This window comes from Achromobacter sp. Root565 (assembly GCF_001427425.1).
Classification (GTDB): Bacteria; Pseudomonadota; Gammaproteobacteria; order Burkholderiales; family Burkholderiaceae_B; genus Achromobacter; species Achromobacter spanius_D.
Window position 1 is genome coordinate 452,564 of record NZ_LMGO01000001.1, and the last position, 57,671, is coordinate 510,234.

Sequence of the window (57,671 nt, forward strand, 5' to 3'; positions counted from 1 at the left end):
AATGAGGTGTCTGACACCCTGGTGAGACGCTGCCGGGCTTGCCGCAGTGGTGCAAGGGTGTCAGACACCTGGCAACGCGCGCACCCGCCGCAAAAAAAACGCCCCGGCSTTTACGCCGGGGCTATCCCTGCACCACACACTGCTGCTTGCTCAGTCCGTCCCGATCAGTTCGGGAACACYTTGATCTGGTCGCTCTTCAACACMTCAGGCGTCAGGCTCTTTTCGATCCACGCCATCGACGTATCCGTCACCCCGGGCGTCACCAGCTCAGCCGGCACGATGGTGATGTCGGCCAGGACCTTGAACGGGTACTTGTCGCTCTTCTTGGTGACGCCGAACAGTTGCGCTTCCAAGGCCTGGCCGTCGGCGCGGTGCATTTTCACTTCGCGGCCGTAGCCCTTGAAGCTGACGTCGTGCATCGCGGCCGCGACCTGTTCAGGGGTGGGCCAGTTGCCGCCGTTGTCCTTGATGGCCTTTTCGTAGCCGGCCTTCAGGCCGTAGATGCCTTGCACCATGTGATAGACCGAGTAGATCGGATAGGCGCCGGTCTTGTCGTGGAATTTCTTCACGAAAGCCTGGTGCTTGGGATCGTCCTTGGTTTCCGGGTGAAGGAAGTAGTGATCGCCACGCGCGCCGACCAGGACGCCTTCAGGCAGCGCGTTACCCAGGCGTTCCAGCGAGCTTTCGGCCAGCGACAGCACGAAGGTGGAGTTCTTGAACAGGTTGCGCTGCGAGGCCTGGCGCACGAAGTTGTCCAGGTCGCCGCCCCACGAGGTGGAGACGATGACGTCGGGGCGCAGCGCCTGCAGGCGGCTGATTTCGGTGGAGAAGTCGGCGGCGCCGAACTTGGGGAACATCTCGGCGACGACCTTGACGTCGGGCTTGAACTTCTTGAGCGCGGCCAGGAAGATGTCGCGCGAATCGCGGCCCCAGGCGTAGTCCTGGTTGACGATGGCGATAGTCTTGAAGTCGGGCTTCACCTTCATCAGGTACAGCACCTGCGCGACCATTTCGGTGGTGGCGTTGGCCTGCGTGCGCACGACGTACTTGTATTTCTTGCCTTCCAACGCCTTTTCCGTGCCGCAGTCCCACAGCACGTTCAGCACCTTCAGGTCCTCGGCCACGGGCGCGACGATGTTGCAGTGGCCGCTGGAAATGGCCGACAGCATCACGCGCGTGCCGCCTTCGGCCAGGCGCCGGTATTCGGACAAGAGCTTTTCGCCGCCGCCGCCTTCGTCGATGTAGCTGGGCACGATCTTGACGCCGTCGATGCCGCCGCCCGCGTTGATCTCTTCGATCAGGATGTCGGCCGCATCGCGCGCCGGCACGCCGAACACGGACGCCGAGCCCGACAGGAAGGTCGAGATGCCGACGTTCAGTTCCTTGGGTTTGTCGGCGGCGATGGCCAGCGTGGCCAGGCCCGACAGCAGGGTGGCGCCCAGCAAGGCCGCCAGTCTTGAGGTCTTCATGGTGTTGTCTCCAGTGTTGTTGATCGGGTCTGTGCCCTTAGAAAACGATGGCGTCGCGCAGGCTGCCGCCGGTGGCGAGGTGATCGAACCCCTCGTTGATCTGGTCCAGCGAAAACGATTGGCCCATCATCCTGTCGACCGGCAGGCGGCCGGCCTTGTACAGGTCGATGTAGCGGCTGATGTCGATGGCGGGCACGCCCGAGCCCAGGTAGCTGCCCCGGATCTCGCGCTCTTCGCCCACCATTTGCGACAACGACAGCGGGAAGCTGAACTTGGGATTGGGCAGGCCGGACGTGACCGTGGCGCCGCCGCGGCGCGTGAGCTTGTAGGCGGTCTCGAAGGCGGGCACGGCGCCCGCCATGTCAAAGCCGAAGTCCACGCGGCCGCCGGCCAGATCCATGAGGTCGTCGTCGGTCTTGACCTGCTTCGGGTTGACGAGGTGCGTGGCGCCCAGCTCTTTCGCCAGCGCCAGTTTTTCGTCGCTGAGGTCGATGGCGACCACGCGGCGCGCGCCCGCGGCAACGGCGGCCAGCAGCGCGCTCAGGCCCACGCCGCCCAGCCCCACGATCGCGGCGGTGTCGCCCACCTTGATGCGCGCGCGGTTGATGACGGCGCCGGCGCCGGTCAGCACGGCGCATCCGAACAGCGCGGCCTCGCGGTGGGACAGTTCGACATTCACCTTGACGCACGAGCGCCGCGACACCACGGCGTATTCCGCGAAGCAGGACACGCCGGTGTGATGGTTGATGTATTCGTCGCCGATGTGCAGGCGGCGCTCGCCGCCCAGCAACGTTCCCTTGGTGTTGGCCACGGCGCCCGGTTCGCACAGCGCGGGCCGGCCTTCCATGCAGGGATTGCAGCAGCCGCAGCTGGGCACGAACACCATGGCAACGTGATCGCCGGCCTTCAGGTCCGTGACGCCCGGCCCGGTTTCCACGACTTCGCCGGAAGATTCATGGCCCAGCACGATCGGCACGCCGCGCGGCCGGTCGCCGTTGATGACGGACAGGTCCGAATGGCACAGGCCGGCCGCACGGATTCTGACCAGCACTTCGCCGAACCCGGGCGGGTCCAGCTCGATATCCGCGATGGTCAGGGGCCGGGTCTGCGCATACGGTCCTTCGACCCCCACTTGCCGCAATAACGCCGCTTTGATTTTCATGCGTCTTCATCCACAGAAGTGATCCGGACCGCGGGCGGTCGCGGCATCCGGCACGCCGCGACCCCGCGGCACGCCGGCGTCCAAACCTATACCGTGCGCCCGCCGTCGACGGGGAATTCCACGCCCGTGATGAACTCGGCGGCATCGCTGGCCAGAAACAGCGCGGCCGCGGCCACGTCGGACGGCTGGCAGAAGCGGCCGAGCGGAATGGTCGACACGAACTTCGCGCGGTTCTCGGGGGTGTCGGGCAAGCCCATGAAGAGTTCGAACATGCCGGTGACGCCCATGACCGGGCAGATGGCGTTGACGCGGATGCCCTCACCGCCCAGCTCCACGGCCATCGACTTGGACAGCACGTTGACCGCGCCCTTGGACGCGTTGTACCAACTGAGGCCCGGACGCGGACGGATTCCGGCCGTCGATCCTATATTCAGAATCACGCCGCGCTTCTGCTTGCGCATGACGGGCACGACGGCCTGGGCCATGTGATAGATCGACTTCACGTTGATGTCGAACATACGGTCGAAGGTAGCCTCGTCCACGTCCAGCATCGGCTGGTTCTTGTGGGTGATGGCAGCGTTGTTGACTACGATGTCCACAGTACCGAATTTGTCGAGCGCGGCGCGCACCACGTTGTCGATGTCGGCGCGGCTGGACACGTCGGCCTTCACGGCCAGCGCGGCGTCGCCGATTTCGGCCGCCACGCGGTCGGCGGCCTCTTTATTGATGTCCGCGATCACGACCTTGGCGCCTTCCTTGGCGTACAGCTTGACGATGCCCTCGCCGAAACCGTTACCGCCGCCCGTGACGATCGCAACCTTGCCTTGCAACTGGCTCATTTCTTGTCTCCGTATTGTGCGCGGCGATCACTCGCCATAGAACTGAATCAGAGTCTTGGTCGTGCTCATCTCTTCCAGCGCGATGAAGCCTTTTTCCCGGCCGTGGCCGCTTTTCTTGACGCCGCCGAATGGCAGTTCGACACCGCCGCCCGCGCCGAAGCCGTTGATGTAGACCTGGCCGCACTTGATGCCGCGCGCCACGCGCTGCTGGCGTCCGCCGTTCTCGGTCCAGACCGCGCCCAACAGGCCGTAGTCGGTGGCGTTGGCCAGACGGATAGCCTCGGCCTCGTCGGCGAACGGCAGCGCGACCAGCACCGGCCCGAAGATCTCCTGCGTCAGCAGGTCGCTGTCATGGCTGGTGGCCGCGAAGAGCGTGGGTTTGACGAAGTAGCCGCCCTGCGGCACGCCATCGGCAATGCCGCCTTCGGCCGCGACCTTCAGGCCTTCGGACAGGCCCTTGGCGATGTAGCGGTTGACGCGGTCGTACTGCGCCTTGTTGACGACGGGCCCGCACGTCAGGTCCATGTCCGGCGTGCCGGCGCGCACCTTTGCGAATTCCGCGCCCAGCGCCTTCATGAAGTCGTCGTAGATGCCCTTTTGCACCAGCAGCCGGCTGCCCGCCGTGCAGGTCTGGCCGGTGTTGTGGACGATGCCCTTGACGATGGCCGGAATTGCGAGCTTGTAGTTGGCGTCGTCAAAGACGATGTGCGCCGACTTGCCGCCCAGTTCCAGCACGCACTTGACCGCGTTGAGCGCGGCGGCCTGCTGGACCAGCACGCCGACTTCGTTCGAGCCGGTGAAGGTGATGAAGTTGATGCCGGGATGGCGCGACAGCGCAGCGCCGGCCTCTTCGCCCAGCCCCGAGACGATGTTCAGCGCGCCCGGCGGAAAGCCGACTTCCAGCGCCAGTTCGGCCACGCGGATGATCGACAGGCAGGCGTCCTCGGCGGGTTTGACGACGGCGGCGTTGCCCATGGCAAGCGCCGGCGCCACGCTGCGGCCGAACATCTGCGCGGGGTAGTTCCACGGAATGATGTGTGCGGTGACGCCCAGCGGCTCGCGGATGAGCTGCACCGAATAGTCCTTCTGGAACGGGATGGTCTGGCCGTGCACCTTGTCGGCCGCGCCGCCGTAGAACTCGAAGTAGCGAGCCAGCACGGTGATGTCGCCGCGCGCGGTGGACATGGGCTTGCCGGTATCGCGCGATTCCAGTTGCGCCAGTTCCTCGTGGTGCGCCAGCACGCTTTCGCCCAGGCGCATCAGCAGGCGGCCGCGTTCCAGCGCCGTCATGTCGCCCCAGGCGCCTTCCAGCGCGTCGCGGGCGGCTTGCACGGCCGCGTTGACGTCGGCCTGCTGGCCGCGCGGAATGGTGGTGAACACCTCGCCGTCTACGGGGGAAACGACCTCGATCGTGCGCCCGTCCTGGGCATCGACCTGGCGGCCGCCGATAATCATCTGCGTCATGGGAATGTCTCCGTGGGGTATCAGTTCAGCGTGATCGAGCCGCGCTCGATCGTCCATATCTGGTCGGGGATGTCGCCCAGCAGCTTCACGTTGGATTCGGTGATGACCACGCACAGGTCGGGCTGCATTTCCTTGAGCCGGCCCAGCGCCTCGGTGTAGTCGCGCGCCAGCTTGGGCGCGAGCCCCTGAAAGGGTTCATCCAGCATCAAGAGCCGCGTGCCGACCATGACGGCCCGTGCCAGCGCCACCATCTTGCCCTGCCCGCCCGACAGCGCGGAGCCGGACCGCTTGAGCATCGGCTCCAGCTGCGGCACCACCTTCAGCACGGTGTCCATGCGAGCCTGGATCTCAGCCTTGGACTGGCCCTGCACCTCGCACGGCAGGTGCAGGTTTTCCTCGACGGTCATGGTCGGGAAGATGACGCGGTCTTCGGGCGCGTAGCCCACCTTCATTGCGGCGCGCTTGTGGCCGGGCAACGCGGTGAGGTCGGTGCCGTCGAATGCAATCTTGCCGGAGCGGATACGCGTCAGACCCATGATGGTGCGCAGCAGCGTGGTCTTGCCCGCGCCGTTGCGCCCGACGATGCCGATGGTGCGGGACGCTTCGAAGCTGGCGCTGACGTCGCGCAGGATGCGATTGCCCGCCAGGTCGACGTTGATGGCCGATAGATTCAACATGGTTCAGGCCCCCAGCACTTCGCTTCTGATCTGCGGATTATTCAAGACTTCCTCGGGCGATCCGTCCGCGGCCACCTTGCCCGCGATCCAGGCCGCCACGCGGGTGGCGTAGCGCGACACGATGTCCACGTCGTGCTCGACGAACCAGCTTGTCACGCGGCGCTCGTCCAGCGCGTGCATCACGGTTTCCATCAACGCGAACTTGTCTTCCGACGCGACGCCGCTGGTGGGCTCGTCCATGATCAGCAGCTTGGGCTGCAGCGCCAGCGCCATCGCCACGTCCAGCAGCTTGCGCTTGCCTTCGGGCAGCTCGATGCAGGCTTCGTCGGCGTCGGGCAAGAGGCCCACCAGTTCCAGCGTCGCGTCCACCTCGCGCGCGTCGATGGTGCTTTCCAGCGACCGGAACCAGCTCAGTTCCTTGTTGCGGCGAGCGGCCGCGATCTGTACGCACTGGCGCACGGTGTGTTCGGTGAACAGCTGCGGCAGCTGGAACGAGCGCCCCATGCCCAGGCGCACGATCTTGCGCGGCGCCATGGCGGTGACGTCCTTGCCGTCGAAATAGACCTTGCCCTTGGCGGGCGTCAGGTACCCCGTGCAGATGTTGATGAACGTGGTCTTGCCCGCGCCGTTCTGGCCGATCACCGCCAGGCGTTCGCCTTCGTGCAACTCGAAGTTGATGTTGTCGGCGGCCACCACGCCGCCGAAGGCGAGGTACAGGTCGGTGGTTTGAATGAGGGGTTTCATCATCAGTTCCTTGCTGCGACCTGCACGGGCGCCTGCGCGCGGCGTTGCGCACGTTCACGCGATTTGATGCGCTTGGTGATCTGGCCCACGAAGCCCGTGGGGAACATGAAAATGACCAGGATCAGCGTGAGGCCCAACAGGAACTGCCAGAGACCGGGGAAGTAGGCGGCGGAAACGAGCTTTACGGATTCAAAGCCCACCGCGCCCAAGAATGCGCCGGCGGCATGGCCCGCGCCGCCCAGGATGGTGATGAAGACGAATTCGCCCGAGCGCAGCCACGAGCCGATTTCCGGCGTGACCAGCCCTTGCATCAGCGCAAGGATCGCGCCCGAAAAGCCCACCACCACCGCCGACAGCAGATAACCCTTCCACATGATGAAGTACGCGGAAAACCCCAGGTATTCGATCCGCGTTTCGTTGGTCTTGATGGCCGACAGCGCCTGGCCGCTGCCCGAGCGGAAGTAACGCTGCACCCACCACGCCAGCACCAGCGACAGGACCAGCGTCAGCACCAGCAGCGCGCGTTCGAAGGATTCGCGCTCCATCACGATGCCGGCCATGGTCGGGCGCACGATGCGCATGCCGTCGGAGCCGCCGGTCAGCGTGTAGAGCTTGCCCAAGAGCGCAAACAGCACCATGCTGAGCGCCAAATTCAACATGCCGAAGAAGATGCCGCGGTAACGCACCACGAACAGGCCGATGACGACGGCGGCGACAAAACTGGCGACAACGCCGGCCAGGATCAGCGCCAGCGCATCCAGGCCGGGCATGGCCTTGGCCAGAAACGCCACGGTGTACGCCGAGATGCAGGCAAACATGGCGTGGCCGAACGAGATCTGGCCAGCGCGCGCCATCACCGACACGCCCAGTGCGGCAATCGCATAGGTCAGGCCGATGACGATGGGCGTGATCGTCCAGGAATAGGTGTAGCCAAGGAACAGCGTGAACAGCGCGGCCAGCAGGCTGAGGACAGGGACTTTCATCAGATCGTCCTCGCTTGAGCAACGGTGAACAGACCGTGCGGGCGGATGATCAGCACCAGCACCATGATGATGTAGGGCACGGCAACTTCCAGCTCCGGCGCGGCGTACACGGCGATGGCGCGGATGATGCCGATGAGCAGCGCGGCGATCAGCGCGCCGGTGATCTGGCCCAGCCCGGCGGTGGCGACCACCGCGAATGACAGCACCGTCATGTCGGTGCCGGCGCCTGGCACGAGCGATGTGGTGGGCGAGGCCAGCGCTCCGCCCAAGGCGCCCAGGATGGTCGCGATCACGAAGGTAACGTAGCCGATCTTCTTGGCGTTGATGCCGAGCGACGTCGCGACTTCGCGGTGGTGTGTGGTTGCTACCGTCTGCTTGCCCAGCTTGGTGTGGCGCAGGAAGAATTCCAGGCACACGTAGGCCAGCAGCGCTGTGGCGGGCACCACCACCAGCTGATACGTGGTGTAGGTGATGTCCCCGATCTCGATGTTGCCCAGCCGGTTGACGACTTCGCTGGCGCTATAGGGCTGCGCGCCCCACAGCAGGCGCTGGATGTCTTCCAGCATCAGGAACGCGCCGAAGGTAAGCAGCAGCTTGAGGATGGGGTCGTAGTTCTGGGCGCGGCGGATCAGGACGAATTCCATGATGCTGCCCAGCAGCAGCCCGACGGCGATGGCCGCCACGAACAACGCCGCGAAAAGAAGAATGGGAGAGTCGGTCTTGGGGGCCACGAACATGACGAGGCTGGCCGCGGCATAACCGCCGAAGGCGTAGAACGCGCCGTGGGCGACGTTCAGTATCCCCATCACACCGAACACCAGGGTTAACCCCATCGATACCAGGAACAGCAGACTGGCGTATGCCACGCCGTCCACCAAGGCGAGAGGCAGTAGATCCAAGGTCAAGCGTCTTCTCCCAATACGCTGAGCACGGACGCGACGAACCGTCAGGAGCGCGCGGCGTGCGGGCTTGCGCCCGGGCGCGCCCGGCGCGCCCTTGTCTCGTTATCAACCTTTCCGTGCCGTCTTGCGCAGGCTGCGCAAGGTGCCGGAAGGCCCTTTTATTTCAGGCTGCAGACCCGTCCCGCTACCGCTTTGGGCCTGCCCGCCTGTCTATGTTTGCGAAGTATAGGTAGGGGTTTATCGGCGACCTATTTATCTTTGTGCAAGGCGGGTTTAACAAGCGGTGGAGTGGCGGCGGACGCCCCCAGCGCCGCCAGCGGCGCCCGGGTTTGATAGTCCGGGATAATCCGGATCTGCGCCTCATCCGGCAGTCGTACATAACGGCCTAATCCATCTGGCGCCAGCGCGCCGACGTCCAGCTTCGCCAAGCTCGCGCCCGTGGCATCGCGCACGTCGATGCGCAGTTGCGGCGGCGCGAGGCCATAGGTTTCGCCGTCCTGCGGGGGCAGCGTGCGGTCGCTGCGCGCCTGTGAAAAAAGCGCTATGAAGTCGGCCGCGTCAAAGCCTGCGGCGGCGCCTGGCGGCGTGGCGGTCCAGCCCTGCGGGCCGCGCGCCAATTGGACGGTTCCCGCGGGACCTGCCAACGTCACCTGCGCGGCCATGCCGGGCTCCCAGGCGTAAAGTCTGGCGGGCTTGCCGCGGTCGTCGTGCAGATGGGTATGACCGTCGTGATGCGCCGGCGATTCGGCGGCCTCGTGCCATTGCCACACCGACAGCGCAATGCCCGCTGCCAGCAGCGCCGGCCATAGCGCGCGGCGCGCGTTCAACGCCGCCTCCACCACAGCAGCAGCCCCGTCAGCAACGCAAGCAGCGGCAACGCGACCGTGCTGGTCCAGAACACCGCGCGCATCTGGCGGTTGGTCAGTTCCACGCGGCGGTTCTCGTAGTGACGGGGCCGGATCGTCAGGAGCGCGTCTTCGCCCGCCAGCAGGGTGACGGCATTGGTGAACAGCGCGCCGTTGCCCAGCGTGGCGAAATGCCGGTTTATCGCGAAATCGCTATCGCCCGCGACCAGCAGCGTGGGATGCGCGGCCCCGTCCGCATTGGCCGCCTGCGCGTTGCGCGTGGCCAGCGCCATCAGCGTGTAGCGTGACGGCGGCTGGCCGGGCACCTGCGCATCGGCGGAGGTCTGCGCCAGCGGCGTCACCACCACGCCGGGCGGCAGCGCGTCGCCCGCGGGTTCCAGGCCGGCCGCGCCCGGAAAGAAGCTAAGCGGCAAGCCGCGCGTCATCTTGTGCCGCGTGTAGTCGCTGACGGCGGGACTGCCGGGATCGTTGCGGTAATGGCTGCCCGCATCGGCCAGCGCGCCCGGCGCCAGCGCGATGCCGAAGTCGGACAGCAGACCGTCCAGGCCGTGCCGGGTATCGGGTTCCAGGAGCAACAGCGTCTTGCCCCCCGCGCCGGTCCAGCGGCGCAGCGCCTGGGCGTCATCGTCGCCAAACGGCGTGCGCGGGCCGGCCGCCACCACGACAGCGCAGCGCGGCAATGCCTGCGCCAGACTGCCCGCGCCCACCGCGCGCGTCGAAAACCCCAGCGTCTGCAACGCGTTGCGCGCCATCGCCATGCCGTGCTGTTCATGCACCTCGACACGCGCCACCAGGTTCTCGTCGTGATCGTGGTCTTCCAGGTCGTCCAGTGAAGTCAGGCTGTCGAGCGGCGCTTCGCGATGGCCCTGCGTGAAGCAGACGGTCTGCGCGCCGTTCTGGCTGATGCGGATGAGCGCATTGGTGAAGTCGGTTTCGGTGCCGCCGTTGATGGTAGTGCGCCGCTCGCCCGAGGCCAGCACGGCGCTGCCCGCAAACTGGATGCCGGCGGCGCGCGCTTCGGCCGGTCGCAGTGCGGGGTCGACCCCGCGCACGCGGATCAACGGATTTTCGCGTTCGTACTGGCGCAGCAGCTCCAGCGCGTCGACCATGCTTTTGTTGCGCAGGTCGTAGAACCAGGTCACCTCGACGGGCTGGCGCACCTGCCGCGCGACCTCCAGGCTTTCGGGGGCCAGGCTGTACACGCGCTGCGCGGTCAAATCGATGCGGCCCAGATTCCGCGACGCCCACAGGTTCAGCGCCAGCAGCAACGCGGCAACGGCCAGCACGGGCAGCCACAGCAACAGCCGCCGCCCGGCGCGGCGCAAGGCGGGGCTCATCGCAGCCTCCAGCGTTTCAGGTTGACCGATGCCACCATCAGCGCCAGCACCGCCACGCTGGCCAGCGTGACGGTGGCGGGACCGGGCAGCACGCCCCGGATGAAGTCCACGTGCTGCGCCGACAGCGACAAGGCCTGAAAGAACGGCGACAGCGCCGGAAACGTATCCAGCGCCGCCGGATAGTCGATGAACCACAGCAGCACAAGGATGCCCCACGTGGCGCTGGCGGCGACGATCTGGTTCGAGCAGGCGCTGGACACGGCAATGCCGATCGCCAGGAACAGCGCGCCGTACAGGAACACGCCGATGTACCCGCCCACGATCGGACCGTAGTCCGGTTGGCCGTACCAGGCCAGCGGCAGCACCGCCGACATCGTACCGGCCAACATCAGCGCCAGCATGGTCAGCCCCGCCGCGAACTTGGCGGCGACCAGCGTGACGTCCGACAGCGGCAGGGTCAGCAACAGCTCCAGCGTGCCCTGGCGCGCCTCTTCGGCGAAGGCTCGCATGCTGACCAGTGGCATCACCAACATCAGCAGGATGGTCATGTTGTGAAACGCCGTCACCATCTGCCCGGTGCTGACGAAGAACAGGTTGAAGCTGAACAGATAGCCCGACAGGGCCCAGAACACCGCCACGACGGCCAGCGCCACGGGCGAGCCGAAGTCGGTGCGCAGTTCCTTGCGGTACAACGCCGCGAAGCCCTTCATGCGCGTCTCCGTAATGGGGGATCGTTGGGCGCCAGCGCCGCCAACAGGCGGGCTTCGACCGCTTCGTGCGCGGGCAGCACGGCGCGCAGTTCCGCGTGCGCCAGCGCGGTGCGCATCACGGCGTCGCAGGCGGCCGCGCTGGTGGTCGCGTGGGTGGCCACATTTGCACCGGGCGGGTCCCACGTGACGCGCCACTTGCTGGTGCCGGCATCCAGCAGCGTGATGTCCACGGCCTTCACGCCCGGGCACGCGGACAACGCCGCGTGCAATGCGGCATGCCCGGCGGTGGGCAGGGACAGCTGCAATTGCAGCGCGGCCCGCGATTCGCCCAGCGGCTGGTCCTCGATCAGCCGGCCTTGCCGCAGGATGGCGATGCGCGAGCACAGCGCCTCGACCTCCTGCATCAAGTGGCTGCTGAACACCACTGCGCGGCCTTCGGCGCAGCGCCGGATCATTGCGCGCGCTTCCACGATCTGCACGGGATCCAGGCCGTTGGTGGCTTCGTCCAGCAACAGCACCGGCGGGTCGTTCAGCACCGCCTGCGCCAGCCCCACGCGCTGGCGCTGCCCCTTGGACAGGCGGCCGATCACCGAGCGCGCCACGCCTTGCAGATCGAAGCCGTCAATGGCGCGTTCGATGGCCAGGCGGCGCGCGCTGGCGCCGCCCTGCACTTTGACGCCCGCGCCAAATTCCAGGTATTGCGTGACCGTCAGCGCGTCATAGAGCGGCGCGCGTTCGGGCAGATAGCCGATGTCGACGTTGCCGCGGCCCGGTGCGGGCTCGCGCCCCCGGATCGTGATGCGCCCGCTGTCGGGTGTGTAGAAGCCCGCCATCAGGCGCAGCGTGGTGGTCTTGCCGCTGCCGTTCGGTCCCAGCAGGCCCAGGATCTCCCCCGGCCTGACGGACAGGCTGAGGGATTCCAGGACCTGGCGGGATCCGAACGACTTGCAGACCTGGTGCAAGGCGACGGCGGGCTCCATGGCGCGCCTTAGTCGAACACTTTGGTTTTCGCGTTCTGCGCGTGCTGCTCCGCGTCATGGCTGTACCAGAGCTGCCCCTGGCGCGCGTCGCGAATCTGCTTGAGGCGGTCGATGGCCTGCATGGACGCCGCCGTGTTCCAGGTGATGCCCGGAATGACGCCCGCTTCGTTTTCACCGGTATAGATGGCGTCGGCCGCCAGCAGCACGACGCCGGTCTTGGGCAGCTTGACCTGCAGCGATTGGTGGCCCTGCGTGTGGCCCTTGGTGTCCAGCAGCACGATGGTGCCGTCGCCGAACAGATCGAAGTCGCCCTCGACCTGGATGAAGTCATAGTCGCGCGTGGTGTCGAAGTCCTTCATGACGTAGGCCGCGCGCTGGAATTTCTCGGGCCACCAGGCGGCGCGCAGCTCGGCTTTCTGCACGACGTGCTTGGCCTTGGGGAACATCTTGATGTTGCCGGCGTGATCCAGATGGAAGTGCGAGTACACGACGTACTTCACGTCGCTCACGTCAAAGCCGGCGGCCTTGAGCTGGCGGTCGATGACCTCGTCGCGGCCCTGGATGGAATTGAACGCGCCGCACAGCCCCTGTCCCCAGTAATTGGCGCAGTTGCCGTCGGCCGTGGCCTGGTTCATGCCGGTGTCGAACAGCACCAGGCCGCGCGGATGCTGGATCACGTAGGCAGGCACCGGAATCTTGATCTTGGTGCCCACGTCGACCATGGCGGTCATGAAGCCTTTGTCCAGTTCGATCTTGCCCACCGACAGTTGCATCAGCTTCACGTCCACCGGCGGCGCATCGGCGGCGTGCGCCCATCCGCCCGCCATGACCGCCACCGCCCCAACCATTGCCTTCCAGCTCTTGCTCATTGTTGTCTCCTCGGACCAACAGGGGGAAGCCGCAGCCCGGACGGCGCGGCCGATCAGCAAGCTCCCGGTGTGTCCCGGGTTCACAACGTCGACAGGGTGTTTTCCGTGCGAAGGCGCCTTGCGGCGGGCCGCGATCAATGCGCGCGACCGGAAACGGCATCTGGCGGCCGTTTTCTCTGTTGCGCACTCTGACGCAGCCCGGTTTGGCTGCCAATTAAGGATTTGTGAAGCAGGGCTTCGCGGCGCGCGAAGTGGGGGGAACCCTAGTACCGCGCCTGCAGTTCGGCAAACGACGCCAGCTCTCCGGCCAGCGCGCTCGCCATGACCGTGGGCGGGCTGGCCAGCCAGACGCTGCCGGGCCCCGATCTGCCCGGAAAATTCCGGTTGATGGCGCTGATCGTCACCTGCGACGCCTCGGTCGACGACCCCGGCCCGCAATTCGCGCACGCGCCGCACGACGGCTGCAGGATGCGCGCGCCCACAGCGGCAAAGGTCTTGTCGTAGCCCTGCGCCACGCAGTAGTCGCGCACGGCCGTGGTGCCGTATTGCAGATACAGCGTCACGCCGTCCGGCAACCGCAGTCCGCGCGCCACGGCCCACGCCAGCACCTGGTGGTAGTAGTCGAAATCCTCGCGCTTGCCGGCGGTACAGGAGCCGCCATACGCAATGTCGATGCGCGGCCGCGCGGTCAGGCTGGACAACGGCACGCCGTTGCCGGGGTCTCCGGGCGATGCCACCAGCGGCGACAGCGTGGCGCAGTCCACGCGCAGGACGGCGGCGTAGCCGGCGTCCGGATCGCTGCGCATCCACGGTTCAATGCCGGCGTCCACCCCGCGGCGTTCACGCAGGAAGCGGGCGGTCTCGGCGTCTGGCGCGACGATGCCTGTCAGTCCGCCCAGTTCGGCGGTCATGTTGGTCAGCGTGGCGCGCTCGTCGATGGACAGACTGGCGATGGCCTCGCCCGCAAACTCGAACACCTTGCCCACGCCGGCGCCCGCGCGGATTTCGGGCAACGCCAGCAGGTGCAGCACGATGTCCTTGGCCGTCACCCCTTGCGCCGGCGCACCGTCCAGTTCGATGCGCAGCGAGGCCGGCAGCGTCAGCCGCACCGCGCCCGTGACGAACGCGTTCGCCATATCGGTGGTGCCCACGCCAAAGGCCACGCAACCCAGCGCTCCGCTGTGCGGGGTGTGCGAGTCGGTGCCGACCACGACCTGTCCCGGCAGCGCGTAGTGTTCGGCCATCATGGCGTGCGAGATGCCAGCCACGTTGGCGCCGGTGTCGCGCGCCGCCTCGGCCTCAGTCAGCGTGCGATGTTGGCGCAGCCCGTAAGCGTCGGCGAAGTCGCGCTGCGCCTGGCACATGGCGCGCACATTGGGCACGATGCCCGCGCGCACGTGGTTGGGGCTTTCCTCGACGTAGGAGGTGTGGTCCTCGAACACCACGATGCGATCCGGGTCCGCCAATCGCAGGGGCCGGCCGAACCGCGCATGCAGCATATGGGCGGCCATGCCGGAGTAGTACTCATGGATGAAGCGCCAGTCCGCGCGCAGGAAGACGCCGTCGCCTTGCTGCGGGTCCGCCGCGGTCGCGGGCGTTTGCAGGAGATGCCGCCGGACGATTTTTTCGAAGAGCGTGCGCGGCGGCGCGCCAGCCATGTCGGAAGATTCAGCGGCGGATTCGGCGGCGGGCGTCACATCGCGCAACTGCGCCTGCCCAAATGCCAGCAGACCGCCCGCCTTGACGATCGCCGCCGCCAACGCGTCGCGCCCAGCCACGATCTCATCAACCGTGATGCGCTCGCCCCCTTGCAGCCGCGCCACCAGTCCCATGTCGGTGCTGGTGTACAGCCCGATGTTGTCGGCGTTCTGGCGGTAGATGCGCTCGAAGCTTTCGGCGATCACCAGCCGCACGCCGGCGGACTTCTCGGCCATCGGGCTGTGCTCGCGCGACGAGCCCTTGCCGTACCGCTTGCCCGCGACGACGACGTTGATGCCCGACTGCCGGATGGCGTCGATGCCGATGGGCTGGGTGTCGCCCGCCCGAAAGCCCGTGTACGGATACCGGCCCAGTTTCTCGTCGAAGTGAGTCAGGATCGGGACCGGCGTGATCTCGTCGGTGGAGATGTCGTCGCGCAGTGGCGCGGCGTCAAGCAGAGTCAGCGCCGCGCCGCCCAGTTGCGCGGCCACGCGGGCCGGGTCCTGCGCCAGAAACAGCAGGCGGGCCGGGGCGTCGAGTAAAGATGCGGAAGTCATGGCAATCCGGTCATTCGATGGTGACGCCCGCCGCCTTGACGAGCGTCTGGCTCTTGGTGATCTCGGCGGCCAGCGTCTGCGCCGCCTGTTCCGCCGTGGTGCCCTGCGCCACAAAGCCCTGCGGCGACAGCGCCTTGAGCACCGCCGGCTCTTGCATGGTCTTGCGCGTGGCGGCCTGCAGCTTCTGCACGACATCGGCGGGCAGCCCGGCCGGTCCGATCAGCGAGATCCAGGCGTCGTACGAATAGCCCTTCACCCCGGCCTCGTCCAGCGTGGGCACGTTGGGCAGGATGGGCAGGCGCTCGGGCGTGCTGACGGCAAGCGCGCGCAGCTTGCCCGCCTGCACTTGCGCCAGCACGGACGGGGAGGCCAGGAAGGCGACCTGGATCTGTCCCGACATCACGTCGGTGATCAGCGCGTTGCCGCCCTTGTACGGGATGTGCATCATGTCCACGCCCGCCTTGGACTTGAGCAGCTCGCCGGCCAGGTGCAGCACGCTGCCCGTCCCGGACGAGCCGTAGTTGATCTTGCCCGGCTGCGCGCGGGCGGCCTTCAGCAGGTCGTCCATCGTCCTGTACGGAGAGTTCTCCGCCACCACGACCACGAGCGGCGTCGTGCCGATGACGGAAATCGGCGTGATGTCCTTGACCGTGTCGTAGGGCAAGCTCTTGTACAGGCTGGGATTGATGGCATGGTTGGACGACACGATGGCCAGCGTATAGCCGTCGGGCTTGGCGGACACCAGTTGGCGCGTGCCCGGAATGCCCGCCGCGCCGGCCAGGTTTTCCACGATCATGGGCTGGGCCAGCGTCTTGCCCAGGTTCTCGGCCACGACGCGCGCGACCACGTCGGCGGTCGAGCCGGGCGAGGTCGGCACGATCAGGCGGATGGGGCGGTCCGGGTAGCCGGCGGCCGACGCGGCGGCAGCCGCACACACGGCGCCAAGCGCGAGAGCACAGCTCGCGAGCAATCTGGTGGGGGTCATGATGTCTCCGTATAGGACGCAGCGGGGTCTGGATGCCCCGTACCGGCGATGAACGCGCTTTGACTATACGAAGACGGCCGTCAATGGCGAAGTGTCATATCGGCAGCCCCGCCATCGCGAATGGCGACGACGGGTTGCGACGGCGGGTCCCGACGAAGCCGGCCGTCAGCCCTGCTGCGCCAAAAACCGGACCAGCTTGCTAGCGGTCGCCGACAACTGCGCCTGGTTCGGAAACACGATGCAAAGGTGGCGCCGGGCCCACTCATCGGAAAGGGGACGCACCACTACGTCCAGCGCCTGCAGATACAGCTCGGCGACCTGCTGCGGCATCACGGCGATGCCCAGGCCCGCGTGCGTCATGCGGCACAGCGCGTCCAGGCTGGCCACACGGATCTTCACGGACAGCGTCTTGCCGAGCGCCGCGGCCCGCGCCGCCAGCAGCTGCGTCAACGCGCTGTTCTCGCGCAGGCCCACGAATGTTTCGTCGGCGATGTCCTGCAGGCTGAGCTGGCGCGCCGAGGCCTTGGGGTGCGTGGAGGGCAGCATGACCGCCAGCCGGTCGCGGCGGTAGGGCAATTGTTCCAGCTCGTCGGCGCCCGCGATCTGGTTGCAGATGCCGAAGTCTGCCGCCCGCTCGCGCACCAGGCGCAGGACGTCGGGACTGTGCTGCTCTTCCAGGTCGATATCCACGTCGGGAAACAGGCGCTGAAACGCCGCCACGTCCTCGGGCAGGAACTGCACGATGGCCGACAGGTTGGCCACCACCCGCACGTGCCCTTTCACGCCCTCATAGAAGCGCGACAGCTCCGCCCCCATCGCCTCGACGTCGCCGATGATCTGGCGCGCGTGGCGCAGGACGGTCTGCCCGGCGGGCGTCACCGAGACGCCGCGGGTGTGCCGGGCGATCAGCGGCAGGCCGATCAGCGCTTCCATGTCGGCGATGCGCCGGCTGACGGCGGAGGGCGCAATGAACTCGCGCTCGGCCGCCCGCGCGATGCTGTTCTCCTGACAGACCGCCACAAAGAGGCGCAGCGAGGTCAGGTCGAGTTTGCGGAGGATGCTTTCCATGGCGGATCCAACGGGCGGCGGGGACCGGCCCCCGCATTGACGGGGGATCGTACACCACGCCTCCCGCGATCAGGCCGCCAGCCGCGCCGCGTTACCGCCGCGATACCGCTCCCACAGCGCCGCCTGTTTGCCGCGCGCCTGTTCCACGCTCTTTTCTTTCACATGCCCATAGCCGCGGATCGCATCCGGCACGTTGGCCAACTCCAGCGCCGCGTCGCGGTTGCCGGCGTCCAGTGAGCGGGCGAACTCCTCGGCCAGCGCCAGATAATCGGCCGCAAGCTGGCGTTCCATGCGGCGCTCGGCCGTCCTGCCGAATACGTCCAGCCAGGTGCCGCGCACGCGCTTCATCGGCGCGAGCAGCCGGAACGCCGATTCCATCCACGCCCCGTACGCACGCTTTTGCGGCCGGCCCCGCGCGTCGCGGCGCGCAAACGCCGGCGGCGCCAGGTAATAGCGCAGCGCGTAGTCGCGGCCCGGCTCGCCCTCGAACTGCGCGCGCAGCCGGTCCTTGAACGCCGGGTCGGCATGCAGCCGCGCCACCTCGTACTCGTCCTTGTAGGTCATGAGCTTGGCCAGATTGCGAGCCACGGCGCGCGTGACGTCGTGACGCTTGTCGCCCAGCGCGGCCTCACGCGAGCGCACCGCCGCCACGGCCGCCAGATAGCGCTGCGCGTACGCGTCGTCCTGGTAATCGCGCACGTGCGCCGCCAGCCGGTTGACGAGCGCGTCCAGGGTTTCCGGCAAAGCCACCACGTGCTCGGCCGCCGCCGGGCGCAGCGCGTCGGCGCCGCGGTGCGCGGCCTGGCGGCCCAGTTCGAAGGCGGCCAGGTTCTTGTCCACCGACACGCCGTTGATCTCGATCGCGCGGCGCAGGCTGTCCAGCGACAGCGGCAGGCCGCCCTTTTGCCACGCATAGCCCAACAGCAGGGGATTGGCGTAGATGCTGTCGCCCAGCAGCGCCTCGGCAAGCGGTCCGGCCTCCAGGAAATCGCAATGGCCGCCGGTGCTCTGCGTCAGCGCGGCCTGCGCCTGCGCCCCCGGAAAGCGCCAGGCCGGCTGCGACAGGAACGCGGCGGTCGGCGCGGCGCTGCTGTTGACCACCGCGCGGCCATGGTCGGGCCGCAGGCGCGACAGCACCTCGGGCGACGCCGACACCAGCGCGTCGCAGCCGATGACCAGATCCGCCTCGCCCAGCGCGACGCGCGTGGCGTGCAGGTCCTCGGGCCGGTTGGCCAGCTGCACGTGGCTGAGCACCGCGCCGCCCTTTTGCGCCAGCCCGGCCATGTCCAGCACGGTCACGCCCTTGCCCTCGATGTGCGCGGCCGCGCCGATCAGCGCGCCGACCGTCACCACACCCGTGCCGCCCACGCCGGCCACCACCACGCGATACGCGGCGCCCGGCGCGATATCGGCGGGCTCGGGCAGCGGTGCCTCGGGCAGCGCGGGCGCGCCGCCCTGCTTGCCGGGCTTGCGCGGCACCGCGCCTTCGGCCGTCACGAAGCTGGGGCAGAAACCCTCAACGCAGGAAAAGTCCTTGTTGCACGACGACTGGTTGATGCGCCGCTTCGTGCCCAGCGGCGTATCCAGCGGTTCCACCGACAGGCAGTTCGACTGCACCGAGCAATCGCCGCAGCCTTCGCAGACCGCTTCGTTGATGAAGGCGCGCTTGGCCGGGTCGGGATACTCGCCGCGCTTGCGGCGGCGGCGCTTCTCGGTGGCGCAGGTCTGGTCGTAGATCAGCACGGTAGCGCCGTCGATGTCGCGCAGCGCGCGCTGCACGTCGTCCAGCGCCTTGCGGTGCTGGACCTCCACGCCCGGCGGCAACGTCTGCGCGCCCGTGTACTTGTCGGGTTCGTCAGTCACGACCACCGTCTTGACGATGCCTTCAGCCAGCATCTGTGCCGCGATCTGCGGCACGGTCAGCACGCCGTCCACGGGCTGCCCGCCCGTCATGGCGACGGCGTCGTTATAGAGGATCTTGTAGGTGATGCGGGCGCGCGCCGCGATGGCCGCGCGGATGGCAAGCAGGCCCGAATGAAAATAAGTGCCGTCGCCCAGGTTCGCGAAGATGTGGCGCTCGGACGTGAAGTCTTTCTGGCCCAGCCACGCCACGCCCTCCCCGCCCATCTGGCTGAAGGTGTCGGTATTGCGGTCCATCCACATCGCCATGTAGTGGCAGCCGATGCCGGCGACCGCGCGCGACCCCTCCGGCACGCGTGTCGACGTATTGTGCGGACAGCCGGAACAGAACCAGGGCTTGCGCTCTTCGACCAGCGTGGGTCGGCTGGCCTCGCGTTCTTTGGCGTCGATCACGGCCAGGCGCGCCGCGATGCGGGCACGCAGTGCGTCGGACAGGTGGGCCTTCTCCAGCCGCGCGGCAATGGCGCGGGCGATCAGCGCGGGCGACAGCTCATAGCGCGCCGGCAGCAGCCACCCGCCGCGCGGCGTGGACCATTCGCCGCCGCCGTTCTCGCGTTCGTCGAACTTGCCGTACACGCGCGGCCGCACGTCGTCGCGCCAGTTGTAGAGTTCTTCCTTGAGCGCGTACTCCAGGATCTGGCGCTTTTCCTCGACGACCAGAATTTCCTTGAGCCCGGTGGCGAACTCACGCGCGTCCTGCGCATCCAGCGGCCAGATGCAGCCCACCTTCAGCACGCGGATGCCGGCCTGCGCACAGGCCGCCTCGTCCAGCCCCAGGTCGTTCAGCGCCTGTCGCACGTCCAGATAGGCCTTGCCGGCCGTCATGATGCCGAAGTGTGCGTTGGGCGAATCCAGCACCACGCGGTTCAGCTTGTTGGCGCGCACGTAAGCCAGTGCCGCGTACCATTTGTGGTCCAGCAGCCGCGCCTCCTGCGCCAGCGGAGAATCCGGCCAGCGGATGTTCAGGCCCCCCTGCGGCATGCCGTCTTCGGGCAGCACAATTTGCACGCGCGACGGGTCCACGTCGACCGACGCGCTGGACTCCACCACATCCGTCACGCATTTCATCGCCACCCACAGGCCCGTGTGACGGCTCATGGCCCACCCGTGCAGGCCGTAGTCCAGGTATTCCTGCACGTTGGACGGGTACAGCACCGGAATGCCGCTGGCGATCAGCACGTGTTCCGACTGGTGCGCCACCGACGAAGACTTGGCGGCGTGGTCGTCGCCCGCCAGCATCAGCACCCCTCCGTGCGCGGACGTGCCAGCCGAATTGGCGTGCTTGAGCACGTCCACCGACCTGTCCACCCCCGGCCCCTTGCCGTACCACATGCCAAAGACGCCATCGCGCTGCGCGCCGGGGAACAGATTGAGCTGCTGCGAGCCCCAGACGGCGGTTGCCGCCAGATCCTCGTTCAGGCCGGGCTGGAACACCACATCGTTCGCTTTCAAGTGGCGCTTGGCCTTCCACAGCGCCTGATCCAGCCCGCCCAGCGGAGAACCCCGGTAGCCGGACACATAGCCCGCGGTGTTCAGGCCGGCCTGCGCATCGCGCTGCTTCTGCATGAGGGGCAGGCGCACCAGCGCCTGCGTGCCGCTGAGGTACACGCGGCCGGTGGGCTGCGCATATTTGTCGTCGAGCGACAGGCCATGGGTGTCGGCCACGCCGGGGGGTAGAGGGGCGTTCATGGGGGTTGTCTCCTGCAATCTGCGGTGCGGGCATTTACGTGTTTTCCGCAGTGTAGGAAGGCGCGAAGCCATCGTATATTCATATATTCGACTAGCTGGTATGTGAAAAACACATGGCTAATGAAGTCACGCTCCGCCAACTCCGGTACTTCGCCGCGGCCGCCCGCACCGGACGGTTTTCCATGGCGGCAGCCGACGAACACGTGTCGCAATCGGCCGTCACCAATGCCGTCCTGGCGCTGGAAGCGCAACTGGGCGTGCGCCTGTTCGACCGCCACGCGCACGGGGTGACGCTGACGCCCGAGGGACACAACTTCCACCAGCGCGCGCGCGACGTCCTCGATTCGCTGGATGACGCGCTGCGCGAGCCGGGGTTTCAGCGCTATGCGCTGCGCGGGTCGGTGCGGATCGCGGCGTCGTACACGGTGCTGGGGTACTTCCTGCCCGATCTGCTGGCGCGCTTTCGGCGGCGCTATCCGGACGTCGTGCTGGACCTCGTCGACCTGGACCGCCCCGAGATCGAACAGGCGGTGGCCAGCGGCGACGTGGAGCTGGGCGTGGCCCTGCTGTCCAACGTGGACAAACGCGAGCGCTTCGGCCATCACGTGCTGGTGCGCTCGCGGCGCCAGTTGTGGACAGCCGCCGGGCATCCGTTGACGCAGGCGGCCGCGCCGTCGCTAGCCGACATTGCGCGCTATCCGTACATCCTGCTGGAAATGGATGAGGGCGAACGGTCCACCCTGGGCTACTGGCGCAGCCACGGCCTGCAGCCGGACATTGCCTTCAGGACGCGGTCGATGGAGGCGCTGCGGGGACTGGTCGCGCACGGGTTTGGCGTCACGATGCTGTCGGACATGGTCTACCGGCCGTGGTCGCTCGAAGGCCGCAAGATCGAAGCCGTGCCCATCACCGATGCCGTGCCGCCCATGGAAGCGGGCCTGCTGTGGCATCCGCGCGCGGCCATGGCCAAGCCGGCCGAAGCCTTCCGGCAATTCATGATCTACGCGTGCGGAGGGTGAGGCCGCACTACAACCAGGCTGACCGCTTTCCGCCTACACCAGCACCGCGCCCTTGCGGCGCGTGAACTGCGTCAGCGACCGCAGCGCCAGCGCGTGCATGGCGGCCACCGACGGCAGCAGGGTCTCTTCCTTGCGCGTCAGCACGCCGACGATGCGTTCGACCACCGGTTCGACCAGCGGCACAAAGACAAGACCACTGCCCGCCGCGGGCCGTGCCAGCACCGGCAGCACCGTCACGCCCAGGCCGCCCATTACGCTGGCCAATAGCGACGCGCGGTTGGAGACCACGATCGCCGGGTCGTCGATGGCGCTGCCCAGTTGGCGGTTCTTCAGCGTTTCGAAGGTGGCGTTGCCGATCAGGCGTTCATCCGCCAGCGCCGCCCAGGTCACCGGCCCGCGCCGCCGCGCAAGCGGATGACTCTTCTTGCAGACCAGACCAAAGGCGTCGCGCGCCACCGGGGTGAAGGCCACCTCGGCCGTGCGCGGGGATTGTCCAGCCACGCCCACCTGCACGTCGCCCGCCAGCACCAGCCGATGCACCTCGGGCGACGTTTCGTCCAACGCGCGGATGCGGATGTCCGGATGGCTGCGCGCATAACGTTCCAGCAGACGGGGCAGCCATTCGTCCGCCAGCGATGGCATGACGGCCAGCGCCACGGGTCCCTGGCTGCCCATGCCGTACTGCCGCGCCGCATCCAGCACACGGTCATGCGTGGCCAGCAGCTCGCGAAACAGCGGCGCCACCGCCTGGCCCAGCGCGGTCAACTGCGCGCGCTTGCCGGGTTCGAAGAGCGGCGCGCCTAGCTGCTGCTCCAGATCCTGCATGGCGGCGGATACGGCCGCCTGCGACCGGAACGTGCCCTGCGCGGCGACGCGAAAGCTGCCGTGGTCGGCGGCCATCAGGAACTGGCGCAGGTGCTGGATTTTCAAGGGCGTGGGCATGACAGGCGCCAGATCAAATTTGGATTTCCTGAAATTAGCTCACGTTAATTTGGATTGTCAAAAACGCGCGGGGCGTCGAACAATGGACCCGTCCTTTCATCCCCCAGCTTTCGGAGCAGCGCGTATGTCACTGCAAGTGCGCAAGGTAGTCAGTTATGTCGAGAAAACCCTTATCGAAGGCGGCCGCGCGGCCGATCGCCCGCTGGTGATGATCGTGGCCGCCGCCGTGATCCGCAATCCGTGGGCCGGCCTGCCGTTTCAGGAAGACCTGCGGCCCGGCATTCTGGAAGCCGCGCCCCCGTTGGGCGAACTGTTGGTCGGCGAAATCCTGCGCCAAGCCGGATCCGCGGACAACATCGAGGCCTACGGCAAGGCCGCCGTGGTGGGCACCGCCGGCGAGGTCGAACACGCGTCCGCGCTGATCCACACGCTGCGCTTCGGCAACTTCTACCGCAACGCAGTGGGCGGCTCCAGCTATCTCAGCTTCACCAACATGCGCGGCGGTCCCGGCTGCGTGATCTCGGTGCCGCTGATGCACAAGCTGGACGAGGGCCTGCGCTCGCATTACCTGACGGTGCAGACCACCATCAACGACGCGCCGGCGCCGGACGAGATCGTGATCGCGCTGGGCGCGGCCACGTCGGGCCGTCCGCATCACCGCATCGGCAACCGTTATTCGGACCTGAAGGAACTGGAACAGGAAGCGCAGGAGGCGCGCGCCAAATGACCACGCAACGGCGGCGCGCCGGCCGCGGCGAACCTCTGGTCCTCTTGCACGGCGTCGGCCTGGACCACACGCTGTGGGATGACCTGATTCCTTTGCTGGAACCGGACTTCGACGTGCTGCGCTATGACCTGCTGGGCCACGGCGCCGCTCCCGCGTTGCGCGGTACCGCGGACATCCAGGACTTCATCACGCAGCTGGACGCGGAGCTGGACGCCGCGGGCTGGCAGCAGGCGACTGTGCTGGGTTATTCCATGGGCGGCCTGATCGCGGGCGCCTATGCCGCGGCCCGGCCCGAACGCGTGGGCCGGCTGGTGCTGCTGAGCACCGTGTTTCGCCGCACGGAAGAAGAAGCCGCCGCGGTGCGCGCCCGGCTGGCGGCGGCCGCCACGCAGGATCCGCGGGAAGCCGCCAAGGTGTCCTTGACGCGCTGGTTCACGCCGGCGTTTCAAGCCGCGCGGCCCGCGCGCGTGGCACAGATCGAACAGCGCCTGCTCGACAACGACCGCGAGAGCTTTCTGTCCGCGTACTCGCTCTTCGCGCTGGGCGACCCGCTGCTGGCGCAGGCCGCGCCGGAGATCGCATGCCCCGTGCTGGTCATGACGGGCGAACACGATGTCGGCTCGAACCCGCGCATGACGCGGGAACTGGCGCGGGCGCTGCCCCGCGCCTGCGCTCGCGTGGTGCCTGAACAGCGTCATATGCTGCCGGTGGAGGAACCCGGCACGGTGGCGGCTGCGCTGCGCAGCTTTGTGTCGGCGCATCCGGCGCAGGCGCAATCAATGCAGGCGCAATCCGCAAAAGCCTAGCCGACGACATCGCATCAACCGCATTCCCCCGAACCCGAAATCGTCCGCCCTGACAGAGACGATGCACGACACCCCGCCACGAGGCGGGGACGGAGACAAGACACATGGACCGCAGAACCCTCATCAAGACGCTGGCGGCAATGTCGCTGGGCCCGCTGGGCGCCACCGCCACCCGCCTGGCCGCCGCGCGCGAAACGCCCCTGCGCGTGATCGTGCCGTTCCCGCCGGGCGGCGGCACCGACGTGCTGGGCCGCGTCATCGCCGCGTCGCTGGAAGGCGCGCTGGAGCGCTCGGTCATCGTCGAGAACAAGCCCGGCGCCAGCGGCATGTTGGGCGCGGACTACACGGCCAATGGCGCGAAGGACGGCAGCATGCTGCTGTTCGCAGGGCTCGTCCCGTCTGTGCGCTACTACGCCCGGCCGCCCGAAGACGTGCTCAAGCAACTGGCGCCGGTCTGCCCCATCGCGCGGTCGCCGTACATGGTGGCGGTCAACAGCGACCTGCCGGCCAAGACGATCGCCGAACTGGTGGCTCAGGCGCGGCGCGAACCCAAGGGGCTGACCTTCGGCACCCCGGGCAACGCCACGCCGCAGCACCTGGCCACCGAGCTGCTGCAGGCCGCGTGCGGGATGGAGATGCTGCACGTGCCGTATCGCGGCACCGGCCCGATGATGACCGACCTGCTGGGCGGCCAGATCCAGGTGGTGGTGGCCACCATCGCCGCCGTCGAGCCCTACCTGAAGAGCGGCCGCCTGCGCGTGCTGGCCGTGACCAGCCCGCAGCGTCTGCCAAAGTATCCGGAGATCCCCACCGTTGCCGAAAGTGGCTTTGCGGGATTCTCGGCGCAGATCCAGTTCGGCACCTACTGCGCGGCAGGCACGCCCGAAGCGACGATCGCCGCGCTGAATCAAGGCATCAACCGCGCCCTGAAGACCGAGTCCGTGCACGCGAAGCTGGCCGAGCAGGGTTTCGAACCCACCGGCGGCACGCCCGCGCAGTTGCAGGACGCGCTGCTGGCGGAGATCCGGGATGTCGCGGGGCTGGTGCAGGCCGGCAAGGTACGGGTGGACCTGTAAGCAAGCATACGACATCGAGATCGAGATCGAGATCGAGATCTCCGACTCCCCATTGCGCGGACCGTTCGCGGTGATCTGTAAAATCTGGCCCGCCAATCCTGACCTGCTGCTGGCAGCGATTCCGCTGATGCGGGATGGTCCCAGCCGGGACTTCGGCCACGATAGCGACCTTCGGATACTGGTGCTGGATCGCGCCACGCTGAAGGTGTTTGAGCACCTGCAGCTTGACGGACTGATGTCGGACGACGCCATGCGGATCAGCGACGTGTCCTTCGACACAGCCCGGTACGACGTCGCACCTGGCCGCCGCGCATTCGGATTGCGGATATCCCGCACGGGCTCTTCGCGCGCCAATCCGTTTTCCGAGACCAGCCTGCGGCTGTTCGACATCGGCCCCAAGGGGCTGAAAATGGTGCTGGACGGCCTGATCGCCGACAGTTCCGGCGGCGAGTGGGACACCAACTGCGCCGGCGAGTTCTCGAAGAGCAGCGTCAGCCTCGCCATCGGCGGCCGCGTCGCCAATGGATTCAGGGACCTTAACGCGACCGAATCCTACGAGACCAGCCGTTCGGCGCTACAGGAAGGCGATTGCGTGGAGAAGCTGCAAGACAGGGGCAGGACGGCGCACACGTTAACGTTTGACGGCCGGCGCTACCGGATCCCGGAAACCCTGCGTTCGATGGACGGAGAGTCTGCTGGATAAGCCAGCATTTGCCGCCGCGTCCGCGCCTGTGCACGCAACCGCGTGATCCGCCGTAGATTGAGCATGCACTCCCCGGAGACGGCACGCCCGATCAGCATCCCCCGCACGCTGCGCGCTCCGGGCTTTTCATGCGATCAGGCCGCTTGCACCCCCGCCCTTGCCGGGAGTAAATTGTTGACAATTCAGCACGCCAATCGCGCTTTATTCCGAAAACACCCCCTTTGACGGAACGAATTGTCAACACCATGAGCAAAGTGCTCACCTTGCCAGGCGGGCAGGCGGCCGATGGCGCCCCCGTTGGCGAACCCCTCGGCGAAACCCTCTCGGACCACATCTTTCGCAAGATCCAGTCCGCCATCGTCAAGGGCGAGATCGCCCCGGGCAGCAAGATCTCCGAGCCCGAGCTGGCGCGCATCCACGGCGTCAGCCGCGGTCCGCTGCGTGAGGCCCTGCACCGGCTGGAGGGCCAGAAGCTGCTGGTCCGCGTGCCGCACGCCGGCGCGCGCGTCGTTTCCCTGACGATCCAGGAACTGGTCGAACTCTACGAAATCCGCGAATCGCTGGAAGGCACCGCCTGCCGCCTGGCCGCCGACCGCATGCCGCCGTCGGAAATCGACGAACTGCGCGGCGTGCTGGAAGCGCACGAGCGCGACGAAGCCTTCCAGGCCGGGCTGGGCTACTACCAGCAGGAAGGGGATTACGATTTCCACTACCGCATCGTCAAGGGCAGCGGCAACCAGATGCTGTTCCGCATGCTCTGCGACGAGCTCTATCAGCTGGCGCGCATGTACCGCATCCAGTTTTCGACGACGCCCAACCGCCCGCGGCAGGCCTATGCCGAGCACCACCGGATTCTGGACGCCATCGCCGACGGCGACGGCGAGTTGGCTGAACTTCTGATGCGCCGGCACATCCGCGCATCCCGCATCAACATCGAACAACAGATCGCGCAAAGCACCCAACAGCGCACGGAGGCATGATGAACAAGTCGTACCGCAAGAACCTGCCCGGCACCCGCCTGGACTACTTCGATGCCCGCGCGGCCGTGGAGGCCATCGCGCCCGGCGCGTATGACGGCCTGCCCTACACGTCCCGCGTCCTGGCCGAAAACCTGGTGCGCCGGTGCGAGCCGGCACTGTTGACCGACGCGCTCAAGCAGTTGATCGAACGCCGCCGTGACCTGGACTTTCCGTGGTTTCCCGCGCGCGTGGTCTGTCATGACATCCTGGGCCAGACCGCGCTGGTGGACCTGGCGGGTCTGCGCGACGCCATCGCCGACAAAGGCGGCGACCCGGCCAAGGTCAACCCGGTGGTGCCGGTGCAGTTGATCGTGGACCACTCGCTGGCGGTGGAATACGATGGCAACGACCCGGACGCCTTCGCCAAAAACCGCGCGGTCGAAGACCGCCGCAACGAAGACCGCTTCCATTTCATCGACTGGACCAAGCAGGCCTTCGAGAACATCGAGGTCGTGCCGCCGGGCAACGGCATCATGCACCAGATCAACCTGGAGCGGATGTCGCCCGTCATTTACACGCAAAACGGCGTGGCCTTCCCCGACACGCTGGTCGGCACCGACAGCCACACCCCGCACGTGGACGCGCTGGGCGTCATCGCCATCGGCGTGGGCGGGCTGGAAGCCGAAAACGTCATGCTGGGCCGTGCGTCGTGGATGCGCCTGCCCGACATCGTCGGCGTCGAACTGTCCGGCCGCGCGCAACCCGGCATCACCGCCACCGACATCGTGCTGACGCTGACCGAATTCCTGCGCAAGGAAAAGGTGGTGGGCGCGTACCTGGAGTTCTACGGCGAAGGCGCGTCCAGCCTGACGCTGGGCGACCGCGCCACCATCTCGAACATGGCGCCCGAGTACGGCGCCACCGCGGCGATGTTCTCCATCGACCAGCAAACCATCGACTACCTGCGCCTGACCGGCCGCGAGGACGAGCAGATCGCCCTGGTGGAAAACTACGCCAAGACCGCTGGTCTGTGGTCCGACAGCCTGAAGACCGCCCAGTACGAGCGCGTGCTGCGCTTTGACCTGTCGACCGTCGTGCGCACGCTGGCCGGCCCGTCCAACCCGCATCGCCGCCTGCCGGTATCGGACCTGGCCGAGCGCGGCATCGCCGGCGTGGTCGAGAACCAGCCCGGCCTGATGCCCGACGGCGCCGTCATCATCGCCGCCATCACCAGCTGCACCAACACCAGCAACCCGCGCAACGTGATCGCCGCGGGCCTGTTGGCGCGCAACGCCAACCGCGCGGGCCTCGCGCGCAAGCCGTGGGTCAAGAGCTCGCTCGCGCCGGGATCCAAGGCCGTGCAGCTGTACCTGGAAGAAGCCGGCCTCACGCAGGATCTGGAACAGCTGGGCTTTGGCGTCGTGGCGTTTGCCTGTACCACGTGCAACGGCATGTCCGGCGCGCTGGACCCGAAGATCCAGCAGGAAATCATCGACCGCGATCTGTACGCGACCGCCGTGCTGTCCGGCAACCGCAACTTCGACGGCCGCATCCACCCGTACGCCAAGCAGGCCTTCCTGGCCTCGCCGCCGCTGGTCGTGGCGTACGCCATCGCCGGCACGATCCGCTTCGACATCGAGCGCGACGTGCTGGGTGTGGGCGCCGATGGCCGCGAGATCCGCCTGAAAGACATCTGGCCCAGCGACGAAGAGATCGACGCAATGGTCAAGTCGGCGGTCAAGCCCGAGCAGTTCCGCAAGGTCTACGCCCCCATGTTCGGCATCAAGGACGACCGCCAGGCCGCCGTCAGCCCGCTGTACGACTGGCGCCCGCAAAGCACGTACATCCGCCGTCCGCCGTACTGGGAAGGCGCGCTGGCCGGCGAGCGCACGCTGCGCGGCATGCTGCCCCTGGCCGTGCTGGGCGACAACATCACCACCGACCACCTGTCGCCGTCCAACGCCATCCTGATGGACAGCGCCGCGGGCGAATACCTGCACAAGATGGGCCTGCCGGAAGAAGACTTCAACTCGTACGCCACGCACCGCGGCGACCACCTGACCGCGCAGCGCGCCACGTTTGCCAATCCCAAGCTCTTTAACGAGATGGTCAAGAACGCCGACGGCGCGGTGCAGCAAGGTTCACTGGCGCGCGTGGAACCGGAAGGCCAGGTCATGCGCATGTGGGAAGCCATCGAGACCTACATGGACCGCAAGCAGCCGCTCATCATCGTGGCCGGCGCCGATTACGGCCAAGGCTCGTCGCGCGACTGGGCAGCCAAGGGCGTGCGCCTGGCCGGCGTGGAAGCCATCGTGGCCGAAGGCTTCGAGCGCATCCACCGCACCAACCTGATCGGCATGGGCGTGCTGCCGCTGGAGTTCAAGTCGGGCGTGAACCGCAAGACGCTGGCCCTGGACGGCACCGAAAGCTACGACGTCATCGGCGAGCGCAAGCCGCGCGCGGACATGACGCTTGTGATTCACCGCCGCAACGGCAGCACGGAGCAGGTGCCGGTGACGTGCCGCCTGGACACCGCCGAAGAAGTGTCCATCTACGAAGCCGGCGGCGTGCTGCAGCGCTTTGCGCAAGACTTCCTGGAAGCCGCCTCCGCGACGGACGCCGGCAAGCTGGCCTGACCGGCCGTTGTGCAGACCGGCGGGTGTGTGCAGCGCCCGCCGCCCTACTCCGATATTTCTGGACCGATATTTCAGGACGAAACATGGCACATGCACCCCAAACCAAGATCGCCGCCACCTACATGCGCGGCGGCACCAGCAAAGGCGTGTTCTTCAAGCTGGACGACCTGCCGGAATCGGCCCGCGTGCCGGGCGCCGCGCGTGACGCGCTGCTGCTTCGCGTGATCGGCAGCCCCGATCCCTACGGCAAGCAGATCGACGGCATGGGCGCCGCCACGTCCAGCACCAGCAAGACCGTCATCGTCGCCAAAAGCACGCGCCCGGATCATGACGTGGACTACCTGTTCGGCCAGGTCTCCATCGACCAGCCGTTCGTGGACTGGAGCGGCAACTGCGGCAACCTGTCCGCCGCGGTCGGCCCCTTTGCCATCACCAATGGCCTGGTCGACCCGGCCCGCATTCCCCAGGACGGCATCGCAGTGGTGCGGATCTGGCAGGCCAACATCCAGAAGACCATCGTCGCGCACGTGCCCATCACCGGCGGCGCGGTGCAGGAAACCGGCGACTTCGAACTGGACGGCGTGACCTTTCCCGCCGCGGAACTGCGTCTGGAATTCATGGACCCCGCCGAAGAAGGCGACGGCGGTTCCATGTTCCCCACCGGCAATCTGGTCGACAACCTGGAAGTGCCCGGCGTCGGCACGTTCAAGGCCACAATGATCAACTCCGGCATTCCCACGATCTTCCTGGAAGCCGACGCGCTGGGCTACAGCGGCACGGAACTGCAGGATGCCATCAACGGCGACGCCGCCGCCCTGTCGCGCTTCGAGACCATCCGCGCCCACGGCGCGCTGCGCATGGGCCTCATCAAGGACCTTGCCGAGGCCACCAGCCGCCAGCACACGCCCAAGATCGCCTTCGTCGCCCCAGCCAAGGAATACATTTCCTCCAGCGGCAAGAAGGTCGGCACGGGCGACATCGACGTGCTGGTGCGTGCGCTGTCCATGGGCAAGCTGCATCACGCCATGATGGGAACGGCGTCCGTCGCCATTGCCACTGCAGCAGCCGTGCCCGGCACGCTGGTGAACCTGGCGGCCGGCGGCGGCGAGCGCGACAACGTCTGCTTTGGTCATCCGTCGGGCACGTTGCGTGTCGGCGCGCAGGCGAAGCTGGTGGATGGTGACTGGAAGGTGACCAAGGCCATCATGAGCCGCAGCGCACGCGTGCTGATGGAAGGCCGGGTGCACGTGCCGCGCGAGGGGTTCTGATCAGAGGGGTTGGATAGACCTCTGCAATGCGATCCAGCGGCGGCAAGGCGCGCATCACTGCTTGTCCACGTCGGGTAGATCCGCACTGGGCGCTGAAGCAATGAACGCATCAAGCAACCGCTGTTCATACGCCACCTTGACCGGATCGATGTAGGGCTCGGGCGCGGGCTGGTTGCGCTGGCTCTCGCGCACCAGGCTGGCAAACTGCTCCTTGAATTCAGGCGACGGCGCTTCGCTGTACTTCGAGTGCTGCGGCCGCAGCTTGACGTCGAAGGGATCGCTTTCCGGCTTCTGGCCGGGCGTTGTCGAGGTGATCGCAATCACCGTGGCCTTGCCGCGCTGGCGCAGCGGCATCACCACGCTGGTGTCGGCGTTCAGATAGCTTCCCATCGTCGCCAGCGCAATGCCCACAAAAGGCGAGGAGGCGCCGGTGTCGCCCAATCGCTGCGTGAGGTCATAGCTCTGCATGGAGTCCAAGGGATCCAACGTGCTTTGCGCAGCGGCCAGCGCTGGCGCCAGGTCGGCCAGCCCGCCCGTCGGGCTGCCGGTGTCGTAGAACACGCGGGCGGGCGCACCGATGATCCCCATGGTGGCCCGCTGCCAAGCGCTGGCCAGCGCCGCCTGGCGAGCCTGATCTTTCAATGGCTTGCCGGTCCGGTCGTCCTCCATTAGAGAAACCTCCACCGGCCGATGCAGTTGCGCAAGCACTTGCAGCCGGTCCCACTGCTTGAAGCCCTGCTCCGTGATGGGTTCGGGAAACGAGGGCGTTGGCCTGAACGCCTTGGGCGGCTGGCGCTTCCAGCCGGTGAAGGCCGGATCGATCTCGTTTCGGGCGTTGGGTTTGGTGTACGGCGCATAGGCGCGCAACCAGTTCAATCGTTCGGGGCGCGCCACGATCATCGCGACCACCGCGTCGGTCACTTCGCCAGGCTGGCGCGGTCCCGTGCCTACGCCGATCGGAGGTTTGTGACGCTGGCTCAAGACGCGGGCGATGTTGTAGCCTTCTACCGAGTACACGAGCAGCGCGGGCATGTCCGGATTAGCCTCGAACAGTCGGAACAGATGTTCCACTACGAACTCCGGCGTAGTGTTGCAGACCCCCGCCGGATCCAATTGCCGGATTTTGTGCCAATGCATGCCGGCCGGGGCTCTTTGATTGTTCGCCATATTTTTCAGCATTCGAGAGACGCGATCTGGGGGAACCCGAAGGTCGTCCGCATTCGGGTCATAGTCTCGAACAACCGTCAGCGTCGGTATTGGCCAGCGTTCAGGAAAGCCCTGCAGCCCAAGTTCCAACGCGTGCGACATTCGCATCTCCCAAGCCATATCCTTGAGATCCGCCAGAACCGGATAACGCTCGGGGTCCATCGGCAAGATAGTTCCCACGTGCAAGGCCTGAGGCTGTGCATTGTTCTGCGCCTGCAGATGTGCCCACGCCTGGCCCTGGCGGTACACGTCAAGGCTAAGCCCAACGCGGACAATATCGAGTGTGGCCAGGCGTGCGCTTGGCAGAGGGGCTTGCGTGGTGGTCATGATGGATCCCTGCGTGGATGTTGGAGCCTGTTGATCGAGGACGTGGTAATCATTCGGCACGGGCGGCAACGGACACGCGATGTCGGCAAGTGGCCAAGCCTGCAGCGGCGGCGCGCCAACCACGGGTGTGCCGGACAGTGCGGCGAGCAACAAGGGAATGACGGTGACAGGTTTGAAATGCTTCATGCCGCGTTCTCTTTGCAGGACTGGGATTGGCGGCCGAAGAGGACATCGCCCACCGTCTGACTTATCACTGCAGTCGGGCGTTGCGCGCTAGCGGCAACCGTCGGCAAAAGACCCGTCTTCCGATATTCGTCCGTGTCGTTTATCAAAGCCCTTCGATCGGTAGGCTCTTCGTTGTAGAAGCGAAGCGACACGGCATCTGGCGGCTGCTCGTCGGACATTTCTTGATTGCGCTGACCGCCAAACTCCTCCCACCCCAACCGCCAATCCGCCACCCGACACAAATACGTATAAAACTCCTCATCATCGATGCTGCGCGCCTGACCCAATGCCAGGTCATAGGCCAGCGCGCGCCGGCTGTGCTCCTTGTTCATCGGGATGGCGGAATGAAACGAGTACGCGTTTTGCTCGGCCCTGTTGGCATTCATGCGACGCCGGCGCGCCTCGTTCGGGCTCTCCTGGTAGTTCACCCAAAAGCGCCGGCCGCCCTTATAGGACGCGAAGGTGATTCGGTGCCAGTCGGCGGCCCATTCGTTGTTGTCCGGCGCCTTATAAGGATTACGCGCGGGATCGTTCAAGCCGGTCAGTTGCGCCTCCAATTCCGGGGCTAACGCCATGGCCCGCGCCTGATTTCGATGCGCCGCCGTCAGGGGCCCAGCGCTTTCCGGCAGGTCGACCAAACGCGATCCCAGATGGTTGATGCCTCCATTGGTCACGGCAATCGAGGCGTCGATCGGATCATCCGGTGCGTAGACAGGCGCGATTCCGCCTGACGCCTGACTGGAATCGCGCGCCCCGTGTGCGCCAAAGTCTGCGTCGAAAGCACGTGGTAGCGCAGGCGCGTTGATTTGGATCGCCTGCCCGGTCGCGAAACTTGCCTGGGCCATCTTCTGAACGCCTCCCAGCGCCGTGCCTTCCCACGTCGACTCACCGTTCGCGAGCAATTCATAGGTATAAGCCGGCGGCATTCCCACCCGGTGCCGACCAGCCTCGCGTTCGCGGATGGTGAAGACCCGCTGGAAGAATCTGGACCCGAGTGCCGCGAGCGCCGGCACGGTTCTTTCAAGGGCACGCCTTTTCTCGGGGAGGATCTGGCGCGACGTCTCGGCCGTGCAAGTGAGCTGGGAGCGCTCTGGCACAAGCTCCATAATCGACACCATGTTCGCAACACCCTGCCAACCGATTCCTTGCACACTGCTCATGCCCACGGTTTGATCTTCGGGCGAGAAGTACAAGTAGACATTGCCGCGGTTGTCCCGCTCGGTAAAACTCACCGCCAGGCCATCCAACGTGGTCCCGCATTGGTCGCCCGTCCAGCGCAGCCCCCCAATGCACGCGGACTTGACCGGGTCCGCCATGTCCGCCATGGCGGGCATCGTGTTGGGCCGGCTGCCCAAGAATTGCGTAATGTTGGCGAGCGTCTGCAGACGGGCGAGCGTGTTCTGCTGGTTGTGGTACACGAGCGTGTTTTCAAGAAAGGTCTCGACGAGGCTGTAGGGCGAACTCATCATCACCAGTGCATCGATCGGCCGCTCGCCCTCATCCTTGAGAAACGCATTGGCCAGCAACGTGATCAAGGTTCCCTGGCTGTGGCCCACGACATTGATGGAGTCGTTCAAGCCGTCGCTTCCGCTCTGACCCTTGTAGCCGCGAATGGACTTCACCAGCGCCGTAAGTCGCAACGCGGCCAGCACCATGTATCGGCGGGCTGGCGCGGGCATCAGCGGGTGGCCGGGTGATCCGAAAACCGGATTGACCGGCATGGCCCCGAGTAGCCTTCCCGAGAATCCGGGCCCAAACATGTCAGGAATATTTGTCGTGGCATTGGCGAACATCCCGCCTTGCTTGATGCCGTCCTTGTCCAGCCGGTTGCCGAAGCGGTCCAGCCATTCGCCATGCGTCGTTCTTTTGTTGATGGCTCGCTCTTCCTCGCGGAAACCCCAGTAAAAAGGAATGACCACGCTGCGCGAGCGACCACCCAGCTTGCCTGCCAACGGCAGGCGGCGGTAGTACGCCACGTCGGGTAAATCGGCTGCGCCATTGTCATCCTTCGGCGATGTGTACATCGCCGGATTCAGCGCCGCCATGTTGCGTCCGCCCCGCGCCGAGGTCAGATGATCCAGCCGTTCGTTCAGCCCCTCGCATATTCCCTCCTCCTGGTCGGCATACGAGCCCGCCAGATCGTTGACGCCATGGATCAGGATGACAATGCAGGGCTTGGGTTGCTGTATCTGCGCATAGGCCGGGCCCGCGTCGGGGGCCACCAACGCTTTGGTTTGCCCCGTCAGGGGAATGTGGTGGATCATCGACCTGCTTTCCTCGAGTGGCGATAGCGAGTTGAGTAGAGAGACGACCACGCGCCTGCTCGTCGACTCTTCTGTAAGGGCGGGTAGACGGCTTTGGTTGGCCGCGTCGAGTTCAGGAGGCCGTGGGGCGAATTCCGGCCGGCAACAGAAAAGTTTCCGTTAAACGGGGTCTGTTGAACCTAACGAATTTTCGAAAGTGCGGTGTTCGTCGTTGATTGCGACGGGTCGGATCAAAGTTCTTGATCCCATCCCTAAAGTCGCCGCTTCCGCCTGCCGTTAGCGGATTGCGGCCGGGGATTTCCAGGCCGACTAGCAACCCGCTGGCCCTCCGGCCCGCGTATCCAGTAAACGAGCATGAAGATAACGTCGCTGCGCAACCGCATTTTGCTTATTACCTGCTTTACGGTGGTGGGAGCGCTTACGCTCTCGGGCCTCATCACCTACCAGATCGTGCGCGACAACATGATGTCAACCATCGCCGCGACCCTGAACGCCGTGGCCTCCGGCAACGCCAGCGCCATCGAGCGCTGGTCGGCGGACAAGGCGCAGGCCGTCGACGCCACGGCGAAGGTGGTCGAAAAAGGCGATCCCCGGGGCCTGACCAAGCTCATGGGCGAGACCAACGGCTTTCCCATCACCACCGTCGGCTGGTCCGACAAGACCTTCTTTTCCACCACCAAGACCGCGGCGGATTACGACCCGACCGCGCGGCCCTGGTACAAAAGCGCCGTGTCCGCCGGCAAGCTGACGATCACCAAGCCCTACGGGGACTCCAGCACCGGGGTGCTGTACGTGGCGTTCACCGCCCCGATGATCCGCGACGGCCAGACGACTGGCGTGCTGAGCGGCGCCGTGCCGCTGGATGGCGTGAAGGACATCATCAAGGCCATCCACCCCACTCCGTCCAGCAGCGCGTTTGTGCTGGGCACGGACGGCCAGGTGATTTCGCACCTGAACGACAAGCTGGCCCTGAAACCGTCGACCGACATCGCCCCGGGCCTGAACACCGACGCGATCGCGGCAATGGCCCGCGACGGCGCCGCGCCTGTCGAGATCGTGCTGGACGGCGCGCAGAAACTGCTGAAGGCGCGCCGCATTCCCGGCACGGACTGGTATCTGGTCGTGGCGCTGGACAAGACCGAAGCCACCGTCGGCCTGACGCAGGTGCTGCACGCGACGCTGATCTCGCTGGTGGTCCTGACGCTGGTGGCCGTGGCCATCGCCAGCGTGATCACGTCGCGCGCCTTCAAGCGCCTGTCCGCCGTGCGCGACGCCATGGACACGATCGGCTCGGGCGACGGTGACATGACGCACCGCCTGGCCGTGGTCGGCCACGACGAAGTCGCGCAGATTTCGGCCTCGTTCAACGCCTTCGTGGAGAAGATCACCCACGTCATGCGCGAAGTGCGCAGCGGCGTGCATTCGATGAGCGCCGCCACGCGCGAGATCGACATGGGCAACCGCGACCTGTCGCAGCGCACGGAAACGTCGGCCGCATCCCTGGAAGAGACATCCTCTGCGCTGACCGAGCTGGCCTCCAGCGTGCGCCAGACCGAGGAAACCGCCGAGCACGCGACGCGACTGGCCGACGAGGCCAGCGCGGTTGCCGCCCGCGGCGGCCAGGTGGTGAAGGACGCCGTCACCACCATGGACGAGATCTCGCAATCGTCGCAGCGCATCACCGAGATCATTCGCGTGATCGACGGCATCGCGTTCCAGACCAACATCCTGGCGCTGAACGCGGCGGTCGAGGCCGCGCGTGCCGGCGAACAGGGCCGCGGCTTTGCGGTCGTGGCGGGCGAAGTGCGCACGCTGGCGCAACGCAGCGCGTCGTCCGCGCAAGAGATCAAGACGCTGATCGAGGCGTCGGTGCAGAACGTGAAGAGCGGCACGCAACGCGTGCAGGCCGCCGGTTCGACCATGACCGAGATCGTTGACGGCATCAACCGCGTGCAGCGGATGGTGAGCGAGATCCACGGCGCCATGGCCGAGCAAAGCACGGGGCTGGGGCAGATCGACCGCTCGGTCGCCGACATGGACCAGGCCACGCAGCAGAATGCCGCGCTGGTCGAGCAATCGACGGCGGCTTCCGGCATGTTGAGCGATCAGGCGCGTGTGTTGGCCGATGCGGTTGCGCGATTCAAGCTGCGCGAGGAAGAGACGGCCAGCGTAGGCCGCCTGATCGCGCTGCCGCAGGGTTGATCTGAATAGTCCGGCGCGGGGTTACCCAGCCGCCGGACCGATCTGCTTGAGGACGGCCACAGCAGTCGCAATGACCTGCCCGTCCGTGCTCAAGTCCCCCTGCATGAACACCAGCGACGACGTGGCCCGCACCACGCGGCCGCGCACTTCCAGAAACTGTCCTTCGCGCGCCGCCGCCAGAAAATGCGTGTCCAGCTGCACGGTCACGCAGGCGCGGCGGCCCAGCGCTTCCCACGCGATGGCGCTGACGCCGTGGTCCAACAGCGCGGTCAGCAATCCGCCATGCACCACGCCGGCGGGATTCAGATGGTCCGCGGTGGTCTGAAGGCCATAGGCCCAACCGTCTTCCTCCTTGCGCACCCACAACGGGCCGATCAAGCCCGCAAATCCCGGCAGCGTGCGCTTGCGCCACCCGGGCGGGACGGCGGAATCGTCAGCGGAAGGCGTGTTCATGCGATCAGCTCCGGGCAGCCATCAGTTGCGACAACGCGCGCGCCTCGCCCTGCAGTTCCGCCGCCAGCGATTCCACGCGCGCGGCATCGAGCTGTTCGGCCAAACCCGCGGCAACCAAGGCATGCGTCAGGCGCGGATGGCTGTCAAACACCGGCACCGCGATCACGACGACGCCGTTGATGTAGTTGTTGCGGTCGACGCTGTAGCCCTGCCGGCGCACGGCATCTACGTCGGCTTTCCAGACCGCGAACTCGGGCGCCTGATCCCAGCGCAAGGCCTTGAAGCGACGCTCCAGTTCCTTGTCCGATAGATCCGAAAACGCGGCAACCAACCGGCCCGTCGCGCTGATCAGCGCCGGAAAGCGGCTGCCCACGTCCACATGCAGCCGGAACGGCGCATTGGATCGCGACAGCGCCAGCACCACCATGTGATCGCTGCCGGCCACCTCGACGCCGATCGCGGTGACGCTGGCCGCGTTGGCAATGCGATCCAGCACCGGCTGCGCCAGCGCGGGAAACGGGTTGCTTTCGATCACGCTGCGCGCCAGCGTCAGCATGCCCACGCCCAGGCTGTAGCGCTTGGCGCCGGGATCGACCTTTACCAGGCCTTCTTCCACCAGGACGCGAAGAATGTGAAGGCAGGTGCTGGTCACCATGCCCAGTTCCTGCGAGATGGCCTTCAACGTCATGGGCTCGCCGCCCCGGCCCAAGAGGCGCAGGATCGCGATCGATCGCGTCACGGCCGGCACCGGCCGCACGCGCGGACCGGCGGCGGCAAGTTCCGGGCTACTGGTTTCACTCATCGGTTTCTCCGTTTTTATTGCGGCAAGCATACCGTGCGGCGCGGCCGATGCGGGCGCTCCCCACTGCCTTTTAATTGTCTATGTACAATTCATAAACGTCATTGACAATTTAATTTGCGGCGCGCATAGTGGATTCCACAGGATGCCGATCCACACAGGTACGACGAAATGACGAAGCTGACCGATACCCTTTCTTACGCGGACGCCCAGGCGCTTTGCGCCTCGGACAAGCTCTGGGAGCTGTTCGATGGCAACCGCGAAACCATGAACATCGCGCACGAGTGCATCGACCGGCACGCGGACAAGGCCGAGCCGGCGATCATCCTGGTGCGCGCCGCAGGCGGGGACGAGACCTACTCATTCCGCCAGATCGCCGAGGAATCCTCGCGCTTCGCCCACTACCTGGTTGAGCAGGGCATCCGCGCCGGCGACCGCGTCGCCGTCATGCAGGAACCGTCGCTGCCGTTCTACGTGGCCATGTTCGGCGCCATGAAGATGGGCGCCATCGCCGTGCCGCTCTTCACGCTGTTCGGCCCCGACGGCATCCGGCTGCGCGTGCAGGACTGCCGGCCGCGCATGCTGGTGACCAACGCCGAAAAGGCCCCGCTTGCCGCCGGCGGCGAAGACATGCGCGTGGTCATTGCCGACGACGCCTTCCTCGGCTCGCTGGCCGGATACCCGTCCCATTACGAATGCCGCACGCGCGCCGACGATCTGGCTATCTTCCAGTACACGTCGGGCACCACGCGCGAGCTGCCCGACGCCGTCAAGCACACGCACCGCGCCCTCGTCACGCTGATGCTGGCCGCGCTGTACGGCACCGGCATCCGTCCCGGCGACCGCTACATGTGCCCGTCGTCGCCCGCGTGGGGCCACGGTCTGTGGCACGGCACGCTGGCGCCGCTGGCCCTGGGCGTCACCATTGGCGCGTATGCCGGCAAGTTCAACGCCGAACGCCTGCTGCAGGCCTTGCAGGACCATCGTTTCACCAACATCTCCGCCGCCGCCACCCACTACCGGATGATGCGCAACAGCGGCGCGGCCGGACGCTATCGCTATCACCTGGACAAGGTGTCCTTCACCGGCGAGCCCATCGACAGCGAGACCGCCGCCTTCGTCGAAGCGACCTTCGGCCGGCCCGTCTGCAGCATGTACGGCACGACGGAAATCGGGGTGTGCCTCGTCAACTATCCCGGCGCGCCGGACTTCACCGTCAAGGCCGGCTCGCTGGGCAAGCCCGTGCCCGGACTGCGCGTGGAAGTGCAGGACCCCAACGGCCAGCCCTGCGCGCCCGGCGAAACCGGCGAACTCAAGCTGTGGCGCCGCGACGCCTGGGTCGCCACCAAGGACCTGGGGCGCGTCGACGAAGACGGCTACTTCTGGCACGGCGGCCGCGCCGACGACGTCATCATCTCGGCCGGCTGGACCATGAGCGCCGTCGAAATCGAAGACGCCATCCTCAAGCACCGCGACGTGGCGGAGGCCGCAGCGATCGGCGTGCCCGACCCGCTGCGCGGCCAGGTCGTCAAGGCCTTCGTGGTGTCGGCACGCCCCGGCGACGACGCCTTCGTGCAGGAAATCCAGGACGCCGTGCGCAGCCGCCTGGCGCAGCACGAGTATCCGCGCCAGGTGGTGTTCGTGGCTGAACTGCCCAAGACGCCCGCTGGAAAGATCCATCGCAGGAAATTGCGGGAGCAAGAGCTTGCGACCGCCGACACCACGCCCGCCGGCGCCGCCCACGCCTAGGGCTACCCGGCACAGGCCACCTCTCAAACCCAGGAGACATCATGCTGACCCAGACCAAGACCGAACGCAGCTTTCCCAAGATCACCGAACGCGGGCTGGACGAGCTGCGCGAACGCATTGGCGTGAAGATCGGCGCCACCGCCGAGCCGTGGTGCTACGAGGCCACGCGCGACAACATCCGCCACTACGCCCACGGCATCGGCGACGACAATCCGCTGTGGTCGGACCCGGAATACGCGGCCAAGACCCAGCACGGCGGAATCATCGCGCTGCCCAGCTTCCTGTTTGCCACCAGCCGCATCGTGTCCGGCTACGTGGGCGGGCTGCCCGGCGTGCACGCCATGTGGTCGGGTGCGGACTGGACCTGGCACAAGACGGTCAAGCGCAACGACACCATTTCCACCGAAGCGCACCTGAAGAACCTGATCGAACACCAGACCCGCTTTGCGGGCCGTGCCGTGCAGCAGATCTATCACGTGGACTTCTTCAACCAGGACGGCGACAAGGTTGCCGAGGCCGACAGCTGGTGCTTTCGCACCGAACGCGACCACGCGCGTGAACAGGGCAGCAAGTACGCGGAAGTCCGCGCCCGCGAGCCGCGCCGCTACAGCCCCGAGGAAATCAAGGAAGCCTACAAGCTCTACGCGCAGGAAGAAGTGCGCGGCGCCACGCCCCGCTACTGGGAAGACGTGAAGGAAGGCGAGGAACTGCCCGTGATGTTCAAGGGCCCGATGACGGTCACCGGCTTCATCGCCTTCGCGCAGGGCTGGGGCGGCCTGTATATCCGCGCCAACAAGCTGGCGTGGCAGCTCATCGACGCGCATCCGGGCGTGGGCATCACCAACCGCTTCGGCATTCCCGACGTGCCCGAGCGCGTCCACTGGGAAGAAGACTTCGCGCTGGAAGTCGGCGCGCCCGGCGCCTACGACTACGGTCCCGAGCGCAACTCGTGGCTGACCCATCACCTCACCAACTGGATGGGCGACGCCGGATTCCTGCGCAAGTCCACGTGCAAGATCCGTCGCCATAACCCCGAGGGCGACATGCTGTTCTTCAAGGGCAAGGTGGTCCGCAAGTACGTGGAGGACGGCCGTCACCTGGTCGAGATCGAACAGGAAGCGCGCAACCAGGACGACGAGCTTTCCGTGCTGGGGTCCGGTGTGGTCGAATTGCCTACCCGCGCCTGACCGGCGGCAACCCCAAGACGAGGTGGGCGATGTCTGATTCATCGGAACATGCTGCACCCTGCCCCGAGGCCCGTCCGCGGGGCGCGCTGGACGGCCTGCGCGTCATCGACCTGTCGCGCGTCCTGGCCGGCCCGCTGTGCACGCAGATGCTGGCGGACCAGGGCGCGGACGTCATCAAGGTCGAGCCGCCCGGCGGCGACGAGACGCGCACGCTGGGCCCGCCGGTCAACGAGGACGGCGACGCCGCCTACTTCACCGCCGTCAACCGCGGCAAGCGCGCCATCGGGCTGGACCTGTCCAAACCCGCCGGCCGCGACGTACTGCTGGCGTTGCTGGCCGACGCCGACGTGCTGATCGAGAACTTCATCCCGGGCACGATGGCCAGGTGGGGCCTGGACTACGAGGCGGACCTGAAACCCCGCTTTCCCCAACTCATCCACTGCGCCATCACGGGCTTTGGCGATGACGGGCCGCTGGGCGGCATGCCCGGCTACGACGCCGTGCTGCAGGCCATGTGCGGCTTGATGAGCATCAACGGCGATCCGGCCGGCGGACCCACCCGCATCGGCGTGCCCATCGTCGACCACCTGACGGGCTACACCGCGCAGTCCGGCATCCTGCTGGCGCTGTATCACCGGGCGCGCACCGGTCTTGGCCAGCGGGTCGAGGTCACCTTGTTCGACACCGCGCTCAGCCTGCTGGTGCCGCATGCCGCGAACTGGATGCACACCGACCAGACGCCGGGCCTCTTGGGCAGCGCGCATCCCAACATCGCGCCATATGACCGCTATGCCTGCCGCGACGGCGAGGTCTTTCTGGGCGTCGTCAACGACCGCCAGTTTCGCCGCTTTTGCGATTACGCGGGCCTGGCGTCATTGCCGGACGATCCGCGCTTTGCCACCAACCGCGCGCGGCTGACAAATCGCGACGCGTTGCGGGACGCAATCGAAAGCGCCCTGGCGTCGCGTCCGCGCGACGCGTTGTGTGCGGAACTGATGAAGCTTGGCGTACCCGCCGGCCCGGTCAATAGCGTGCCAGAAGCCTTTGCGCAGGCGCACACCGCGCACCGCGGCATGCGCGTCGATCGCGCCGGCTATCACGGCATCGGTTCCGCAGTACGGCTGTCGCAAGCGCCCGCGCGCGTGGACAGGCTGCCGCCCGCCTATGCGCAGCACACCGTCGAAGTCCTCCGGGAGGCCGGCTTCGGCGACTCACAGATCGCGGCGTTGCAGGAACAGGGCATCCTGCCGCGATGGCCGCCTCCCAAGCCCTAGCCGCACCCCATGCAGCCATATATAAAAACGAGGAGACCACCATGAAGACCTTACGCCTGATCGCCGCGCTCGCGGCGCCGCTGCTGTTTGCGCAGCCCGCCGCGGCCGCCGACAGTTATCCCTCCAAACCCGTCAAGATCATCGTCCCCTACCAGGCCGGCCAAGGCACCGACGTCGCCGCCCGCTACCTGGCCGAGTACCTGGCCCGCGACCTGGGCCAACCCTTCATCGTGGAGAACCGCCCGGGTGCGGGCGGCAACATCGGCGCATCCGAAGCCGCGCGCGCCGCGCCGGACGGCTACACGCTGCTGATGGGCACCAACGGCACGCACGTGCTGAACCAGTACATGTACGCGTCCACCAACTTCGATCCGGAGAAGGACTTCGCGCCGGTCATGCTGGTCAGCTCGTTTCCCATGGTGCTGCTGACGACGCCGTCCTCGCCCTACGCCAGCCTGGCCGACCTGCGCAATGCGTCCAAGGCCAAGCCCGACAGCGTCAACGTCGGCATGCCCAGCACCACCGCGCGCCTCGTGTACGAACTGCTCAAGCAGCAAGGCGTCAGCAGCGTCCGCGGCATCCCCTACAAGGGCTCGGCCACCGCCACCACGGACCTGTTGGGCGGCCAGGTGCAGGTCGGCATCGACACGGTCAGCGCCGCGCGCTCGTTCATCACCAGCGGCAAGCTGCGTCCGCTGGCGGTGACCTCGTTGAAGGAGTCAGCCCTGTTGCCTGGCGTACCGTCGGTGGCGGGACAGGGGCTGGATGGGTTTCAGGTGATCGCATGGAACGGCCTGTATGCGCCGAAGGGCACGCCGCCGGCGGCGATCAAGCGGCTCAATGATGACCTGGCCAAGATCCTGGCGCGTCCGGAGGTCCGGCAGAAGCTGCTGGATCTGGGGCATGAACCGGGCGGCGGCACGCCCGAGGAGTTGGCCGCGTTTGCACGCAGCGAACGGCAGAAGTGGCAACCGCTGATCGAGCAGGCAGGGCTGAAGGCGGAGTAAGTTCGGCATGTCCTCCAACTATTAGCCATGCCACGCGGCGCAGGCCGATCCGCTGCGCCGCGACTGCGACTGAAACCCGCTGCCCTACGACCGGAGTGCAGCAAGCCTCAACCCGCCAACCGCCACCGCGGCCATCGCCAGCGCGCACAACACGGCGGCCGTCACAAACGTCGCGTGCAACCCGGCCGACAGCTCAGCGGGCGCGGCATGAGCCAGCGCAGTTGCCCCGGCGCCCTCGGCAAACACCGCGCCCATCGCCGACGCACCTGTAATCAACCCCAAGTTGCGAGACAGGTTCAACATGCCAGACACGGCGCCGCGTTCGTTGCCGGCCGCCCCGGCCATGACCGCGGTGTTGTTGGCCGCCTGAAACAGCGCATACCCAGCCGTCAGCACGCCCAACGCGACCACATATCCCGTCACGCCGAACGCTTCCGACGCAACGGGAAGCATCGCCGATGCACCCGCCATTGCCATCAGCGCGGCGAGCGTCATCGGCCGGGCGCCAAACCGGTCCACGCAGCGCCCCGCCGGCACACCTGCCAGAGCAGCGATGAGCGGACCGCAAGACATTGCCATCCCGACGCACATTGCGTCCAACCCCAACGCCCCGGCCAGATAGAACGGCCCAACCACCAGGGTGGCCATCATCACCGTCGCGACCAGCGCGTTGGCCGCGAAGCCGCCCGCCAGCACGGGATCGGCCATCATCGCCGGACGCACCAGCGGATGTGCCGTCCGCGACTGCACCCACGCAAACAGACCGGCGCAGCCCGCCGCCGCCGCAAGCAGGACAACGTTGGTCGTGCTGAAGCCGCCGCGTCCGAGCGTCATGGACAGCGCGTAGACCGCCAACGTCAGCGCCAGCAGCGCACTGCCCAGCCAATCAAAACGAAGCGTCTGCGGCGCGACGCGTTGCGGATCGCGGGGCAGATGCCGCCACGCCAGCCAGAACGCCAGCAGACCCAGCGGCAGGTTGATGAGGAAGATCGCCCGCCATCCCGGACCGGTGATCAGCGCGCCGCCCAGTGTCGGACCGAGCGCAGTGCCGGCTGCCGACATCGTGCCCAGCAGGCCCATCGCGCTGCCCGCCCTTCCCTTCTGCGTTGCCTCACCGGCAAAGGCCATGGCCAGCGTCATCAGCACAGCCGCGCCCAACCCCTGCGCGGTGCGCGCAGCCACCAGCATCCACAGTCCGGGCGCGGCTGCGCACAGCACGGAAGCGACCGTGAACCAAACCATTGCCGCCAGCATCAGGCGCCGCCGGCCGATCAGGTCGCCCAGCCGTCCGGCGCTGACCACGGCGGTCGTGATGGCCAGCAGATACGCCAGCACCACCCACTGCACCGACTGAAACGAGGCGCCGAATGCCTGGACGAAGTCGGGCAGGCCTACGTTGGCGATGCTGGTGCCCAGGGACGCCAGCAGCATCGACAAGGACAGGCAGGCCAACAGCGGGAGACGGGACGGGGATGGCGTTAGGGGCCAAGCGGAGAGCGACATGATGGCGACGTGCAAAGGGAAACGGAACTCCAGCGTATGCCTCTCCCAGGCGTGGCGGAAGACGCAGCATTTGCAGTGAATACCTGCATACGACGCCACGCCAAATTCCCGCGCGTTTTTTGCCGGCATGCTACGTTTGCCAGATGTCCGCGCCCGACCTCAACCTGCTCATCACCCTGGACGCGCTGCTCTCCGAAGGCAGCGTGGCCGGCACCGCCAGGCGGCTTCGCCTGAGTCCTTCCGCCATGAGCCGTGCCTTGGCGCGGCTGCGTGACACCACGGGCGATCCCCTGCTGGTGCGGGCCGGGCGCGGCCTGGTTCCCACGCCCCGGGCGCTGGCGCTGCGCGAGCAGGTGGGCGGGCTGGTCAGGGATGCACAAGCCGTGCTGCGCCCCGCGGAAGGCCTGGATCCCGCAGCGCTCTCGCGCACGTTCACCCTGCGCATTACCGACGGCTTCGTTGAAAACTTCGGAGCCCGTCTGCTCACCCTGATCGAAGACCAGGCGCCGGGCGTTCGATTGCGCTTCATGCAGAAGCTGGACAAGGACAGCGCACCGCTGCGCGAAGGCGCGGTGGACCTGGAAACAGGCGTGGTGGGCCAGTCGGCCAGCCCGGAGCTGCGCACTCGCGCGCTGTTTCAGGACCGGTACGTCGGCGTCATGCGTGCGGCCCATCCGCTGGCGCGCGGCAACGTCACGCTGACGCGGTACCTGGCAGCCCGCCACGTCCTCGTGTCGCGCCGCGGACGGGAGTCCGGACCTATGGACGACGCGCTGGCGCAATCCGGCCGCGCGCGCCACATCGCCACCGTTGCCGGCGGCTTTTCGACGGCGCTGGCATTGGTCCGCGAAACCGATTTGATCGCCACCGTGCCCGAACGGCACACCGGCACGCTCCGCGAGGGCATGCGCAGCTTTGCGCTGCCGTTTGCGATGGCGCCATTTACGGTGTCAATGCTATGGCATCCCCGGATGGACGGCGATGCCGCGCATCGCTGGCTGCGCGGCATCGTGCTTCAGGCTTGCGGGGCAGACGCGCCCCGGTAGGGTTGCCCCACCCGCGTTATTGCTTGGGCGCGCTCGCCACCAACGCGTCGAACTGCTTGTCCAGTTCCGCCAGCGAATCGCGGATATGCGCGCGGCGCGCCTTGATCCACTTGTCCTGCGCGGCCAGCTGCTCGCGCGCTTCCTGGATCATGCGCTCCATTTCCTTGGGCTGCGGACCGCCGATGGTGGCGCGGTTCTTCACGATGGCAACCGGGTCCAGGGTCGAACGGAACTCGGCCTCGCTCATCGGCAGGTCGGCGCCGTACTTCGAGTCCTTCATTGCATCGGCGTAAATGCGGCGCGCCTGTTCATACGGAAAATCCAGCGGCTTGATGTTGTTCGCCTTGGCATAGGACACGACCTCGGACGCAAAATGATGCCCCGCGCGGAACGGCAGCTTGTACTTGTGCATCAGCACGTCCGCCAATTCCTGCGACGCCGTCCAGTCGCTGTTCAGCTCTTCCAGCGCGCGATCCGGGCTGATGACCATGGCCTTGAGCACGCGGTCCCAGCGCTTGAGCGCCGAAATGCCGCTGTCGACCATCGCGGAATTCTGCTTCACATCCTTGGGATCGCTCATGCCGGGCGTGATGTTGTGTGTTTGCAGGACGGGTCCCATCGCCAGCGTCACCGCCGTGGACGCATCGCTGCGCGTGTCGTTGAGCAGGCCGGGATTGCGCTTTTGCGGCATGGCGCTGGACACGTAGGTATTGCCGCCGCCCTCTTCCAGCAGGATCCACGGACGCGACTGCGCGTATTGGGTCATCACGTCCTCGACGAAATTGCCCGTCCGCAGCGCGATGCTGGTGACGATGGACGCGACCTCGACGGGCTGGTCCATGGACGAGATCTGCGACGCGTCGTACGCGTTGTCGACCAGTGCCTCGAAGCCCAGGTATTGCGCCATGCGCTTGCGGTCGAGCGGCCAGCTCGTGCCGTTCAGCACGGTCGTGCCCATGGGCGAGCGGTCGATGCGCACGTAGGCTTCGCGGATGCGCTGCGTATCCCGCGCCAGACCCGCCGCCTGGCCCAGCAGATAGTGCCCATAACTGTTGGGCTGCGCGGCGACGCCGTTCGTGTAATTGGGAACGATGGTGCCCGCGTGCCTGGCCGCCAGTTCCACCAGGGTGGTGGATGTGGCGTTCAACTGGTCCGCCAGATCCAGCAGCTTGTCGCGCAGGATGGCGCTGCGGTAGGTGGCGTGCATGTCCTGGCTGGAACGGCCGGCGTGCAGCAAGGTGATGTCCTCGCCGGCGGCCTTGATCAGCAGGGGCTCAAAGGTGATGACGGTGGCCGGCCGCTTGGCGCCGGGCTGGTTGCCGTCCTGGATGACTTTCGCGACGCCGGCCGCCAGGCGCGGCGCCATGGACTTGTCCAGCAGGCCTTCGTCGGCGTTGATCACCACCGTGGCCTTGTTCATCTCTCCCAGCCAGAAAAAGGGGTCGCGGGACGGAGATTGCTGCGCGGTGGCCGCATTGCCGGCCAGCGTTAACACCAGGGCGGCGCCCAGGGTCGGAAAAAACTGTCTCATGGCGTTCTCGTTATAGGGGGGGCCGGACAGTGTATCGAAGGTGCTTTGCCCAGGACATCCTGTATTGCACGGAGGCGGGGGTGTTGGATATGCCGTGTGGGACGGTGGCTCATACGGGGCGGTGTCAGACACCCGGGAGAGATGGCCGTCAGCTTGTGGCGGCAATTCAGCGGGTGTCAGACACCTGGCAGTTCAGCGGTGTCTGACATCTTGGCCGGCATGCAATTTCAAGGTGTCTGACACCTTGGCCGGCATGCAATTTCAAGGTGTCTGACACCCATCAGCACAGATCGCCGTATTGATACGGAGCCTCGAGGGTGTCTGACACCTTGCCAACCGAAGACAGGTCCCACACACAAAAAAAACCGGCCCCAAAGAGGCCGGCTTTCGCACCCAATCGAAGACGGATCGCCTTAGAAGCGCCAGCTCACGTTGACGGTGCCGGTGTTCTGACGGTTGCCGTCGCCAAACTGACCCGAGTACGCCAGGCCCAGCGTGGCGTTCTTGCTCATCGCCAGATCCACGCCCACTTCCATCACGGCTGCGTCACGCGCCAGCGGGTTGCCCGCGACGGTGAACGGCTGGCTGCCGTCGAACGACATCGTGGCTTCCGGGTTGACGTCGCCGTACGCATGACGCCAGCCCAGCATGCCGCGCAGGCGGCCCGCGGTGTCCTTCACATCGAAGGTGGTCTGCGCGCGCAGGCCCAGCGTGGTGGTGCCCACGTTGTTCGTGCTGCTCTTGCCGCTGAGCGCGGCGTCGCCGCCCGATTCCGAGAAACCGCGGGTGCGCAGATCGCTGAAGTCGGCGCCGAAGAACGGCTCGAGCGTGACGCGGTCGTTCAGCGGAATCGCGTAGCCCACGTCGGTGAAGACCTGGCCGGTGCTGGCGCTGTAGTCCGCCTTCAACTCCTGGTACTGGCCAGCCGCGTTGATGTTGCGCTTGCTGTCGATGTCATGCCACGTGTAGGCCAGGCCAGCGGTGAAGTTGATCTTGCCCGAGCCAACTTCGAACGACTTGCCGCCGTAGAAGATCGCGCTGTAGCTGTTCACATCCGACTTGGCGGAACGGTCGTCCACGGTGATGCGGCTGTCGGTGTAGCCAAAGCCGTCCATCGTGCGCCAGTTGCCAAAGGCCTGCGCCCACAGCGGTTGCGCGTTCGAGCGCGGCAGCATCGAGGCGTCGCCGCGGCCGACTTGCGCCGTCGGCGGGCCCGGGACGAAGCCGGCGTTCATGTTGGCGCGCAGCTGAGCGGTGGGCAGGCTGGCGACGTTGTTGCTGACGTTCTGCATTGCCCCAACGCTGCTGCCAAACGATTCGCCGGACAGGTCGGCAAACACGCCGGCCGGGGCGCCGTTGGGCAGGTTCAAAACGCGCGAATACAGCGAGCTGGTCTTGGGCAGGGTCTGCACCGCGTTTGCGGCCGAACGCTGATTGCTGGTCACGGCCAGATCGGCGAATTCGATGGGGCGGGTTCCGCCGTTGCCGGGGTTGGTCGGCTTGGAATCGGGTTCGGTCGGCACGGTCTTCATGTCGACCGTCAGCACGACGTCGTTGCCTTGGTGGCTCAGCGTCGGCTGCAGATAGGCCAGGTTGCTGGACAGGCTGTCGAAATGGCCGTTCAGATTGCCGGCGGACAGGATGGTGTAGCTGGTCGAGGGCGCGTACGTGCCGCCCTCGCCGACGTGCACCACGGAACCCGCCAGATTCGCCGTGCCGGTGACGTTCACGCGGTCGCTCTTGCCATCGGGCGTGGCGTCGACGCGATAGGTCGAACCCGGTTTGAACGTCAGGTCGCCATTGACCGTCAGGGTGCCGATCTGCGCCCCGGTGGGGTTGACCGACATGTTCGCGCCGGGCGCCGCCATCATCATCACGTGGTTCGACGACGCAGCGGTTCCCGGCGACAGGGTTGCGCCGGATTCCAGCGTGGTCATGCCGACGTTGCCGGTACCGGCCAGCGTGCCCTTCACCGTCAAGAGGCCATTCACCTTCTTGCCGTCAATCGTCAGCGTCTTGCCCGCTGCTACGTTCACGGCGCCGACCGTGATGGTTCCAGCGGGCGTGAAGTCGGTGTTGACGTTCACCGTGCTGATGCCGCCGCCGCTGCTGGCCATGAGGCTGTGCTGATTGTCGTCGCCGGTGATGGCGCCGAAGACGCTGCCGCCATCGATGTTCAGCGTGGAGGCGCCGAGGCGCACGTCGCCAATGATGGAGCCCGTGTTCGTGATGACCATCGGCGCATGGGCGCCTGCGACATCGACCGCAACGCCGGCGGACGAGCTAGAGGAGCCCAGAGCGTTGATGTAGCCGGTGTTGACAATGCCGCCCGCCACATCAGCATTGCCGCTCACCACGACACCGCCCCAGATGTTGCCGTTGTTTTCAATCCGCCCGGTGACCGCTGCGCCGTTGGAGATTTCAATCCCGTTGCCGCTCGACTGGTAAACGGGGCTGATGCTGTTGGTGGAGATGTTGCCGTTGTTGACGATGTTGCCAGTGACCGTGCTGTTGTCGGTAATCGTCACACTGGAACCGATGTTCACGATGCCGCCAGCGCGGCCGAAAATGATCTGCCGGCTGTGGATTTCGCCGTTGTTGACGATGTCGCCGCCGACAAGGCTGCCCGACACCCGCAGTGCGTAGAGCTCGCCATTGCCTTCGTTGCGGATCGCGCCGTTCAGGGTCGAACCCGACTCGATCGTGATGGCGGCGTCGTGGTATCCGCCTTCGAGCAACGTGCGGTTGATGAAGTCGCCGTTGCGCATCGCGGCGTTCTCCATGCGCATGTAGGGATAGTGCGTCGACGACGTGTTCTCGAGATCGCCGGTGTACAAGGGGATCACCGAGCCGTCATGCATGAAGGGACCCGTCTGCGCCAAGGCGTACGGCGTAGCGAGGGGAGAAATACTGAGGCTCAGCAAAACGGCGATGCGGGTAAGCGGAAAGCGGCGAGACATTTTGTGTTGACCAGGTAAGTTTCGTGTTTGAACGGGCCTCCGAAGAGGCCGGCTTTCCCAAGCGTCGAGGCGGATCGCCTTAGAAGCGCCAGCTCACGTTCACGGTGCCGGTGTTCTGACGGTTGCCGTCGCCGAACTGACCCGAGTACGCCAGGCCCAGCGTGGCGTTCTTGCTCATCGCCAGRTCCACGCCCACTTCCATCACGGCYGCGTCACGCGCCAGCGGGTTGCCCGCGACGGTGAACGGCTGGCTGCCGTCGAACGACATCGTGGCTTCCGGATTGACGTCGCCGTAAGCGTGGCGCCAGCCCAGCATGCCGCGCAGGCGGCCCGCGGTGTCCTTCACATCGAAGGTGGTCTGCGCGCGCAGGCCCAGCGTGGTGGTGCCCACATTGTTGGTGCTGCTCTTGCCGCTCAGCGCGGCGTCACCACCCGATTCCGAGAAACCGCGGGTGCGCAGATCGCTGAAGTCGGCGCCGAAGAACGGCTCGAGCGTGACGCGGTCGTTCAACGGAATCGCGTAGCCCACGTCGGTGAAGACCTGGCCGGTGCTGGCGCTGTAGTCGGCCTTCAGTTCCTGGTACTGGCCAGCCGCGTTGATGTTGCGCTTGCTGTTGATGTCATGCCACGTGTAGGCCAGGCCAGCGGTGAAATTGATCTTTCCCGAACCTGCTTCGAACGACTTGCCGCCGTAGAAGATCGCGCTGTAGCTGTTCACATCCGACTTGGCGGAACGGTCGTCCACGGTGATGCGGCTGTCGGTGTAGCCAANCTTCGAACGACTTGCCGCCGTAGAAGATCGCGCTGTAGCTGTTCACATCCGACTTGGCGGAACGGTCGTCCACGGTGATGCGGCTGTCGGTGTAGCCAAACGCGCCACCCAGACGCCAACCGTTGCCCACGCCGTGATCGCCGCCGACAAAGATGCCGACGTCGCGTTCACGGGACTTGGCCACGTTGCCGTTGCCGTCCATCGTGCGCCAGTTGCCAAAGGCCTGCGCCCACAGCGGTTGCGCGTTCGAGCGCGGCAGCATCGAGGCGTCGCCGCGGCCGACTTGCGCCGTNCCGTCCATCGTGCGCCAGTTGCCAAAGGCCTGCGCCCACAGCGGTTGCGCGTTCGAGCGCGGCAGCATCGAGGCGTCGCCGCGGCCGACTTGCGCCGTGGGCGGGCCCGGGATGAAACCGGCGTTCATGTTGGCGCGCAGTTGTGCGGTCGGCAGGCTGGCGACGTTGTTGCTGACGTTCTGCATTGCCCCAACGCTGCTGCCGAACGATTCGCCGGACAGGTCGGCAAACACGCCGGCCGGGGCGCCGTTGGGCAGGTTCAGGACACGCGTGTACAGCGAGCTGTTCTTGGGCAGGCTTTGCACGGCGTTTGCCGCCGAACGCTGGTTGCCGGTCACGGCCAGGTCGGCGAATTCGATCGGCCGGGTTCCGCTGTCGGTGTCGCCACCGCCAGTGCTGCCGTTGCCGACAGGCTTGCCCGGGTTGGGCTTGCTGTCCGGCTCGACAGGAACCTTCTTCATGTCCAACGTCAGCACGATCTGGTTGCCTTGCTGGTCCAGCGACGGCTGCAGGTAAGCCAGGTCGCTGGACAGGCTGTCGAAGTGGCCGTTGATGGTGGTGGCCGACAGGATGGTGTAGGCCGTCGAGGCGGCGTACGTGCCGCCTGAACCGACGTGCACGACGGAACCGGCCAGGTTGGCCGTGCCGTCGACGATAACGCGGTCTTTCTTGCCGTCTGCCGTCGCGTCGACGCGATAGGTGGAGCCCGGCTTGAAGGTCAGGTCGCCGTTCACCGTAATGGTGCCGATGGGCGACGGGGGAGCGACGATGACCGAATTCACATTCGGCATCATCATCATGTTGTTCATCGGCGCAGCCGCGCTGGGCGACAGCGTGGCGCCCGACTCCAGCGTCGTGTCGCCCACGGTGCCGGAACCCGCGAGGGTGCCGTTGACCGTCAAATGACCACTCATGTAGCTGTTGTTCAGCGTAAGCGTCGCGGCCGGAGCGACGTTGATCTGGCCGATGTCGAACTTGGACGTGGCGCCAAAGTCGCCATTGATGTTCATGATGGCGTTGGGACCCACGACGGTGCCCGTGATGCTGCCGCCGGCGATGTCCAAGGTGGACGTGCCAAGCATCACATTGCCTTGGATGGTGCCGTTGTTCACGATCGTCATCGGCGCGGCGGCGTTCTCAACGTCGATCGCGATACCGCTGGTGTTGGACGAGAGCGTGCCGTTGTTGACGATACCGCCTACCGAGCCGCCGTTGACGACGATGCTGTGCTTGAGGTTTGCGTCATTGATGATCTTTCCGACGACCGCGCTCCCGGAGAGGACTTCGATACCGACACCAAGCCCGTACGAGCCGCCAAACTCACCCTTGTTGTGGATGTCGCCGAGGACCACAGCGCCGTCCGTCAGGCTGATGCCGGCGCGATTGCTGGTCACGACCTTTCCGGCCTCGTTGACGATCGAACCGTTGATGGTCGATGCCTGCACCTTGATGCCGCCGAGCTGGCTGTATTGAGCGGGCCACAGCGTACCGTTGTTAATAACACTGCCGCCAACCATCGAGTTGTTTTCGATGGTGATGGAGGTGTAATTTCCGGTGTTTTCGATATCGCCGTTCTGAGTGCCAGCGTTCAAGTTGTAGTCGATAGGCTGCGCAAGAGCCAAAGGCGCGGAAAACGGCAGGCTCAGGCTAAGCAAAACGGCAATGCGGGTAAGCGGAAAGCGGCGAGACATTTTGTAGTGACCATGTAAATTTCGTGTCTGAAATGTACCGATCATTGCAAAACAGAATCTGAGCGAATCTGAGCGGTTTGTAAGATCCGAGACGCCCCCACCTCAAATCACCACAATTAGCCCGAAAAGTGGGCGTTTTTCCGGTTTTTGACTCTATTTATTCAGTCCGCAGGCGGAAACAAATAGATGCTTTTACGCAACAATTGCCCTTTTTGCAGGGGTAACTCTTGCGCCGTCCCCACTTTCAAACGGCCCCCGACTGCGGCAACTTGAGGCAAAAACACACCGGCTTGTCACCGCCCGCCGACTCCAACATCACGGATCCGCCCAACCGTTCCGCAATCGAACTCACCAGATACAAGCCCAGCCCTGCACCCGGATGACGCATTGCGTTGTGTCCCCGGTAGTATTTCTGGAACAACCGCTCCTGCTCCGCGGGCGGAATGCCGCTGCCCGGGTTCGCCACGGCGATGCGCAGCATGGCGCCGTCCTCGCGCACCGACACGCTTACCGTCCCCCCCTCGTCACAATGCCGGTCCGCATTGGCCAGCAGGTTGCGCAGCGCGATCCGCAGCATGCCCGCGTCGCAGTCCAGGGTCTGGATTCCCGTCTCATACCTGGTTTGCACCCGCCCCGGCGGATACTCGCTCGCCAGGTCCTGCAGCAGCGCCGGCAGATCGCACCGGGTCGTGCGCAGTTCGGCGCGCGGTTCGCGCATGCGGTCATCGGTCAGGTATTCGTCCACCAGCGCCAAAAGGCGTGTGGCCGCATTGCGGATGTTGGCGCAGCGCGCCAGGCTCTTTTCCAGCGGCGCGGCAAGGTTGCGGCCCAGCTGCTGGGCCGAGGTCGTGATGATCGCCAGCGGCGTGCGGAACTCGTGCGACACCATCGCCACGAACTCGCGCTGCTCCGTGAACATCTGCCGTTCCTTTTCCAGCGACGTGCGCAGCTCGCCTTCCAGCGCCACCCGGCGTTCGATCTCGCCTTGCATTTCGGCCGTGCGCAGGGCGACCTCGCGTTCCAGCCAGTGGCTGTGCTGGCGCGCCAGATCGGCCGCCAGGTTGGCCTGCTGCAGCTCGCGCACGCGGCGGCGCCGCTCGTAGCGGCCAACGATGAACAGGCTGAGCAGCAGCATGTGCAGCATCGTGCCCAGCGTGGAGACATACTCGGTAAAGGCGTTGACCGGAAACACCCCGAGGTTGCGCAGGAAGGCGATCAGCACGCCCAGGTAGAACACCCCGAACGCCAGCGCGAAAAAGCGCGCCGGCCGCCAGCCGCGCTTGAGCAGATACGCGGCCAGCGTGGAAAAGCCCACGATCACCAGCAGCGCCAGCCCCTGAATCGGCTGCATGCCGGCGCCGTAGTGGCCCGTCACGATCAGCGCGGAGCAGATTGCGGCAATGCCCCAGAACAGCCAGTCGAGCCAGCGCACGGCGCGCGGATAGAGCGCTTCCAGATTCAGTTGGCGGCAGGCGACACGCAGCGCCACCGGCAGGCTGACGGCAATGCCAACGCCCAGCAGCCGGTCGCTCCAGGCCACCGGCAGGCCGGTCAACTGCTGCACCAGCCCCAGCGACAGCACCTCGTTGAAGACGCAATTGCCGATGTAGGCCAGGAAAAGTCCGCTCATCGGCGCGCGCGTGACCAGCCAGAACGCTGCGTGCGCGCAGATCAGCAGCAGATAAAAGCCGAAATACAGCCCGAACAGCAGGCCCTCGCGGCGCGACTGGTTGTCGAACGCCAGCCGCTGCCAGACCTCCAGCCGCGTCGCCATCGCGTTCTTGCTCTGCAGCCGCACCAGGATGACGTACGCGCCCGGCTGCGACGGATTGAATTGGATCACGGGGCTGCGATAGTCCACCGGCCATTTGCGCCGCGCCAGATCCTCGCCGCTGCGTCCCATCGTCCAGCCGCCGCCGTGGCCCACGTAGACGCGCGCGTCGTCCAGCAGCGCGTTGGTCAGGCGCAGCATCCAGCCGCCGTGCATGACCTTGTCGACCTGCACGGGCAGGCGCAGCCAGATCGTGGCAGGCGTAAATCCCGCGCTCAGGCTGCCTGGCAGCGGCGTCCAGTCATCCGAGCTGGCGGCGTCGCCCACGTCCAGGCGGCCATCCAGATCAATAAGGCGCTCAAGATGGCCGCCGGCATCCTGCACGCGTTCGACGCCATCCAGACGCAACGGCTCGGCGCGCGCCGGTGCGGCCGCGGCCAGCAAGCCCGCGAACAGGCAGGCCAGCAGCGCCAGCCACCGCATCGCCCTGGAGTAACATTCCCGTTTCATCAATCGCAATCTACGCAGCATTTCCGTGCAACCCGGCAGATTACACCAGCCCTCCACGCTGTATTTCGCGGGCGCCTCATGCCTGAAGTGATCCTGCTCGAAGACGAACCCGTGCTGCGCCAGGAGCTCGGCGAGTTCCTCGAAGAGCTTGGATACGCCCCGACGTGCGTGTCCAGCCTGCAGGAATTCGACCAGCGCTTCGACCCCGCCCGCCACCATCTGGCCGTCATCGACATCGGCCTGCCCGACGGCTGCGGCCTGGACCTGATCCAGCGCCTGCGCAAGGACGGCCAGCAAGTGGGCATCGTGGTGTTCAGCGCGCGCCAGACCGGGCCCGACCGGATTTCTGGCCTGGGCATGGGCGCCGACCACTATCTGGGCAAGGGCTGCGATCTGGACGAGCTGGCCGCCACGCTGGCCGCGCTGGTGCGCAGGCTGGGGCTGCCTCAGCCGGGCCAGGATCTGCCGCCGTTGAGCTGGCTGCTTGAAATCGGCCCCCGCCGCCTGCACATCCCGGGCGCGGCGGCCATGCCGCTGTCGCAGCAGGACCTGACCGTGCTGCATTGCCTGATGAGCCAGCCCGGCGAAAACATCAGCCGGCGGCAGATCGTCGAAGCCCTGGGCGCCGATTACCTGGAATACGATCAACGCCGGCTCGACACGCAGATGCGCCGGCTGCGCCGCCGCGTCGAAGCCCTGAGCGGCCAGACGCTGCCCGTCAAGACGTTGCGCAGCAGCGGCTATTGCTTCTATCAGCCGGCGCAGGTCAAAGGCTGACCCCGGCCGCGCCGCGCAATGCCCGCGCGTTCAGCGCGGGCGTGGCGTACAAGTTCTGATGGCGGGCCGTCTGCCTTAGAACTCCGTGCTCACGGACAACAGCACGGTCAGCGGCGCCCCGACCGTCAGGCCTTCGCGCGCCGCGGACTGCCAGTAGTTCTTGTTCAGGACGTTCTCGACCATCGCGCGGATGACGACGGGCTTGCCGTTGGCGTTGAATGCATAGCGCGCGCCCACGTCAAAGCGCGTCCAGCCCGGAATCTCCTGCGTGTTGGCGACGTCGACGATCTGCGAGCTGGTGCGCAGCATCCGCGCGGTCAGCGTAAGACCCGGCACAAACGGCGTATCCCATTCGGCTGCGGCGTTGAACTGCAGGCGCGGCACAGCGGGCGCTCGGTTGCCGTCGTTGAGCCCGCCCTCGGTGCGCGTCAGGCGCGCATCGGTGTAGGCCACGCCGCCCAGCAGGCGCACGCCATGCGTCGGCTCGCCCTGCACCAGGAATTCCAGTCCGCGGTTGCGCTGCTTGCCATTGGACACGTAGCGCAGGCTGGCAGGATCCAGATAGCTGCTGGGACGCTCGATCTGGAACGCGCTGAGCGTCGTTTCAAACTGGCCGAAATCGTATTTGGCGCCCACTTCGAACTGCTTGGAGATTTCCGGGGCGAACACTTCGCCCGCGTTGACGGCGCCCTCGGGTGCCGTCCCGCCCTGACTCAGGCCCTCGATGTAATTGCCGTACAGCGCCAGCCGCTCCGTGGGTTTGACGGTCAATGCAAACGCCGGCGTGACGGCCGACTCGTTGTAGTTCGACGTCTGGCGGCCGGTCATCGCGTCGAAGTTGGTCGACTCCACGCGCTGGTGCCGCACGCCCGCGATGAACTGCACGCGGTCGTCGGCCATCGAGATCGTGTCGGCCAGCGCAATGCTGACCAGCCGAGAATCGCTGGCCCGCGGCAGATCCGACGGCCGCGCAATGTTCGGCTTGGGCAGATCCGCGGGGTTGTAGATGTTGGAAAACACCGTGCCGGACCGGATCCGCGCCGCCGAATAGTCGATGTCCAGCACGCTG

Annotated in this window: 43 protein-coding genes and 2 pseudogenes (1 of these 45 cut by a window edge); 15 read left to right on the forward strand and 30 right to left on the reverse strand. The window is 66.4% G+C overall.

What is annotated here, in order from left to right; genetic code table 11:
* Positions 1 to 164: 164 nt before the first annotated feature.
* The 17 genes from ASD71_RS02010 to ASD71_RS02090 all read right to left on the reverse strand — a co-directional run bounded on the left by ASD71_RS02010 (position 165) and on the right by ASD71_RS02090 (position 20,919).
* The gene (locus ASD71_RS02010) at positions 165 to 1,469 is read right to left on the reverse strand and encodes an ABC transporter substrate-binding protein (RefSeq protein WP_056559201.1); all 1,305 of its coding nucleotides are present in this window, start codon (positions 1,467 to 1,469) and stop codon (positions 165 to 167) included.
* Positions 1,470 to 1,506: 37 nt separating this feature from the next.
* Positions 1,507 to 2,631 (reverse strand): zinc-dependent alcohol dehydrogenase family protein, encoded by a 1,125-nt coding sequence (locus ASD71_RS02015; protein WP_056559204.1) that lies wholly within the window; start codon positions 2,629 to 2,631, stop codon positions 1,507 to 1,509.
* 86 nt (positions 2,632 to 2,717) lie between these two features.
* Positions 2,718 to 3,470: a glucose 1-dehydrogenase gene (locus ASD71_RS02020; RefSeq protein WP_056559207.1), complete on the reverse strand. Its 753-nt coding sequence runs from the start codon at positions 3,468 to 3,470 to the stop codon at positions 2,718 to 2,720.
* A 27-nt stretch (positions 3,471 to 3,497) separates the two neighbouring features.
* Positions 3,498 to 4,934 (reverse strand): aldehyde dehydrogenase family protein, encoded by a 1,437-nt coding sequence (locus ASD71_RS02025; RefSeq protein ID WP_056559211.1) that lies wholly within the window; start codon positions 4,932 to 4,934, stop codon positions 3,498 to 3,500.
* A gap of 20 nt (positions 4,935 to 4,954) precedes the next feature.
* Complete coding sequence (locus ASD71_RS02030; RefSeq protein WP_056559215.1) at positions 4,955 to 5,611, reverse strand: ABC transporter ATP-binding protein; 657 nt, start codon at positions 5,609 to 5,611, stop codon at positions 4,955 to 4,957.
* Between the two features lie 3 nt (positions 5,612 to 5,614).
* Positions 5,615 to 6,355 carry an ABC transporter ATP-binding protein gene (locus ASD71_RS02035; protein WP_056559219.1) on the reverse strand — a complete coding sequence of 247 codons (741 nt, stop codon included), beginning with the start codon at positions 6,353 to 6,355 and terminating at the stop codon, positions 5,615 to 5,617.
* A 2-nt stretch (positions 6,356 to 6,357) separates the two neighbouring features.
* Complete coding sequence (locus tag ASD71_RS02040; protein WP_056559223.1) at positions 6,358 to 7,338, reverse strand: branched-chain amino acid ABC transporter permease; 981 nt, start codon at positions 7,336 to 7,338, stop codon at positions 6,358 to 6,360.
* Positions 7,338 to 8,243, reverse strand: coding sequence for a branched-chain amino acid ABC transporter permease (locus ASD71_RS02045; protein WP_056559226.1), 906 nt, complete (start codon positions 8,241 to 8,243; stop codon positions 7,338 to 7,340). The genes ASD71_RS02040 and ASD71_RS02045 overlap by 1 nt, the downstream gene beginning before the upstream one ends.
* 245 nt (positions 8,244 to 8,488) lie before the next feature.
* Positions 8,489 to 9,067: a DUF4340 domain-containing protein gene (locus ASD71_RS02050; protein WP_235512002.1), complete on the reverse strand. Its 579-nt coding sequence runs from the start codon at positions 9,065 to 9,067 to the stop codon at positions 8,489 to 8,491.
* Positions 9,064 to 10,443, reverse strand: a complete 1,380-nt coding sequence (locus ASD71_RS02055; protein WP_056559231.1) for a GldG family protein — start codon at positions 10,441 to 10,443, stop codon at positions 9,064 to 9,066. The genes ASD71_RS02050 and ASD71_RS02055 overlap by 4 nt, the downstream gene beginning before the upstream one ends.
* On the reverse strand, positions 10,440 to 11,153 hold the full coding sequence (locus ASD71_RS02060) for an ABC transporter permease (RefSeq protein WP_056559234.1): 714 nt from the start codon (positions 11,151 to 11,153) through the stop codon (positions 10,440 to 10,442). The genes ASD71_RS02055 and ASD71_RS02060 overlap by 4 nt, the downstream gene beginning before the upstream one ends.
* On the reverse strand, positions 11,150 to 12,133 hold the full coding sequence (locus ASD71_RS02065; RefSeq protein ID WP_056559235.1) for an ABC transporter ATP-binding protein: 984 nt from the start codon (positions 12,131 to 12,133) through the stop codon (positions 11,150 to 11,152). The genes ASD71_RS02060 and ASD71_RS02065 overlap by 4 nt, the downstream gene beginning before the upstream one ends.
* Before the next feature lie 8 nt (positions 12,134 to 12,141).
* A complete protein-coding gene (locus ASD71_RS02070; protein ID WP_056559238.1) occupies positions 12,142 to 13,002 on the reverse strand; it encodes an N-acyl homoserine lactonase family protein in 861 nt (286 codons plus the stop codon).
* Between the two features lie 263 nt (positions 13,003 to 13,265).
* Positions 13,266 to 15,257, reverse strand: coding sequence for an aconitase family protein (locus ASD71_RS02075; protein ID WP_056559241.1), 1,992 nt, complete (start codon positions 15,255 to 15,257; stop codon positions 13,266 to 13,268).
* 10 nt (positions 15,258 to 15,267) lie between these two features.
* Complete coding sequence (locus ASD71_RS02080; RefSeq protein WP_056559243.1) at positions 15,268 to 16,242, reverse strand: tripartite tricarboxylate transporter substrate binding protein; 975 nt, start codon at positions 16,240 to 16,242, stop codon at positions 15,268 to 15,270.
* A gap of 165 nt (positions 16,243 to 16,407) precedes the next feature.
* Positions 16,408 to 17,310: a LysR substrate-binding domain-containing protein gene (locus ASD71_RS02085; protein ID WP_056559246.1), complete on the reverse strand. Its 903-nt coding sequence runs from the start codon at positions 17,308 to 17,310 to the stop codon at positions 16,408 to 16,410.
* Positions 17,311 to 17,379: 69 nt separating this feature from the next.
* The gene (locus tag ASD71_RS02090; protein WP_056559249.1) at positions 17,380 to 20,919 is read right to left on the reverse strand and encodes an indolepyruvate ferredoxin oxidoreductase family protein; all 3,540 of its coding nucleotides are present in this window, start codon (positions 20,917 to 20,919) and stop codon (positions 17,380 to 17,382) included.
* Positions 20,920 to 21,032: 113 nt separating this feature from the next.
* Here ASD71_RS02090 and ASD71_RS02095 point away from each other — a divergent pair, with 113 nt between their 5' ends.
* On the forward strand, positions 21,033 to 21,938 hold the full coding sequence (locus tag ASD71_RS02095; protein ID WP_056559252.1) for a LysR family transcriptional regulator: 906 nt from the start codon (positions 21,033 to 21,035) through the stop codon (positions 21,936 to 21,938).
* A 33-nt stretch (positions 21,939 to 21,971) separates the two neighbouring features.
* On the opposite strand, the gene ASD71_RS02100 is transcribed toward ASD71_RS02095, so the two are convergent.
* Positions 21,972 to 22,880 (reverse strand): LysR family transcriptional regulator, encoded by a 909-nt coding sequence (locus ASD71_RS02100; RefSeq protein ID WP_056559255.1) that lies wholly within the window; start codon positions 22,878 to 22,880, stop codon positions 21,972 to 21,974.
* Between the two features lie 124 nt (positions 22,881 to 23,004).
* On the opposite strand from ASD71_RS02100, the gene ASD71_RS02105 reads away from it, so the two are divergent.
* The 7 genes from ASD71_RS02105 to prpF all read left to right on the forward strand — a co-directional run bounded on the left by ASD71_RS02105 (position 23,005) and on the right by prpF (position 31,055).
* On the forward strand, positions 23,005 to 23,607 hold the full coding sequence (locus ASD71_RS02105; RefSeq protein ID WP_056559259.1) for an amino acid synthesis family protein: 603 nt from the start codon (positions 23,005 to 23,007) through the stop codon (positions 23,605 to 23,607).
* Entirely contained in the window at positions 23,604 to 24,413 is an 810-nt protein-coding gene (locus ASD71_RS02110) for an alpha/beta fold hydrolase (protein WP_056559262.1), read from the forward strand. The genes ASD71_RS02105 and ASD71_RS02110 overlap by 4 nt, the downstream gene beginning before the upstream one ends.
* A gap of 104 nt (positions 24,414 to 24,517) precedes the next feature.
* Positions 24,518 to 25,489 carry a tripartite tricarboxylate transporter substrate binding protein gene (locus tag ASD71_RS02115; RefSeq protein ID WP_056559266.1) on the forward strand — a complete coding sequence of 324 codons (972 nt, stop codon included), beginning with the start codon at positions 24,518 to 24,520 and terminating at the stop codon, positions 25,487 to 25,489.
* A complete protein-coding gene (locus tag ASD71_RS02120; RefSeq protein ID WP_056559269.1) occupies positions 25,443 to 26,192 on the forward strand; it encodes a hypothetical protein in 750 nt (249 codons plus the stop codon). The genes ASD71_RS02115 and ASD71_RS02120 overlap by 47 nt, the downstream gene beginning before the upstream one ends.
* Positions 26,193 to 26,437: 245 nt before the next feature.
* A complete protein-coding gene (locus tag ASD71_RS02125; RefSeq protein WP_056559270.1) occupies positions 26,438 to 27,172 on the forward strand; it encodes a GntR family transcriptional regulator in 735 nt (244 codons plus the stop codon).
* The gene (acnD, locus tag ASD71_RS02130) at positions 27,172 to 29,787 is read left to right on the forward strand and encodes a Fe/S-dependent 2-methylisocitrate dehydratase AcnD (protein WP_056559273.1); all 2,616 of its coding nucleotides are present in this window, start codon (positions 27,172 to 27,174) and stop codon (positions 29,785 to 29,787) included. The genes ASD71_RS02125 and acnD overlap by 1 nt, the downstream gene beginning before the upstream one ends.
* 83 nt (positions 29,788 to 29,870) lie before the next feature.
* Positions 29,871 to 31,055 (forward strand): 2-methylaconitate cis-trans isomerase PrpF, encoded by a 1,185-nt coding sequence (gene prpF / locus ASD71_RS02135; protein WP_056559276.1) that lies wholly within the window; start codon positions 29,871 to 29,873, stop codon positions 31,053 to 31,055.
* Positions 31,056 to 31,109: 54 nt separating this feature from the next.
* Here the strand turns inward: prpF and ASD71_RS27880 are convergent, their stop codons facing one another.
* Positions 31,110 to 32,774 carry a DUF2875 family protein gene (locus ASD71_RS27880; protein ID WP_200949349.1) on the reverse strand — a complete coding sequence of 555 codons (1,665 nt, stop codon included), beginning with the start codon at positions 32,772 to 32,774 and terminating at the stop codon, positions 31,110 to 31,112.
* On the reverse strand, positions 32,771 to 35,077 hold the full coding sequence (locus tag ASD71_RS02145; protein WP_056559279.1) for a DUF3274 domain-containing protein: 2,307 nt from the start codon (positions 35,075 to 35,077) through the stop codon (positions 32,771 to 32,773). Before ASD71_RS02145 ends, ASD71_RS27880 begins: the two co-directional genes overlap by 4 nt.
* 354 nt (positions 35,078 to 35,431) lie before the next feature.
* On the opposite strand from ASD71_RS02145, the gene ASD71_RS02150 reads away from it, so the two are divergent.
* Positions 35,432 to 37,279 carry a methyl-accepting chemotaxis protein gene (locus ASD71_RS02150; RefSeq protein WP_056559282.1) on the forward strand — a complete coding sequence of 616 codons (1,848 nt, stop codon included), beginning with the start codon at positions 35,432 to 35,434 and terminating at the stop codon, positions 37,277 to 37,279.
* 21 nt (positions 37,280 to 37,300) lie between these two features.
* Here ASD71_RS02150 and ASD71_RS02155 read toward each other — a convergent pair whose 3' ends face one another.
* Together ASD71_RS02155 and ASD71_RS02160 are read right to left on the reverse strand one after the other, a co-directional pair.
* Complete coding sequence (locus tag ASD71_RS02155; protein WP_056559285.1) at positions 37,301 to 37,732, reverse strand: PaaI family thioesterase; 432 nt, start codon at positions 37,730 to 37,732, stop codon at positions 37,301 to 37,303.
* A 4-nt stretch (positions 37,733 to 37,736) separates the two neighbouring features.
* Positions 37,737 to 38,534 carry an IclR family transcriptional regulator gene (locus ASD71_RS02160; protein WP_082578751.1) on the reverse strand — a complete coding sequence of 266 codons (798 nt, stop codon included), beginning with the start codon at positions 38,532 to 38,534 and terminating at the stop codon, positions 37,737 to 37,739.
* Positions 38,535 to 38,702: 168 nt separating this feature from the next.
* On the opposite strand from ASD71_RS02160, the gene ASD71_RS02165 reads away from it, so the two are divergent.
* Genes ASD71_RS02165 through ASD71_RS02180 form a run of 4 tightly spaced genes read left to right on the forward strand, consistent with a single transcriptional unit; the run spans position 38,703 to position 43,748 of the window.
* Positions 38,703 to 40,280 (forward strand): acyl-CoA synthetase, encoded by a 1,578-nt coding sequence (locus tag ASD71_RS02165; protein ID WP_056559291.1) that lies wholly within the window; start codon positions 38,703 to 38,705, stop codon positions 40,278 to 40,280.
* Positions 40,281 to 40,321: 41 nt separating this feature from the next.
* Positions 40,322 to 41,467: a MaoC family dehydratase N-terminal domain-containing protein gene (locus ASD71_RS02170; protein ID WP_056559293.1), complete on the forward strand. Its 1,146-nt coding sequence runs from the start codon at positions 40,322 to 40,324 to the stop codon at positions 41,465 to 41,467.
* Between the two features lie 29 nt (positions 41,468 to 41,496).
* Complete coding sequence (locus ASD71_RS02175) at positions 41,497 to 42,741, forward strand: CaiB/BaiF CoA-transferase family protein (RefSeq protein WP_056559296.1); 1,245 nt, start codon at positions 41,497 to 41,499, stop codon at positions 42,739 to 42,741.
* A 41-nt stretch (positions 42,742 to 42,782) separates the two neighbouring features.
* Entirely contained in the window at positions 42,783 to 43,748 is a 966-nt protein-coding gene (locus tag ASD71_RS02180) for a tripartite tricarboxylate transporter substrate binding protein (RefSeq protein WP_056559299.1), read from the forward strand.
* 84 nt (positions 43,749 to 43,832) lie between these two features.
* Here the strand turns inward: ASD71_RS02180 and ASD71_RS02185 are convergent, their stop codons facing one another.
* The gene (locus ASD71_RS02185) at positions 43,833 to 45,251 is read right to left on the reverse strand and encodes an MFS transporter (protein ID WP_235512003.1); all 1,419 of its coding nucleotides are present in this window, start codon (positions 45,249 to 45,251) and stop codon (positions 43,833 to 43,835) included.
* A 143-nt stretch (positions 45,252 to 45,394) separates the two neighbouring features.
* On the opposite strand from ASD71_RS02185, the gene ASD71_RS02190 reads away from it, so the two are divergent.
* The gene (locus ASD71_RS02190; RefSeq protein WP_056559302.1) at positions 45,395 to 46,297 is read left to right on the forward strand and encodes a LysR family transcriptional regulator; all 903 of its coding nucleotides are present in this window, start codon (positions 45,395 to 45,397) and stop codon (positions 46,295 to 46,297) included.
* A gap of 16 nt (positions 46,298 to 46,313) precedes the next feature.
* On the opposite strand, the gene ASD71_RS02195 is transcribed toward ASD71_RS02190, so the two are convergent.
* From ASD71_RS02195 to ASD71_RS02215, 6 genes and pseudogenes are all read right to left on the reverse strand, one after another.
* Positions 46,314 to 47,828, reverse strand: a complete 1,515-nt coding sequence (locus ASD71_RS02195) for an argininosuccinate lyase (RefSeq protein ID WP_056559306.1) — start codon at positions 47,826 to 47,828, stop codon at positions 46,314 to 46,316.
* A 413-nt stretch (positions 47,829 to 48,241) separates the two neighbouring features.
* Entirely contained in the window at positions 48,242 to 50,788 is a 2,547-nt protein-coding gene (locus tag ASD71_RS02200; protein ID WP_082578752.1) for an autotransporter domain-containing protein, read from the reverse strand.
* Positions 50,789 to 50,867: 79 nt separating this feature from the next.
* Positions 50,868 to 51,533 (reverse strand): autotransporter outer membrane beta-barrel domain-containing protein, encoded by a 666-nt coding sequence (locus tag ASD71_RS28560; protein ID WP_156395059.1) that lies wholly within the window; start codon positions 51,531 to 51,533, stop codon positions 50,868 to 50,870.
* 27 nt (positions 51,534 to 51,560) lie between these two features.
* Positions 51,561 to 51,852 (reverse strand): annotated as a pseudogene (locus tag ASD71_RS28565) (autotransporter outer membrane beta-barrel domain-containing protein); the annotation flags it as partial.
* Between the two features lies 1 nt (position 51,853).
* A pseudogene (locus ASD71_RS28570) lies at positions 51,854 to 53,589 on the reverse strand (hypothetical protein); the annotation flags it as partial.
* Between the two features lie 199 nt (positions 53,590 to 53,788).
* The gene (locus tag ASD71_RS02215) at positions 53,789 to 55,825 is read right to left on the reverse strand and encodes a sensor histidine kinase (RefSeq protein ID WP_156395060.1); all 2,037 of its coding nucleotides are present in this window, start codon (positions 55,823 to 55,825) and stop codon (positions 53,789 to 53,791) included.
* A 78-nt stretch (positions 55,826 to 55,903) separates the two neighbouring features.
* Here ASD71_RS02215 and ASD71_RS02220 point away from each other — a divergent pair, with 78 nt between their 5' ends.
* Complete coding sequence (locus ASD71_RS02220; RefSeq protein ID WP_056559320.1) at positions 55,904 to 56,602, forward strand: response regulator transcription factor; 699 nt, start codon at positions 55,904 to 55,906, stop codon at positions 56,600 to 56,602.
* A 75-nt stretch (positions 56,603 to 56,677) separates the two neighbouring features.
* Here the strand turns inward: ASD71_RS02220 and ASD71_RS02225 are convergent, their stop codons facing one another.
* On the reverse strand, positions 56,678 to 57,671 hold the 3' end of the coding sequence (locus ASD71_RS02225; protein WP_235512004.1) for a TonB-dependent receptor. It continues 1,475 nt past the right edge of the window; 994 of the gene's 2,469 nt are visible here — the last part of the coding sequence; its start codon lies beyond the right edge, outside the window; its stop codon occupies positions 56,678 to 56,680.

What these genes read in the sequence shown, in the direction of transcription:
- ASD71_RS02015 (WP_056559204.1), bottom strand. Translation starts at nt 2,631, where the DNA reads ATGAAAATCAAAGCGGCGTTATTGCGGCAAGTGGGGGTCGAAGGACCG.
- ASD71_RS02020 (WP_056559207.1), bottom strand. Translation starts at nt 3,470, where the DNA reads ATGAGCCAGTTGCAAGGCAAGGTTGCGATCGTCACGGGCGGCGGTAAC.
- ASD71_RS02025 (WP_056559211.1), bottom strand. Translation starts at nt 4,934, where the DNA reads ATGACGCAGATGATTATCGGCGGCCGCCAGGTCGATGCCCAGGACGGG.
- ASD71_RS02030 (WP_056559215.1), bottom strand. Translation starts at nt 5,611, where the DNA reads ATGTTGAATCTATCGGCCATCAACGTCGACCTGGCGGGCAATCGCATC.
- ASD71_RS02035 (WP_056559219.1), bottom strand. Translation starts at nt 6,355, where the DNA reads ATGAAACCCCTCATTCAAACCACCGACCTGTACCTCGCCTTCGGCGGC.
- ASD71_RS02040 (WP_056559223.1), bottom strand. Translation starts at nt 7,338, where the DNA reads ATGAAAGTCCCTGTCCTCAGCCTGCTGGCCGCGCTGTTCACGCTGTTC.
- ASD71_RS02055 (WP_056559231.1), bottom strand. Translation starts at nt 10,443, where the DNA reads ATGAGCCCCGCCTTGCGCCGCGCCGGGCGGCGGCTGTTGCTGTGGCTG.
- ASD71_RS02060 (WP_056559234.1), bottom strand. Translation starts at nt 11,153, where the DNA reads ATGAAGGGCTTCGCGGCGTTGTACCGCAAGGAACTGCGCACCGACTTC.
- ASD71_RS02065 (WP_056559235.1), bottom strand. Translation starts at nt 12,133, where the DNA reads ATGGAGCCCGCCGTCGCCTTGCACCAGGTCTGCAAGTCGTTCGGATCC.
- ASD71_RS02070 (WP_056559238.1), bottom strand. Translation starts at nt 13,002, where the DNA reads ATGAGCAAGAGCTGGAAGGCAATGGTTGGGGCGGTGGCGGTCATGGCG.
- ASD71_RS02075 (WP_056559241.1), bottom strand. Translation starts at nt 15,257, where the DNA reads ATGACTTCCGCATCTTTACTCGACGCCCCGGCCCGCCTGCTGTTTCTG.
- ASD71_RS02080 (WP_056559243.1), bottom strand. Translation starts at nt 16,242, where the DNA reads ATGACCCCCACCAGATTGCTCGCGAGCTGTGCTCTCGCGCTTGGCGCC.
- ASD71_RS02085 (WP_056559246.1), bottom strand. Translation starts at nt 17,310, where the DNA reads ATGGAAAGCATCCTCCGCAAACTCGACCTGACCTCGCTGCGCCTCTTT.
- ASD71_RS02090 (WP_056559249.1), bottom strand. Translation starts at nt 20,919, where the DNA reads ATGAACGCCCCTCTACCCCCCGGCGTGGCCGACACCCATGGCCTGTCG.
- ASD71_RS02095 (WP_056559252.1), top strand. Translation starts at nt 21,033, where the DNA reads ATGGCTAATGAAGTCACGCTCCGCCAACTCCGGTACTTCGCCGCGGCC.
- ASD71_RS02100 (WP_056559255.1), bottom strand. Translation starts at nt 22,880, where the DNA reads ATGCCCACGCCCTTGAAAATCCAGCACCTGCGCCAGTTCCTGATGGCC.
- ASD71_RS02105 (WP_056559259.1), top strand. Translation starts at nt 23,005, where the DNA reads ATGTCACTGCAAGTGCGCAAGGTAGTCAGTTATGTCGAGAAAACCCTT.
- ASD71_RS02110 (WP_056559262.1), top strand. Translation starts at nt 23,604, where the DNA reads ATGACCACGCAACGGCGGCGCGCCGGCCGCGGCGAACCTCTGGTCCTC.
- ASD71_RS02115 (WP_056559266.1), top strand. Translation starts at nt 24,518, where the DNA reads ATGGACCGCAGAACCCTCATCAAGACGCTGGCGGCAATGTCGCTGGGC.
- ASD71_RS02120 (WP_056559269.1), top strand. Translation starts at nt 25,443, where the DNA reads ATGTCGCGGGGCTGGTGCAGGCCGGCAAGGTACGGGTGGACCTGTAAG.
- ASD71_RS02125 (WP_056559270.1), top strand. Translation starts at nt 26,438, where the DNA reads ATGAGCAAAGTGCTCACCTTGCCAGGCGGGCAGGCGGCCGATGGCGCC.
- acnD (WP_056559273.1), top strand. Translation starts at nt 27,172, where the DNA reads ATGAACAAGTCGTACCGCAAGAACCTGCCCGGCACCCGCCTGGACTAC.
- prpF (WP_056559276.1), top strand. Translation starts at nt 29,871, where the DNA reads ATGGCACATGCACCCCAAACCAAGATCGCCGCCACCTACATGCGCGGC.
- ASD71_RS27880 (WP_200949349.1), bottom strand. Translation starts at nt 32,774, where the DNA reads ATGAAGCATTTCAAACCTGTCACCGTCATTCCCTTGTTGCTCGCCGCA.
- ASD71_RS02145 (WP_056559279.1), bottom strand. Translation starts at nt 35,077, where the DNA reads ATGATCCACCACATTCCCCTGACGGGGCAAACCAAAGCGTTGGTGGCC.
- ASD71_RS02150 (WP_056559282.1), top strand. Translation starts at nt 35,432, where the DNA reads ATGAAGATAACGTCGCTGCGCAACCGCATTTTGCTTATTACCTGCTTT.
- ASD71_RS02155 (WP_056559285.1), bottom strand. Translation starts at nt 37,732, where the DNA reads ATGAACACGCCTTCCGCTGACGATTCCGCCGTCCCGCCCGGGTGGCGC.
- ASD71_RS02160 (WP_082578751.1), bottom strand. Translation starts at nt 38,534, where the DNA reads ATGAGTGAAACCAGTAGCCCGGAACTTGCCGCCGCCGGTCCGCGCGTG.
- ASD71_RS02165 (WP_056559291.1), top strand. Translation starts at nt 38,703, where the DNA reads ATGACGAAGCTGACCGATACCCTTTCTTACGCGGACGCCCAGGCGCTT.
- ASD71_RS02170 (WP_056559293.1), top strand. Translation starts at nt 40,322, where the DNA reads ATGCTGACCCAGACCAAGACCGAACGCAGCTTTCCCAAGATCACCGAA.
- ASD71_RS02175 (WP_056559296.1), top strand. Translation starts at nt 41,497, where the DNA reads ATGTCTGATTCATCGGAACATGCTGCACCCTGCCCCGAGGCCCGTCCG.
- ASD71_RS02180 (WP_056559299.1), top strand. Translation starts at nt 42,783, where the DNA reads ATGAAGACCTTACGCCTGATCGCCGCGCTCGCGGCGCCGCTGCTGTTT.
- ASD71_RS02185 (WP_235512003.1), bottom strand. Translation starts at nt 45,251, where the DNA reads ATGTCGCTCTCCGCTTGGCCCCTAACGCCATCCCCGTCCCGTCTCCCG.
- ASD71_RS02190 (WP_056559302.1), top strand. Translation starts at nt 45,395, where the DNA reads ATGTCCGCGCCCGACCTCAACCTGCTCATCACCCTGGACGCGCTGCTC.
- ASD71_RS02195 (WP_056559306.1), bottom strand. Translation starts at nt 47,828, where the DNA reads ATGAGACAGTTTTTTCCGACCCTGGGCGCCGCCCTGGTGTTAACGCTG.
- ASD71_RS02200 (WP_082578752.1), bottom strand. Translation starts at nt 50,788, where the DNA reads ATGTCTCGCCGCTTTCCGCTTACCCGCATCGCCGTTTTGCTGAGCCTC.
- ASD71_RS02215 (WP_156395060.1), bottom strand. Translation starts at nt 55,825, where the DNA reads ATGAAACGGGAATGTTACTCCAGGGCGATGCGGTGGCTGGCGCTGCTG.
- ASD71_RS02220 (WP_056559320.1), top strand. Translation starts at nt 55,904, where the DNA reads ATGCCTGAAGTGATCCTGCTCGAAGACGAACCCGTGCTGCGCCAGGAG.